The following is a 56,426-nucleotide window of genomic DNA, read 5'->3' on the forward strand; positions in this document are numbered from 1 at the left end:
ATAAAGAGGACTGAAAAACCGAACTCATCTCTAAGCTGATAAATTTGCTGTAAAATTTCTCGCTGTACCACTACATCTAATGCTGTTGTGGGTTCATCCATAATGATCAGTTTTGGATTTAGAGACAAAGCAATGGCTATCACCAACCGCTGACGCATTCCTCCTGAAAATTGGTGAGGATATTCTGCTAAGCGTTCTCGAGGAATATTGACCAAGTCCAACAACTTTTCTGCTCTATCTTTTGCTTGAGCGTTAGTGAGGCCTTGATGGTGTCGTAACACATCTGCAAATTGCTCTTGTATCGTTAAGACAGGGTTGAGTGAGTTCATCGCGCTCTGGAACACCATGGCGATTTCACTCCACCTTAGAGCGGTCAGTTCAGAGTCTGAGATACTAAGGATATCTTTGCCATCAAACCATATTTTACCGCCAGAAATGAACGCTGGCGGCTTATGAAGACGATTTATTGAGAATGCAATTGTGCTTTTACCACATCCAGATTCACCGGCAAGACCAAATACTTCGCCTTTGCCGATATCAAAGCTGACGGACTTTACCGCATTAAAATCACCATTATCAGTGATGTAATCGACGCACAAATCTCGGATCTGGATGACCGGGTCATTGTGGTATGCATGACTTAAGTTAATACCATCCATATAAACACCTTACCAATCTAAAAGATAATTATTATCATTATCAGGTGTGGCGGTTTTTAGAAAGTATCAAACTATGAATCAGTGAAGTGACTCGAAAGTTAGGTGAAACAGGAAGTGGTGTAATGCGTCGTTGATAAAACTAAAGAAGAGCAGAATTGAGAGCTAGATCAGCACACTTTTCGTAGGGGGAATTACTCAAATTTAATCGTAAATTTGTCCCTTGGCAAAACTTAAATGATGAATCTATTAAGGAGTTAACGAAAGGGCGGGAGGGGTCACATTTCCCTACAGTTTTTCTTACCACCTTGTTCCGGTTTTGCTATAGATTACGCATCGAAAACATGGTGTGTTCGGAGGAAATATGTCCATTAATTCTATCGACCATGACGAGATGACCAACATCGCTCACAAATGGGAATTACCTGATGAGGAAACCGTTGTGAAGCCAGAGAAAACAGTGAAATCAGCAGAAGCCAGAAGACGCATTGAAGCGTTACGTGAGATCCGTGAAAGTGGGTTGACCATTGAAGAAGCAAGGGAGCTTGGCTTGATACACTGATCGCCTCAGGTTGGTTTAGCAACCCATAGGGTAGTCGACGGACTGCCCTTTTTATTTTTTCACTCTATTACTCTCTTATTCAAACTCTCCATTTATCTGTCTTGCGCCTCAAAAGCACGAGTTTCACACTCACGTCCCGTCCCGAAGAAGTTTGACAATCTGACCTTGTGTTACTAGATATATCAGTAGCGATATGCTTTTTGTTGATTATCGCAACCACAAAGCAAGGAGCGCAAGTATGGTTGATCAAATCCTTTTTTATGAGCCCGATGAGCCCCACGGTTTTCTCTCAAATTTTTGCCATGCCCCAGTCAATATCTCCTCCCAAACTTGGCCCACCAGCGAACATTATTACCAAGCCCAAAAGTTTCTCGATGCTCAGTTGCAAAGTAAAATTCAGCACGCAAGCACCCCTGATGAAGCGTTTGCTTTAAGCCGTAAATACGAACACTTTGTCAGAAGCGATTGGGACGATATAAAGTTGGCTGTTATGGCTTTCATCGTTAGGGAAAAGTTTCTACAAAATCCACCATTAGCGCAGCAATTAATGAGAACGGGTAACGCTTGCCTAACAGAGCATTCTCATAAAGATGCCTTTTGGGGAGACGGGGGAGATGGTAAAGGAGAAAATCATCTAGGAGAGATTCTGATGAATGTTCGAGCAGAGCTGAGACATGTTGAGCCTTACAATCTCGTGAAGTTTATCGATAAAGCCAAATTGCCCACCCAGTGGGGCACATTTATGATGTACGGCTTTATTGAAGCCGCGACAAATAAAGAGCATCTTGCTCTGGTCTATGGCGAGCCAACAAAAAGTGCAGCACCACTTATTCGGTTGCATTCGGAGTGTCTTACCGGAGATGCTCTATTTAGCACGCGTTGTGACTGTGGTTTTCAGCTTAATAGAGCGCTACAAAACATCGTCAAAGAGGGATGTGGCGTGCTGCTTTATTTACGTCAAGAAGGGCGTGGAATCGGCTTGATTAATAAAATTCGTGCCTATCACTTACAAGATGATGGCGCAGATACCGTGGAAGCAAATGAGCGTTTAGGTTTTGCCGCTGATATGCGTGATTACGCGTTCTGTAAAGGAATGCTAGAGCATTTGGGGATTGACGCTGTGCGTCTAATGACGAATAACCCACGCAAGCTCGCCGCCTTAAAAGCGGTTGATATTAACGTCATTGAACGAGTGCCATTACAAGAAGGGAATAACCCAAGTAATCAACATTACCTGCAAACCAAGGCGAGTAAATTGGGGCACATGTTTGATCCTAAGTTTGTTAACCACACTAAGTAAGTGCTACAGATTTCCCAGAAACAAAAACGCCAACGTATCATCGTTGGCGTTTTTGTTAATGAGGTGATTCATTGATACTTTTGAATGATTTCATCAATTTCTCCTGAGGCTTTTAATTCAACGAGTCGTGTATTGATGTAATTTTGAGTTTCTGGTTGCATTTGAGGAGAAAAAGCCAGGTAGATTGAGTAGTCAGGAATAACCGAGCTGAAAGGCTGTATCTGAAAATTCTCTAACGGCAAATTGAGTCGCTTTAAGTTGTATAGGACTCGGGATTCCATCTCGACAAAAGCCGTGTCTCCAGGGGTTCGGCTTATCACTCGGTATGCGGCGTTGTAGTCTTTTACTCGCATTTCATTGACACTGCCATTTTCAAAGAACGGTGTTAAATTTGGATAATCAAACCCCAGCAGTAACACAATAGAACGACCATGCATGGTATCCATATTTTTGAATTCTAAAGGCTTCTCGCTACTCGACACCAGTACATGTTTTACAGTGTAAATGGGCTCCTTAGATAAATTTTCCGATTGCACCTTGCCCCAGTTCGGGCTGCCATAAGTTAACCAGTTTGGCTCAGCGCCTTCTTCCAATATGGAAATCATACGTTTAAATGGATAAGTATGATAATTCACTTGGTAATCCGACTCCGCGAAGATAGCGCTGACGATATCGGTCACAATTCCGGAGTGCATTTGTCCCTGTTGTTCAATTTGAAATGGTCGAGCTTGTTCAGCAATGACGTAATAGTTCACTTGATTTGCGGTCACATGAGAACTTACAACAATTAAGCTAAAAGCCAATCTAAGTAGAAGTCTTTTCATCGTATCCTCGATTATTATTTGTGCGTAGCTATATTTAGAGTAGCGCAAGTTTATCGGAGCGGTTTCATATGGATGAAAAAGAGCGATCTCAACGTCGTTTTAGTATCGGCAACCAACTTATGTTGGCGGTATTAACGTTGAGTTTAATCTTTACGGTCATCATTTCTACAGTGAGCTTATATCGAGTTTTTCACGAAGATTTAGCCCATTTAGATGTTGAATTAAAGCAGGTTGAGTCTAGCTATTTATCGAGCTTTTCTGCGAGTTTATGGGTAGAGGATAGGGAGCTGTTGCTGACACAAGCTCAAGGTGCAATGCGTATGCCCTCGGTGGACTACTTACGTATTGCTAGTGAAGACGAAGTTATCATTGAATTAGGTTCGGCGCTTTCTGAGGATGTTGTCGAGAGAAGCTGGCCGATGCAGTATCGGGTCGGCGATAAAACGTATGATCTCGCGATATTAACGGTTCAATCGGATCTTAGCGCGATATATGAAGATCTTTGGCAGCAGTTCTTTTTTCTACTTACGACAGAAGCGATCAAAATTCTTGTCCTCATCATTGGTGTTCTTTGGGTGGCGTTTCGCTTGTTGGTCAATCCGTTACAATTGCTGTCTGGTGCGGTGAGCGATTTTCGTGGCGGTACAGTGCCGAGTAAAGTGACTCTCCCTAAACGATGGTGCTTTGATGAAGTGAGTGTTTTGGCAGAGAAATACAACCGAAGTGTTGAGAAAGTGAAAGAGCACCAGACTGAGTTAGAGGCTGAACGCGATAGGGCAGAAGTCGCTAATCGTAAGAAAAGTGAGTTTCTTGCCACTATGAGTCATGAGATCCGCACACCGATGAATGGCATTATTGGTGTGTCGTCGTTGCTCAATGACACCGACCTCGATCCCCAGCAAAAAGAGTTTGTAGAGATCATTGACAGTTCTTCTCACTCACTAATGACGATCATCGACGACATTTTGGACTTCTCTAAAGTTGAAGCTGGCAAAGTAGAGCTAGAATACACGAGCTATGATCTTCGCGAGCTACTTGACGATGTCATCAGTTTACATAGTGTCAAAGCCAAGCAGAAAAACTTACAGCTGCTCAGCGATATTGATCCTCACTTGCCAACGGAAGTGCAAGGTGATGCCACACGATTGAAACAAGTTCTGAACAATTTGTTGAGCAACGCGATTAAATTTACCGAGCGCGGCCATGTGAAGCTTCTTGTAGCGTTATCTCGACTTGATGGAGAGACAGCTCATATCCGGTTTCGAGTTGTGGATTCTGGTATTGGTATTGCGAAAGAGCACCAACAAGCAATCTTCGAACGCTTCCAACAAGCTGATGGTAGTACCACCAGAAAGTATGGTGGGACAGGGCTTGGTTTGGCGATAGCTGCACAGTTGGTTAACTTGATGGGAGGGGAAATACAACTAACAAGTGAGCTTGGGCTGGGAAGCTGTTTTGAATTTTCGATTCCTGTTGCTGTAATAAATGCACAATCGACCTATACCGACCAACTTAATGTATTAGATTTCCGGAAAGCGGAAGACAACGAAATCAGCCCTCAAGATAATGATAAACCTTGGGTATTGGTTGTTGAAGATACCATCGTCAATCAGAAGGTAGTTCGCATCATGTTAGAAAAACTGGGTGTGCGAGTGAGTGTCGCCAACCATGGCGAAGAAGCATTGCAGCTGTGTGATCAGCAGCCTTTCGATTTGATTTTTATGGACTGCCAAATGCCTGTGATGGATGGGTTTATTGCTACGGAGCGAATTCGAAAAATGGGAGAGTGGGGGAAACACGTTCCAATTATTGCGCTAAGTGCCAATGTCATTAAAGAGGATCAGCAACATTGCTTCGATGTCGGGATGAACGAGTTCGTGGCTAAACCCGTTACCAAGACTCGATTACAACAAATATTCGAACAGCATTTACCAAAAGCACTGAAAATCAGCGCTGTGCCTAAATAGTTAACTTGAAATCGATCAAGTTAAGTGCGTTTCTATTCTGTAATTGTAACTCTGTGTGATATAGTGCCCGGCTAGTATTTAAAGTACCTTGAGGCTGTGAATGTCGTTTAATCTATCCCTATTGCCGCCTGACGAAAAAAACAAAATCGAACTGGATAAGCAGGCGTCGTTTTTGGTTTGGAAGCTCAGAGAGGCCAAATCTGGTCCTGAAGCAATAGAAGAACAGTTGTCCAAGATTAACGATGCTGATGAAAAGGCGTTTTTCCAGCAATCGGTCGAAAAGTACAAACGAGTAATGGGTGTCGCTTAACGCGAACCGTGGCAATGGTTCAATCCAATGCGACGAATGAGGTAACCTCCCTATTCCTTTGCTAAGCGAAATTGAAAAGGTTTCGCTTTTTGCTAAAATCCTTCGCATTAAATTTGAATTTAGAGAGACATCCCGATGGGAAGAAGTTTTGAAGTGCGCAAAGCCTCTATGGCGAAAACTGCAGGCGCGAAAATTAAAGTTTATTCCAAATACGGTAAAGAAATTTACATGTGCGCGAAAAACGGTGGTGGTGATCCAGACATGAACTTGTCTTTGAAACACCTGATCGCAAAAGCGAAAAAAGACCAAGTTCCTGCGCACGTTATCGATAAAGCGATCGACAAAGCGAACGGTGGCGGTGGTGAAGACTACACTCCAGCACGTTACGAAGGCTTCGGCCCTGGCGGTACTAGCGTTATCGTTGACTGTCTAACAGACAACGGCAACCGTACTTTCCAAGATGTACGCCAATGCTTTGTGAAAGTCGGTGCGAAAATTGGTGTTGAGGGCTCGGTTTCTCACATGTTCGATCACCAAGCGGTATTCCAGTTCAAAGGCGACGATGATGAAATCATCCTAGAAACGCTAATGATGGAAGACGTAGACGTTACTGACGTTGAGCTAGAAGACGGTGTTATCACTGTATTCGCACCTCACACAGAATTCTTCAAAACAAAAACTGCGCTTAACGGTGCATTCCCAGATCTAACGATCGATGTTGAAGAAATCACATTCGTTCCGCAAACTCATACGCCTGTATCGGGTGAAGATGCTGAGAAGTTCCAGAAATTCCTAGATCTTCTAGATGACTGTGATGATGTTCAGCAGGTTTACCACAACGCAGAGCTGTAATTAATTCGCTCATATCGTTGTAAAAAGGCTTCTTTAGGGAAGCCTTTTTTGATCGCTTTTTCTCAAGCAACGCTATGCGTTACGATATTTGGAATAACACAGCGACATGATTACACCAAAACAGATACCTTGAGTTAGCATCGCCGTGCCGCCATAGCTAAAGAAGGGAAGTGGGCTACCCATTACTGGCAACAAGCCACTCACCATGCCCGTATTGATAAAAGCATACAGAAAAAAGCTCATCGCTAATGCGCCACTTACCAGCCGACTAAAAAAGTGGTCAGACTGACATGCAAGCAACATAACGCGTGCAGTAATAAACAAGTACAATGCGAGTAAGACTAAACTGCCAACAAAGCCCCATTCTTCTGCATATGTCGAAAAAATAAAGTCCGTATGACTTTCTGGAATAAAGCCAAGTGTTCCCTGCGTTGCATTCATCCAGCCTTTGCCTTTCATACCGCCTGAGCCAATCGCAATCAAAGATTGGATGATTTGGTAGCCCGAACCCAGTGGATCGGACTCAGGGTGCAAGAACTGTGTTACACGGCTCTTTTGATAGGTTTCCATAACGAAGAACCATAAAATAGGTGCTAACGTTAAAATGCTCGCAATAAACCCGCAGATTATTTTCCAGCTCATGCCAGCCAAAAACAAAACGAACAATGCATAAATGATGGTAAAAACTGCACCGTCTAAATCCGGTTGTAGCGCGATTAACCCGGCAGGAATCATTGTAATAAGTAAGCAAAACGCAATTTTCCGACTGTCTGGTCGACCTCCTTCAATATGAAGCATCCAGGCGATCATGATTGGAATGGAAAGCTTGATTAGCTCAGACGGTTGAAAGCGGAAGAAGCCGATATCGAGCCAACGTTGAGAGCCATTGGTGCTATCACCAAATAAAGCGACAGCAAGTAGCAGAGCAACCGCAATAATGTAGAGATATGGAGCTGAGCGCTGATAGCTGGACGCTGGAATCGAGGACATGACCAAGATGCAAACTAATGTCAGTCCGCAGCGCGCCAAATGTTTGAAGAGCATCGCCTCATTAAAGCTACTGGCACTCCAGAGAGTGAGCGAACTTAACAGCATGATCGGAATGATCGCCATGAGTAGTGGCAAATCAACTCTTGGGAAATAACGCTTATTCATTTTCAACGACCTAATAACGCACCTATTTTGAGTGCGAAAACAACTAAAACTCGAAGAGTTCAAACTATTCCGATGCTAAGAATCTCGATTTCGAAACAACAGACACCATGCAAAGGTGTGTAAGAAAGGAGAGTGCGCACTGTCTGTTATGGGTAGCTGTGGGATGGATAAATACACTAGCCTCAGATTTTAAGCCAGTGTTTTTATTGTGACTGCCGTAAAAATGTAGCGTTACGAATGAACGGAATTGTATTTTCTGTTTAAGTGAATGTCATTCATCCTCTCTCAATACCATTCACTCCGCATAACTGCCATTGGTCGCATGCAAAAGCAGCGTGCGATCTTCTCCCTTAATCTGAAACCATCAAATCACGTTCAACTAAGGACAGTACATGATGGTTTCTCAATTTCGCTCAATCAAAGCTCTTAAACTGGCAAGTACCTTTATCGCCGCATTTGCACTCAGCAGCAATCTGACTCTGGCTAACCCAAGCGAGCGCACACTCAGTCAATTCAACCAAGCGGCGCAGGGTGACTCTGGTTTAGTTGATACCGTTTACGGCGAATTATCCAAACAACTTGAAGAGCAGGGCGCAACGCCGGTGACCTTGGTTTACTTGGGCAGTGCTGAAACGTTGCAAGGTCGTGAGGCGTTTATGCCTTGGAACAAGATGAAGTTCACCGAGCGCGGTCTTGCCACAATCCAAAAAGGTTTGGACTTAATGGCGAATCAGCCATTACCACTGCAAGAGCAACAACGCTTACAAGGCTTGCCGGAATACCAGCTAGCTACCGCCATGGCAGCTACTACGTTTACCTCTCTGCCAGACATGTTCAATCACTTTGAGCGTGGCTACGAGCTGTACCTTTCATTGCTCGATGAGCCGAGTTTTAGCCAACAACCTTTCGCGGCTACTTCGTGGATTTATCGCTACGCCATTGAAGCTGCATTGCGCGCTGAAGATGTTCAACAAGCCAAAACATGGTTAGCGCAAATGGAGCAATTGGGCGACAGCAATCTAGAAACGCAAACCGCGAAAGCGCTGCTAGCGAAATATTAGGGAGGCGTCATGATCGTTTTTAATCAACTTAGTCGCGATTACGCCCTTGGCAGCCAAACTGTGCGTGCATTGCGAGACGTGTCTGGTGAAGTGTTTTCCGGCGAAATGGTGGCTCTGTGCGGGCCGTCTGGTTCAGGCAAAAGCACCTTACTTAATGTGCTTGGCATGCTGGATACTCAATACCAAGGTCAAGTGACATTTGCAGGCAGCCCATACCCAACCGGACAAATGCAGGCTGCGAAAATGCGTCGTGAAAAGCTTGGCTTTGTGTTCCAAAAATTCAACCTTGTCCCCGTGATGACGGCGCTAGAGAACGTGGCGTATCCGCTGCATCTCAACGGCTTTTCAAAAGCAGAACAAACCGAGCTCGCCACACAAATGTTAGAACACGTTGGCTTGGGCGAGTTTATTCATCACATGCCCGATAACTTGTCGGGCGGTCAGCAACAACGCGTGGCAATTGCTCGTGCGTTAGTACACAAACCAGCATTGGTTATTGCTGATGAGCCAACCGCAAGTCTTGATAGTCAAACTGCTAACAAGGTCATCGACATTATGAAAGGGCTCGGACACGAGCTTGGCACCACTTTTATCGTCGCTACACACGACACTCGAATGGCATCCCGCTGCGATCGAACCATTGAGTTGGTGGATGGCAAAATCACCCAAACGCACGCAAGTGTGGAGGAGGTTTCATGGGCAAGCTAATTCCTGTTTCCGTTCGCCTTGCTTGGTTGAACCTACAACGCAATCGCCGTCGCAGTTTGTTGTCGATGTTGATCATTGCCATTGCCGTGTTTGCGTTAACCAGTGCGGGCGGTTTTGGTCTGTACACCTACGACAGTTTGAAAGAGTCGACAGCGCGTGACACGGGGCATCTGACGTTAACCACGCCGGGTTATTTCGCCAAAGAAGAAGAGATGCCACTGAGTAACGGTTTAACTCATGCAGACGACATTACCAAGCAATTGATTGGGTTGAATGAAGTGCGAGGCGTGCAGCCACGAGTTGAATTCAGTGGTTTGATTTCCAACGGCAACAAGTCATCGATCTTTATCGGCATTGGCGTGAACGAGCGCGAATTCGATATGAAAGGGCCGTTTTTGGATGTGCGTGAAGGGCAGACGCTGTCAAACATTCATGCATCGCGTTATGACCCTGCAGAGCCAGAAGTGATGCTCGGCGTTGATTTGGCGAACAACCTAAGCGTGCACGTTGGCGATTGGATTACCTTGCTGGCGACTACAACCGACGGCGCATTGAACGCGTATGACTTCAAAGTGCGTGGCATCTATTCAACCGGCGTGCCTGAGCTTGATAAACGCCAGTTGTACGTGCACATCAACAGCGCGCAATCGCTGCTCGGTTCAGACAAAGTCAGTGCCTTATCTGTCTTCTTGTTCGACACCAGTTTAACTAACCAAGTCGAGCAACAAGTGGCTTCGGTTCTGAGTAAGCAAAAGCAGAACTTTGGTGATCAAGATATTGAGATTACGCCTTGGCAAGAACGCGCGTTCTTCTATCTCAAAGTGAAAGATTTGTACGACCGTATCTTCGGCATCATGGGCGCAGTTATGGCACTGGTGGTATTTGTCGCGCTGTTTAACACCATGACCATGTCGGTAACGGAACGCACCCGTGAAATTGGCACCTTGTCAGCACTTGGTAGCTACCCTCGCGAAATTATTGCTGGGTTCTTGCGCGAAGCAGGCTTACTTGCGGTGATTGGCAGCTTAATCGGCGCTTTGTTCACTGCACTAGTCACTATTTTACTGATGGTCGTGGATGTGCAAATGCCGCCACCGCCAGGACGCACAGGAGGTTACCCATTGACGATTTACTTCTCTTGGGAGCTGGTGGCTGTCGCAGGATTCGCAGTATTGATGATTTGTTTGATTGCGGCGTTTTTCTCGGCACGCAAAGGGGTGAACAAGCCAATTACGGAGGCACTGATTTATGTTTAATTTCAAATCACTATTACCAATTGCATTGCTGACGGTAACTTGCTTTGCAAGCATCAATGCCAGTGCGAATGAAACAGCGCTAGATGCACAGCGAGTTGCGCAATTGATTGAAAAAGCCGACAGCTACCGCTTGCAAGATGATTCCTCCAAAGTGGTGTCATTGGTGCGCTTATATCAAGACCAAGAATTAGATAAAACCCGCCTTTACCACGTGTACACGCGTCCAAATCGTGAATCGTTGGTGGTGTTCAAATCGGCAGTCGAAGCTGGACAAAAGATGCTGATGATGGGCGATAACTACTGGCTGCAAATGCCAAAGAGCCGCCGTCCGATTCGCATTACGCCAATGCAGAAGCTGCTTGGTGAAGCGTCTATCGGCGACATCTCAACCCTGACGTGGAGCCAAGATTATCAAGGTGAATGGAAAGCGACAGAAACCGTTTCGGTGAACGGAGAGAGTGTTGCGGCTTATCACCTTGCCTTAACCGCGAAAACCAAAGGGGCAAGCTATCAGAAGATCGATTTGTGGTTGTCTGAGCAAGATGCGTTTCCAATTAAAGCTGATCTCTACTTGCGCTCTGGCAAACTTGCCAAGCAAGCGCAATACGGACGTGCAACTGACAACGGTGAAGACTACGTCAGTGAGATGACCTTGCTTGATAGCATTCAGCCGAGCAAAAAGACCGTTATCGAGTACCAAGAAATCGTGCCTTGGCAGCTGGATAACAAGTTCTACAACCCAAGTTATTTGCCAAAAGCCAACACGACTCAGCTTTAGTCTGAGCTTCGTAAATAGAACCATAAAAACGAGCAAGGAAGTCACATGAAATCGCACCAGCCTAACCTTAACAAAAGCACCAGTTTGTTGATTGCTGCGTCGTTGTGTGTGGGCGCAGCAGCCCCAGTTTTTGCCAATGATGAGCTGAGTTTTGAGTGGGATTGGGCTGTCAGTTACGAAACTGCCAAGCAGCGTGACAGCGCATTTATGCAGGCGCAGGGCAGTTCTCGTGATTCACTTAATGCACTGTTGGATGTGCAAGTGAACTATCAAAACTTCAGTGGCTTGTTCGCTCTGTACAGCCAAGGTTTGTACCTCAATCAACAAGGAGAGAGTGATTGGTGGAGTGAAGCTGATAACCAACTGTTGATTAGAGAGCTGGCTTGGCTAGGGGAGTGGCAAGTCGGTGATACCACTCTTGATGTGAGTTTGGGTAAGTTACGCGTGGATTGGGGCGTGGGTTATGGCTACCGACCTTTGGATCTGTTTAAGCCATATCGACAAAATCCTGTTGGCTTAGTAGCAGAAGAGGGGGCGGGTGTGTTTTCACTCTCACACTACGATATGGCCGGCGAGTGGACAGTTATTGCGACGGATTCAAGCTGGGGGCAACAAGATCAAAGTGCACTTGATCAAGCCGCAGAGCAGCAAGGTGTTGGTATTCGTCGTTATGCGCTGGTGGGTGATACCGAGTATCAACTTATTGGTTATTACGATGACGTGCGCCGAGGTTTACTCGGAGCCAGTGCCATTGCTGTGTGGGATGAATCCATCGCCATGCACGGTTCCATGCTGTGGCAAAAGCAAAGTGTCGGCTATCAGTTTCAGGAGAATGATCTTTACCAACCCGTTTCGGTTGAGAAGCAGGGCAGCGCATTCCAAGCCTTAATTGGGTTGAATTGGGCAAACCAAGTCGGGCACAACGTGATTGCTGAATATTGGTACGACAGCCGTGCATGGTCGAAAAGCGAATGGCAACAAGCAATAGAGCGTGGCGAATTACTCTCTCAAACCCTTAATCCCCAAACGTCTCTACTTGCAACAAGCTACGCTCAAGGGTTTCAGCATGCCAATATCGTTCAGCATAACGTAATACTGCACTGGAGTTGGGATGTAGAAGCATGGGCTGCATGGAACGGCAAAGCGGATATGGGCTGGCTAAGTGATGTAACTCCTACGTTGGATGTGATGCTGTCGCCACAAGATGGTGGTGTGATCGTCACGCAGTGGCTTAACTACCAATGGATTGATACCGGCGATCAAAGTGTAGAAGTGGAAGTTGCCGCACGCTTTTTAACCGGAGACGACCAATCTGCTTACGCACAAATCAATGATAAGCATATGATTGTATTTAACATCAAAGGGAAATTCTAAATGTGTTCAGCAAAATCAGTGGTGAAAAGTGGATGGCCTCGTAGCTTATTAGTGACCACGGCATTTTGTCTCTTTATCGCAGCAATGACGCTCTCGGTTTGGGGCGGTCCATTCTATATTCATGTGGCGGTTAGCTTTGGATTTGGCTATTCGGCTATTTTCTTCTCATGGCTTGTCGACCGCCTATTTCCTACCATTCCTCGTTTGGCGGAAGTGGCTATCTCGCTGACGGCATGCCTATTGTTTGGTGTGGTGAACGCCCAGCTTTGGCTTGGGGAATACTTTGGTATCTCAAGTATGCTGTCGGTTGGTCTCATGGGGTTGTTATTCAGTGCCATGTGCTTTTTCTATTTCTACTCACGCGAGCAACATGCAATCGCTCAACGAGAGTTGGAAGCCATCAAACGCGAGAAAGCAGAGCAAGATCGTGCGCTGTTGCTGAGTCAGCTTAAGCAGATGCAAAGCCAGATTGAACCACATTTCCTATTTAATACCTTGGCGAATATCAGCGCGCTCATGTCGCAAGATGTCGATAAAGCTAAGCTGATGCTAGAACAGTTAACCGCACTGCTGCGAGCAACGCTAAAAAGCTCACGCGAAGAACACACCACCATAGACAATGAAACGGCGTTACTTGAGGCTTACTTAGGCATCCAGCAAACCCGTTTAGGTGACCGACTCAGTTACAAGATTGAGGTGGAAGAGGGATTAGGCAGAACCGAGCTACCGCCGATGATGCTTCAACCCTTAATCGAAAACGCCATCATCCATGGTATTGAGCCAAAGCGAGAAGGTGGTGAAGTCAGCTTGCTCATTAAGCGCGAACAGCAGAACTTGAAGATTGAAGTCAGAGACACAGGTGTTGGCTTGAATCACGTTAGTGGGCACATGGGCTCTGGCGTGGGTCTAAGTAATCTCAAGCAGCGAGTTGAAGCTTTGTTCGCAGGGCAAGGAGAGGTCTCTATCAGTGAGTCTGCTCAGGGTGGCGTTTGTGTTCGCTTGCGCTGGCCAATGGAATCGTAATCAAGGAAGAAAGGAATGAATACAGGGTTTACTGCCATTATTGCTGATGATGAACCGCTATTGAGGCGTCATCTTGATAAAAGCCTAGCTGAAGTGTGGCCAGAGCTAGAGGTGATAGCCAAAGTCGCCGATGGTGAACAAGCGTTGCAAGCCATTGAGCAAAGCCAACCTGACATCGCGTTTCTTGATATTCGTATGCCAGTTTTGGATGGCATGACATTAGCGCAAAAACTCAATCAATTCGCTAATCCACCTTTGATTGTGTTTGTCACCGCGTACGATGATTACGCCATCAAAGCTTTTGAGCAAAATGCCGCCGATTATTTGCTCAAGCCTATCTCGGATGAGCGCCTCCTGACGACGTGTGAAAGAGTGAAAGCACGCCTTGCTAAGCGAGAGAAAGAAAGCAGTAATGTGCAGATGAGCAGCCTGTTAGAACAGTTACAACAATTATCCGCGCCACAAACGCCGCAATATCTTCAGTGGATCAAAGCGACGCAAGGGAAAGATATTCATCTGATTGCCACGTCTGATGTGTTGTATTTCAAAGCGGAAGAAAAATACGTTTCTGTGTATGCCCAACAAGGACAGGGCAAAGTGCAGGAGTATTTGATTCGCACATCGTTGAAAGAGTTGATAGGGCAGCTTAACCCAGAACAGTTCTGGCAAGTACACCGTTCAAGCGTTGTGCAAGTGTGCAAAATTAGCAAAGTAAACAAAGACTTTGCTGGAAGAATGTTTGTTCACGTTGGAGAAACTAAGCTCGCTGTGAGCCGTGCATCTCAAAGTTTGTTCAAAGGGATGTAATCGCTAGAACTGCTCACTCTTTACACTGTAAACTCGCTACTCTTAACCCAAGTTATCAAGGAAGATAAATGAATTATAGCGTAACCCTGTTAAATGCGACGGGAGAGTTGTCTCCAATCTCTGAGTATTTACATCAAAAACTTGATGATCTGAGCTCACAACTTTCTAGTTACTTTGATTTGAGTAACATTGACCTCACCATTAGCCCGTTTGATCGCAATGACGTACCGCAGACGGGGATCGGTGGCTATTGCTTAAGTGCCTATCGTGTAGAGATTCTGCTTGATACTCAACGTACTGATATTAAAAACGTTATTGAGAAAGAACTAGCTGCGGTGTTAGCGCATGAGTTGCATCACCTGTTCCGTATGCGAGCGGGAGAAAGTGGCGTTGCACTTGGTGATGTACTGATTATGGAAGGGTTAGCTTGTCACTTCGAACGTAAGGTGAATGGCGGCGTCACTCCGAGCTTGTTTGAGAACATCAAGGATCAAGATTGGCGCCCTTTCTATGCTGAGGTGAAAGATAAGTTGACCAGCCTAGATTACAACTTCGACGCTTACTTTCTTGGCAGCGATGAAAGCCGCTGGCCGAAATACATGGGGTATTGGGTTGGGTACAACCTTGTTGCTGAATATCTGGCTGATTTTCAAGGCTCTGAGCTTGATTTAGTCGGAGCCAAAGCTGAGCTTTTCTATCAATAACTTCGTTATAAGCCCAACTAATCGGCTGAGTCATAAAAACAAAAAGCGCCTAAGTCATCAGACGTTAGGCGCTTTCTTCGTTTTATAGCGACGATTTCTCTGCAGAGGCGAATGGGTTTATTCGCTGATCGTCACTTTCTCGATAATGATTGGATCGCATGGCACATCATCGTGACCAAGCTTAGAGGTCGTTTTTACTTTCGCGATGCGGTTTACGACATCCATACCCGCAGTCACTTTACCAAACACGGCGTAGCCCCAGCCTAGGTTGGTAGTTGCGGTGTGGTCTAGGAAATCATTGTCTTCCAAGTTAATGAAGAACTGTGCCGTTGCAGAGTGCGGAGCATCGGTACGCGCCATTGCGATAGTGCCAACAAGATTCTTTAGACCACGGTTTGCTTCGTTCGCGATAGGGGCGCGTGTTGGCTTTTCTGCCATGTCTTCTGTATGACCGCCACCTTGGATCATAAAGCCGTCGATAACGCGGTGGAAAATGGTGCCGTTGTAGAAGCCATCTTCACAGTATTTTTTGAAGTTCTTTGAGCTAACTGGCGCTCGTTCTAGGTTCAGTTCAATCTCGATATCACCGAAATTGGTGGTCATAATAATCATCTGGTTTGCCCTTATGGGTGCTAAGTTGGCGGCATTATAGCTAAGTCGTATGAGGATAGCAGAAATAAAAACAGCGACGTTTTGGCGTCGCTGTATGCATGATGTAAGAGTGAGGAAAGCGTTAAACCGTAAAGCGACCGACCAAGTCGTACAGCTCGTTAGCTTTGTGGTTAAGGTTGCCACTGCCTGCACGGTTTTGGTTGGCAAGGTGTGCCGATTGGCTGCTTTGTTGAGAGATCACTTCAATACGTTGTGAAATCTCTTGGCCAACTTGGCTTTGCTCTTCGGTTGCCGTTGCGATCAGCGTGTTCATCTCCATGATGTTAGCAATTGCGGCTTGGATTTCTTGCAGTGCGGCAGAGGCTGCTCGTGCTTCTTCAACCGTTGCTTCACCGCGCGCTTGGCTTGAACCCATGGCTTTCACTGCTGCATCCGAGCCAGACTTCAACTGCTCAATCATTTGGTGAATTTCACCTGTGCTGTCTTGAGTGCGACTCGCCAGTTTACGAACCTCATCGGCAACGACTGCGAAGCCGCGGCCTTGTTCGCCTGCACGGGCTGCTTCAATGGCTGCGTTCAGTGCCAATAGGTTGGTTTGCTCAGCGATGTCTTGAATCACTTCTAGCGAAGAAGAAATGTTTTGTACATCGCTCTCTAGACGAGAAATCACCGTGCTGGCTTCTGACACTTCTAAAGCGAGCGCTTCGACAGAGCTCGCTGCGGAATCAACAATGTGTTTTGCTTGCTGTGAGTTATCATCAGCGTCTTTGGCGGATTGCGCCGCTTGGTTAGCGTTGTTGGAAATCTCGTGCGCCGTTGCTGTCATCTCGGTCATTGCCGCAGCGACTTGTTCGGTTTCTTCACGTTGACCTGAAGCCAATTCGTCCACTTGCGATGCTCGCTGTGACATGTCGTTGGTCTCTGAAACCACTTCTTGCCCTACGTGGCTAACGCTCTTGATTATGCCTTGCAGGCTTTCAACGAAGATATTGAAGTTTCGGCTCAGCTGGGTGAACTCCGGCACGCTCGATTCTTCCATGCGTGCGGTTAAGTCTGCATCGCCTTGCGCGAAAGAGTGAATTGAAGCATCAAACTGCTCAATAGGCTTCATGATGCTGCGGTTAACAAACACCGCGAAGACCGCGACGATGGCTGCAATCGAGACACAGAACAGAGCAATTGCCGTCAGTGTGGTGTTGAGGGCCTGATGCGCGGCTTCTTCCATGTTTGCCACAATGGCGTCGATATCGTCAGTGTAGAAGCCCGTACCCAACATCAAATCCCATTCAGGAATAAAGACCGAGTAGCTCAATTTCGGTAGTGCTTCGTTCTGACCGAGTTTCGGGAAGTAATAAGTCGTGAACTCACCTGTTTTGGAATTTTTGATCAAATCCTGAATCAGGTAATTGCCTTTCTTGTCCTGCAAGTTATAGAAGTTTTCCCCGATGCCTTTGGTGTTTTTACCCACCACGACGCGAACGCCTTTTGAATCATAACCAAAGATGTAGCCGGATTGACCAAACTCTAATTGTTTCAAGATAGGCAGAGCCTCTTCCAGTGGGGCATTTTGTGCGAGTAGTGGCTCGACAGCGGAACGCGCCATTTGCACGTAACTTTTGAGTTCGGCTTTTTTCATCTCCATCATTCGACTTCGAGTTTGCTCAATCTCGTGCTCGTTGTAGGCAGTGGTTTGTAGGTAGGTGAACCACATCATGCCTATTGCCATAGTTAGAATTGGAATTATTGAAAGGATATATAGTCGTTTTCTGATCGTCAGATTCATAGAGACGTCCTTCTCTCGGCGCAGCGTTACAAGTGACAAGCTGAATAAGCTTACCTGATAAAAGTGTTAATACTTATTGTTGTAATGCTTAGAGATTAACCGAGTTACTCAATCAGAAGTACTGGAAATTTGTAAATCTAGACGAAGGTCGTAGCATTTTTAAGCGGGATCACAATTAACGTGAACAAGACCCACTATTGCAACGAGAAGTCCCTGTTAACCAATATGAGACGCGATACCTATTCTTTGCGAATTTGAGGCAAAGCCAGTCAGCAACAGGTTTAACGAGGCGCCAACGCAGTGGAGCGTAGAGCCAACCGCGACCAACTAATTGCCACGCACGATGAGTCACGTCCAACCCAAGCAGAAGCTCCCCCTTTTCGTTGAGGGCGTGCAAAATGGTGTTGGCTTGTTCAGGATCGATCTGCGGATAATCTGCGAATGTATCACTATAGATATCGACGGTTTTGATGTGCTGCTTGGAATCGCGTTGTTTTAGCGCCTTCATCTCTTTGACACAAAGCGGGCAGGTTCCGTCATAAAATATGGTGAGTTTTGTCATTGCGGTCTTCTTATTTGAGATTTTCTAATCGCTTTTACGTGGCGAATTTTCTTTTGGTTCATTGTTTTGCAAGTAATGCAGCCAATTGTCGCGAATGTTGCCGTAATTGAATTGGCAGAACTCTTTGCGATCACGCAGGTAGTCTTTTTCTACTTCATCGAGTAAGGCTTTGTATTGCTCAGGATCACTACCGTACACCAAACATAACGTTGAAAAGTAACGCTGCAAATCAAAGCTGTGTTCGTCAATGTACTCGCCAAAATCGTAGTAGTCCGGTCTGTCGTCGGATTCGAATGCGAACATGTCGGCGGCGCTAATGGCCATATCTGCGCCATCTTCTAGGAAGTCAATCATTAAAATAGTGGCAAAATTATCGACCGCATCTTCTTCTTTTCCGAGAACAGGGATGCTTTGATCTTCGATGTAAGCATGTCCAGCTTCATGAAGTAAAGTGTGCAATAACGTATCTAGCGCCCCTGTTTTTGGGGATTTTCCGAAGCGTTCTTCATACTTATTATTGGAGAAGTAATTGAGCGACTCCAAATAAAAAGTGTAAGGAACGTATATTGTGTGTGTATCAGGATCATACATTGGACCATCTTCTCCGCCGTAAACCAGCGTGAGAGCTTGATCAAATGGAAAGTAGGCCTGAGACAGCTCAACAAAGATGGTGTTTACATCGCTGCTTTGAATAGATTGTTGGGCGATTTTTTCATGAGTTGTCTCTATGGGAGAATATTGAATACGAATGTTTTCAGCTGCTGTAGCTGATGAGACGATGCTGAGTAATAGCGCAGCGCAAAGCGAATGAATGTTCATGTGGGACTCTTGTTATTGAATAACTTGTATAAAAAATTATACATGTTTTTGTCTGATGCATAGTTGGGGGCGTACTCATTAGCCAAAGTCGGGACGTCGGTCTCGAAAAGCAATCATGATAACATCGCATATTTCGGCTGCTTGGTTCTCTAGGGCGTTTATCAAGACCTCTTGGATAAGAACGGCGGTGAAGTTATTAGCTATGCATCGTATTCTAAGAAGCTTACTGAGTAACTGTGCTTCGATTTTTATCTGTGAAAATGATAATAGGCAGTTAATCATTGCAAGGTTTAACTATGGGGTTGGTGAATGTCACTGAATTGAAGAAAATTATCAGCGATATGTTATAATCCTGCTCCGTTGTGACGAAAACGTTTGTTGCAGCCTGAGAGTTTCCTTGGATTCGGCTCGTTTATACACCATGAGCCAGAGTTGAAAAGCTACGACAGGAACAGGCAAACCCAATTGTTTTGAACGCGCTCTCGGCGTTTAGCGGTTACAACGGGAAGGAACTTTGTTTGATAGTAATTGACACATTCTGTTTAAGTAAGGGAGCCCGAAGTGGTTCAGAAAGTGTCACCCAGAATTTACTCACAACACAACACCCCAAGCGATAACGCACAGGTATTGCGAGGGGCCATTTGAAGGAGCTGTATCAGCTCCTTTCACATTTAAGGGCTTGCTAACAGCGTAAAAACTGACACATCGCTTAAGGAGCGCCCCTTAAACTAGCCTAAGGCGCATCTACACCAACTTTTTGAGTATTTTCGAAACAATAAAGCGAGAAAATTTGCTATTGAACGAAGGTTAAACTAACACTCATTCATTACGGAGAATGAAGAGAACAATAATAAGAGGCGATATGAATCATTTAATATCTGTAGGTGCACTGGAGTCCTTCTTGGTCGCAATTAGTGTGCTTTTCCTGGGGCATTTTATTAATGCTAAGCTACCGATTTTAAAGAAATTCAACATACCTGAGCCGATTGTAGGTGGCCTTATTGTGGCCTGCATGATTACTGCTCTTCATTTCAACGGCATCGATTTAGAGTTCGACTTGCCATTACAAAATACGTTTATGTTAATGTTTTTTGCGACAGTTGGTTTGGCCGCAAATTACACTCAGTTGATGAAAGGAGGTGCGAAGGTTTTTATCTTCTTAGCTGTCGCATCGTTTTACATCATCATACAAAACGGCGTTGGCGTTTCACTTGCGGCGGCGCTCGGTTTAGATCCTTTGATGGGGTTAATTGCTGGCTCGATTACTCTGTCTGGTGGTCATGGTACAGGTGCTGCGTGGTCACAAACCTTTCAAGACGTGTATGGATTGGATAACGTCTTAGAAATTGCAATGGCATCAGCGACTTTTGGTTTGATCATCGGCGGTATCATTGGTAGCCCTGTAGCGCAGCGTCTGGTGGAAAAGAACAGCATAGAGTCTGAGTATGGTCGTGGTGGTCGAGATGCCAAAACTCACGAGAAATTCCCGGAGTTGGTGACTTACAATGAATACGAAGAAGATAAAGTAACGGCGAAAAAAGTGGTGGAGAAACTCTTCTTCCTACTGATCTGTGTTACTGGGGCCAAGTATGTCGAGCAATGGGTAAGCACGTATGAAATCTCATGGCTGATGATTCCAGACTTCGTATATGCGCTATTCATTGGTGTGATCATTACGAATTTCTTGGAAGTGACCAAGATTCGTAAGTTAGATGCCGAAACGGTCGATATGTTAGGTACGGTATCGCTATCTCTGTTCTTAGCGATGGCTCTGATGAGCTTGAAGTTATGGAATATCTTCGATCTAGCGATTCCATTCTTGGTTATTTTAGCTGTGCAGTCTGTCGTCTTAGCTATCTTTACGTACTATGTTACGTTCAAAGTGATGGGAAGCAACTACGATGCTGCGGTTATTGCAGGGGGGCACTGCGGTTTTGGCTTGGGTGCAACCCCAACAGCCGTAATGAACATGGGTTCGATCGTTAACCGATTTGGCCCGTCGCCGCAGGCATTTATGGTGGTGCCAATTGTGGGGGCTTTCTTTATCGACATCGTTAACTTAATCATTTTACAAGGTTACATTTCATTCCTTGGTTAAATTTAAGTTCATGATCTCCTAAGGTCGAAATAAAAACGGTCACAACACAGGTTGTGACCGTTTTTTTATGGCTCGATTTTGGCCGTTTATCGGACGACGGATTATTGAATGGTTCGGCTGAACTTGAGGCTAGCTGTCCAACCAAGAATACCAATGAAGGCGTAAATGCCAACGTTTAACCAACCCGCTTGAGGAATGGTATTGAATGGGTTTGGTGTAATAATGGCGTGCAGCGGAAGGTAAAGCACTTCGGAGAAAAAGTGATCTAGCCCGTAGTAACCAAAAAGTGCGATAGGCATCCAACGTAGCGCATAAATGGCGATAAACAAAATGACCAGTGGTGAGTTCACTTTTTGTGAAATAGCCATCGCAGTTAATGCCAGCGGTAACAGCAGAATACTGGCGAACAACATTCTGATTAAAAACTCTCCCCAATGCAGCAGCACGTAACCTAACGAGGCTTGGCGGTACAATAAAGCCAATTGGTGATCAGTAGAGATGTTCAGCAACCACAACATTAAATTTGCAGCGAGTACGAGCACCGAGCAGACGAGCGGAATCACCAATAAGCCAAACCCTAGCTTCACTAAATGGGTTTTTACGTCACTGACAGGCATACTGCGCCAAAACATAATGCTGCCTTCCGCCCGTTCTTTGCGTAGCGTTCTTGGGAAGTACTGAACGGCTAACAAGATAGACAGCAGCCCTGCTCCTCCGGTAATCAACATATTGACGTCATCACCAAGCTCTCTGTGAATGTCACTGACATCGCCACCAAAGCTCATTTGGAAAAACATATTGTGTTGTAGAGTATCGTTACTCATTAAACTCACAAAGAGAATAACTCCACACGCCAACACAAACAGTGGAATACGTAAAACAAGAGGGTTTTCTAACCACTCTTTTTGCAACATCGCGACAACTGAACGCATTACGCTGCCTCCTTCTGCAATGCTAAAAATAGATCCGCTAACTTCACCCCATGGATGGAACCCATTGTTTCTGCTTGTTGGGCATACTGGGCTTTGAGTAACCATTTCGTTGAACCGAGGCCTTTTTGTGACGAGAGTGGGTTCATCGCTTCAATTTGTGTGCGGTGCTCGTCGTTGGCTTCAAGAATGAAGTAGTCTTCACTGATACTGTCCATCGAGGTTTGCAGAACGGGGCGACCATGCTTAAGAATCAGAACATCTGTCAGCAAGTGCTCAATCTCTGATACTTCATGACTGGCGATGATCAACACGCGCTCGCCGTCGTGAAACCATTCCAATAAGTGACGATAAAACGTCTCGCGATACACGAGATCTAACCCGAGTGTCGGTTCATCCAATATGAGGATTTGGGTGTTGGTCGCGATCACAATCGCGAGGTGTAATTGCACCTTCATCCCTTTGGATAAAGATTTGATGCGCGCACGAGGTTTGATGTCCGTTTGACGAAGTAGCGTATCTGCTTGGGCGCGATTGAACCCTGGATGCACGCCCTCGGTATAGTTAAGCAGTTGAGCAACGGTCATCCAATCTGGCAGAACGTTGACATCCGAGATGTAGGATAAGCTCTGCATTATCTTGTCGCGTTGCATAATAGGTTCAAATCCGTTGATACGAATAGTGCCCTGATATTCATGTGCACCGAGTAGGGCATTAATAAGCGTTGATTTACCTGCGCCATTATGGCCGAGTAAGCCAAGTACTTGTCCTGCATGTAGGTCGAAACTCACTTCATGCAGTGCTTCTCCTTGTTGCTGATATTGCTTGGAGACGTTGTTTACACTGACTAATGCGCTCATTGGTCACCTTTCAAGTGTGGTTTTAGTTGTTGAATGAATTCGTCGAGTGACATATCCAGACGCTGTATTGTGTCGGCTATCTGCGGAATTTGTTGCTGAAGAAAACGTGCCTTCTCGTCTGCGAGTAATTTGAGCTTTGCTCCTGAAGCGACAAACATACCTTGACCGCGTTTTTTCTCCACTAGCCCGTCATCAACAAGCAATTGATAGCCTTTCATAACGGTGAGGTGGTTAATTTTCATATCTGCAGAGATGCTACGGACGGAGGGCAGAGCATCGCCTTCTTGCCAGACACCTTGCAGTATTTGCTGCGTGATCTGGTCTGCCAACTGTCGAAATATCGGTTGGCGATCATGCCAATTAGTCATGAGTGAATCTCTTGGTTGAGATGGTGTTATATATATGTATAACACCTAGTGCGTTAGAGAGAAAGTAATAATTTAAAACCTAGTGTATCCGCCTGTCTTATTCGCTCTAAATATCCACCTATGTGGTCGTTGTTTTGAGGTTTTGTTTTATATGGAAATTAATTGCTTCTCATAAGTTGAGAAGTGTTGTTTTTCTCTTCCCATCAATACACTTATCGCCTGTTCTAAATGAATATTCTCACTGAATGATAATTAGCATAATTTTAGGTCTGCCTATTTCTTACTTGATGAGAATCAATGGTCAAAGAGGCCTAGAAAACAAAAGTTTCGAGAGGCAATCTGACTGGCTTAGGCACCTATCTCACGTTGAGCGCGTGCTCAATGAATGAGAAAGAGTAGAGTAAAGAGGTCTCATGAATCAGGTAATATCTATCGGCCCACAGGAGTCGTTCCTCGTCGCAATTTGCGTGTTGTTTTTAGGGCAGTTCATCAATACCAAGTTACCAACCTTAAAAAAATTTAATATTCCAGAGCCAATTGTTGGTGGTCTAGTGGTCGCTTGCGTCATCACGACGATGCACTTAAACGGTGTGGATGTTTCCTTTGATTTACCACTGCAAAACGTCTTTATGCTGATGTTTTTTGCAACCGTTGGCTTAGCGGCAAATTACACCCAACTGATTAAAGGCGGTGCGAAGGTTTTCATCTTCCTAGTTGTGGCATCGGTCTACATTCTTATCCAAAATGCGGTCGGCGTGTCCTTAGCAACAGCGTTGGGGTTAGATCCACTCATGGGGTTGATCGCCGGATCCATTACGCTTTCTGGCGGACATGGAACTGGAGCTGCGTGGTCGCAAACTTTTCAAGAAATGTATGGTTTGCATAATGTTCTAGAGGTGGCAATGGCTTCTGCTACATTTGGCTTGGTGATGGGCGGGATTATTGGCAGCCCTGTTGCACAAAAGCTACTAAACAAACACAACTTGGAATCGGAATACGGACGCACCAATCAAAGTCATCAGAGTTTCCCTGAACTGGTGACGTACAACGAACATGAGGAAGATCGTGTCACAGCGAAAAGAGTCGTTGAAAGCTTGTCCATCATTCTACTTTGCGTGACAGGCGCGAAGTATCTGGAGAGTTGGGTAAGCAGTTTTGACATCAAGTGGCTAATGATTCCCGATTTTGTGTATGCGCTGTTTATTGGTGTTGTTATCACTAACATCATGGAAGTGACGAAGGCGCGCAAGGTTGATTTAGAAACCGTTGATATTCTTGGCACGGTTGCACTATCTCTATTTCTTGCCATGGCCTTGATGAGTTTGAAATTGTGGAATATTTTCGATCTTGCGATCCCATTCCTTATTATTCTTGCTATTCAGTCGGCAGTGTTGGCGATGTTCACTTACTACGTAACATTCCGCATGATGGGAGGCAACTACGATGCGGCGGTGATCGCTAGCGGACACTGCGGTTTTGGGTTAGGTGCTACACCGACTGCGGTCATGAATATGGGCTCCATCGTGAGTCGATATGGCCCATCACCACAAGCATTTATGGTGGTTCCAATTGTCGGTGCATTCTTCATCGACATTGTGAATTTAGTGATTTTGCAAGGATGCATCGCTTTTATTAAATAACATTCGCTTTTTTACCGAAATAACAAAGCCAGCACCTATACGCTGGCTTTGCTATTTGTAACACGAAATCTTGTTTGCCTGACTTCAAGCCGTGAAATCAATGCGTTACTATGACGATATAGTGTTCAATTTTGCAGCAGCATGAGGTACCCACATGTCTGAAAAAATATCGACGTCGGCATTAGCGAAAATGCGCAAGGTAGAAGCTAAGCTGCTGTTTGCCGATCTCAAACGTGCAGGCTACATCGTTCGCCAAGATGAAAAGTGGATTTTGACCGAAGAAGGGGCAAAGTTTGGCGGTGAGTATGTGGATCACCCTAAATTTGGCCAGTTCATCGTCTGGCCGACCAACTTACATATTGAGCTGACTCCCAGCTCAGGGAAAACATTGAGCGCTACACAACTGGGTGAAAAGCTGAAATTGAATGCGAAGCGCATGAACCAGCTTTTGAGTGAACTGGGTTGGTTGACCAAATCCGAAGAGGGATGGAGTGTCACAGAAGCTGGTGTGCGCGCTGGTGGGCAGCAAAGAGCCGATAAAGAAACACAAAATACCTTTGTCGTATGGCACGATGTGGTGCTGCGTAACAAGCGTCTTAAGCAGTCTGTCATTGAGTTTTTAGGGCAAGACGCGGAGTCACATTCTACGGATAAATCGTACTCAAGCTTTCGCCAAAAATTTGAAGCCAAGCACCGAACATTAGATGGGCATTACGTACGCTCTAAGGGTGAGTTGCTCATTGACAACTGGCTGTACTTGGCTGGTGTAGTGCACGCTTATGAGCGTCAGCTGCCGATTGACCAAGATGTCACTAGCGATTTTTACTTACCAGGCGGTAAAGTCTATTTGCAATTTTGGGGAAGTGACGATGGGGAGATGGCTCAGGCCGACCGTGAGACCATTCGTACTGTTTATGAGCAGCATCATTTCAATCTTATCGAAGTCGAACCGAGTGAACTAGACAAGTTGGATGAAGTGCTTCCTAAGCGTCTTCGTCAGTTTGGTATTAAAGCTTATTGACGACTTAAGCCCGCTGTTCAGATAAGAAAAAACCCGTGTTCAACACGGGTTTTGTATTTTTAGTGTATTTCTAGGCTGCAATCCTATGGGTTAAAAGCCTTTGATGTTTTCTGCTTCTAGCTCAGAGAAGTACTTCACTGTCTTCACTTTCAGTTCTTGTTGAGCTGGTTCGTCGCATACGATCACCGCTTTAGGGTGAAGCTGAAGAGCAGAAACTGTCCATAGATGGTTTACACAACCTTCCACGGCTGCTTCAAGTGCCTGAGCTTTGTTATGACCAGTGACCAAGATCATCACTTCTTCTGAGTCTAGAAGCGTACCAACACCGATAGTCAGCGCGTATTTAGGCACTTGGTTGATATCGCCGTCAAAGAAGCGAGAGTTCGCAATGCGAGTGTCTTCAGTGAGGGTCTTGATGCGAGTACGAGAAGAAAGAGATGACGCTGGCTCGTTGAACGCGATGTGACCGTCGTTACCCACGCCGCCCATGAACAGGTTGATCTTGCCGTAAGACTTAATTTTGTCTTCGTAACGCTTACATTCTGCGTCGTGATCGTCTGTGTTACCGTTCAGTAGGTTGATATTTTCTTCTTGAATATCAATGTGATTAAAGAAGTTGTTGTACATGAACGAGCGGTAAGATTCTGGGTGATCCGCAGGGATGCCAATGTACTCATCCATGTTAAAAGTCACGACGTTTTTGAAGCTGACTTCGCCGGCTTGGTAAAGCTCGATTAGGGCTTTGTAGGTTGCTAGAGGAGTGCCACCAGTTGGTAGACCCAGAACGAATGGACGCTCAGCAGTAGGTTTAAAGTCGTTGATACGCTTAGCGATATGCGCAGCTGCCCACTTACCTACTTGTGCTGCTCGAGTTAACGGGATAAGTCTCATTTTGTGCCCCTAGTTATTGGAATTGACGATGTACTGAAACATTAATTCGCATTATAAAATAAGTAATGGCGAACTGCTATTGTTTTAGGTCAAAATTTTGCTTTTTCTTTAACCAATGTTGGTTTTGTCGACGATTTTTATATCTAAATGCTTTTATAAGACGATTTTTTACAAAGAAATTGCATTATGAAACTGACGAATCAATAGATAAAATTTATGATCTAAATTAAGTTCTGCCTTCGCACTTAACCTTGTTTTTTAACAACCTACAGAGTGCGAAATCGCACACGAACTTCAAATATTATGGGTTAGATATGGCATGGCGCTCATTCTTTAACCATAATTGAAATGTGTAAACCAGTGAGGAATTCGGTATGAAAAATGAGTTAGATCCGAGCAAAGTACTACAGGCTTACGAATGTGTGATGAACAACGGTACACCAACCGAATTTGGTAAAATGTATGAAGGTGTAGAAGCGTTTTCTGACTACGATGGGTACAACGTTTTCTTGAGAGGGAATGGTGTTGAGCTAAAAATTGGCTTCCACAACACCTATCACTTGGAATATGACCAAGAGCATTTGAAAGAGAGCTTTCTGAAAAAGATTGCGACGCTCGCCAAGTAAACGGTCATCACCCAAATATTAAAAAAGCCCTTGGGAGAATGCCCCCTTGGGCTTTAGGAGAAGAAATGAGCTTGTCTTGCTCGCTCAGTAAAGTCAAACGAGCTTTCGCCTACTGCTAGAAAAAGGCGAGAACTAGGTTATTGGTTATTAATCGTCTTCAACCAAACTCTCTTCAATGTATTCTTCTGTGGCGTCAGGCTTGTTACGACCATTTAGCGTATGGAAGCGCTTGCGACCACGAGCAAGTTGGGTGTACTTTAGCCACGTACGCTCAAGTTTTGTTTTTGCTTTGCCCGGGTTTTCTAACACCTTGATGAAGTGTTTCTCTTCGCTGTTTTCAGGTGTTAATTCGCCTGACTCTAAGCCAAGCATTGTATCCCCATAAATTGTTAGGATTTCCTCTTCTGAAAGAGTAAAATCGCCAGACTTTGCAAAGCCGCGTGGGAATTTTACGTTATCGTAAAAACGTTTTTTGCCATGACGGAATTCAGTGTCAGACATGTCAACAGCCTCTGTAACCGTTATTGATGAATGTAGTGAACTTACGGCGAAAATTAGGCTTAAATCTAACAAAAGAAAAACAAAACTTTTTTGTCGTCATGATTTTAATTAGTTGTTAATCTGGTTTTATATTAACCAGGAGATGGTTTATGGATGTAAAAGTCTTTCGAACATTTTTAGAGCTGGCAAGAGTTCGTCACTTCGGACGTGCTGCTGAGAACCTTTATATTACCCAAGCCGCTGTGAGCGCACGTATCAAACAATTGGAAAGTTACTTCGATACGCAATTGTTTATTCGTGATCGAAATAACATAAAGTTGACCTCTGCAGGTGAGCGCTTAATCAGCTATGCCGAGGTAATGGTCACTACATTGCAACAAGCGAAGCTAGAATTATCGCTTGAAGATGGCAAAGCGCTGCAACTAACGTTAGGTGGCACGCCAAACATTTGGGACGCTTATTTACAGAATTGTTTAAGTGTCGTCACAGATTCGTTTGGTGGTTATGGCTTCATGGCAGAAGTGATGGGACGTGAGATGCTCAGTCGTAGCTTGCTAGAGCGCACGTTAGATATGGCATTTGCGTTCGATCAGATCAAAGCTGATGAGCTTAACTGTAAAAAAGTGGCGGATGTTGTTCTCGTTCTGGTATCAACTGAGAAAGATTCTTTAGACACCGTTTTCGAAAACAAATATGTGTACGTTGACTGGGGGACGCGTTTCTCCTCGGAGCATTCTGAACGTCACCCTAAGATTCCGGCTCCATATTTACGCACTTCAACAGCGCGTATCGCATTGGACTTTATTTTAGAGAAGGGTGGAGCCGCGTACTTACCAATCTCTCTCGTGGAGCCATTTATCGCTAATGGGCAGCTTCACAAGGTGTCTGGAGTAGAAGATTGGTGTCGCCCTATCTATTTGAGCTATCGTAAAGCTAGCTCGTCTGTAGACGCGATTAAGCAAGTGGAAGAAATTGTCAAAGAGATCGATCCACTGACCGCTTACAGTTTTCAGCAAATTGGTTCTGGCACTTCCGACGAATAGCGTTGAATGAAAAGTCAGAAAAACGAAAAAGCCGCCTTGAGAAATCAAGGCGGCTTTGTTTTTATCTCGATGAATCGATAGTTATGGTAAGTCAAACAACAGGGCTGTTGTGCTTTCGTTTGATGTATTGCGCAAAACAACCTTACTTTGGTGTTCAATCTTCGCGCCGTCGCCAGCCGTCAAAGTGGTATTGTCGACACTAAGGCTGCCTGTCACTTGATGGATGAATAGATTTCGGCCCGACTCAATCTCAAAGTTTAGTTCGCTACTTGGCTCAAGAATTAACTGATGCAAAGTCGCATCTTGCTTAATAAGTAGCGTGCCGTTTTCTCCAGTTGGAGTTGCGATAGTCGTTAACCCAGGATTGCGCCCAAAATCTTTTTGCTGATAACCTGGTTTGGTTCCAAATGCGTTTGGTTGAATCCAAATCTGTAGAAACCGCAGCGTATCTTGGTTCGACGCATTGTACTCACTGTGGTAAATCCCTTTCCCTGCCGACATGAGTTGGAATTCACCTGCAGGTAGTGTTTTGACGTTACCTTCACTGTCTTTGTGTGCGATAACACCTTCCAACACATAGCTGATGATCTCCATATCACGGTGGCCATGTGTATCAAAACCCGCGCCAGGCTTGACTACATCGTCATTAATGACTCTCAGCTCAGAAAAGCCCATATGTTGAGGATCGTAGTAGCTACCAAAAGAAAACGTATGTTTGCTATCAAGCCAGCCAAAGTTTGCTCGACCTCGGTCTGCTGCATGTCTTACCGTAATCATAAGGCCTCCTTAAGAGAGCTTTTTGTTTAAAAAGTTATCTAACGCTGCTTTACCTGCGCCAGAGAACGCCAGAGAAACGCTCGCTGCCAGTAATGCCAAGCCAAACTCGTAACCGTTGTTTGCCATGAACAGGCCATTTTCAAAGTGGACAGAGAATATCGCTACCACCATCGTGAACGCCAAAGCAACCGCTGCTGGTCGAGTTAGCAGACCAAGTAAAATGAACAAGCCGCCAAAGAACTCTGCGCTGCCCGCAAGTAACGCCATGAGCAAGCCAGGACCTAAACCGATAGATGCCATCCACTGACCTGTGCCTTCTAGCCCGTAGCCACCAAACCAGCCAAATAGTTTTTGTGCGCCGTGCGCCATAAAGATAATGCCGATTGGAACGCGAAGTGATAGTGCGCTGTAACCTGCGTTTGATGTGGTAATTTTCTGTAATAGTGCTTTCATGATTCTGTCCTCTGACTCTTTTCAATGAGTGGGAAGCGTGTGCTCCCGTGCTGTTGAGAACAGTTTAGGTAGAGGCGAACATAAAAATAACGGGAGGATTTTGATAAGCTCATTCTAAAAAATTGAATAAGTGGTTTTTATTATTTTAAATCAATATCTTGTAAAGTTTTTTTGGGTTTATATTTGCCTATTATGTTCTGTTTAAAATCAAGGTCTGTCATTATTTTCGATAAACATTTTTGCTGTTAAACAAAAAAAGAGCACATGTACTGTGCTCTATTGCTTTCGCTTTTAACAAGGGAGAAAGGTGTGTTAAAGAAAACCGTCAGAGGTTCATTAAGCTCTCTAATGACTCCTCTACATTGTTGTAGTGATAAGTCCGAATATTACGTCCATCCGTCGCATTAATCTGAATTTCTGAGATCTCGTTATCTGAGTCTCGTTCGATAATTCCAATAGAATGATCTACGGATTTACTGGTAATAACCTTTTGGTTTCTTAATACAATTACGCAAGTATGTAAGTCCATGCCAATTCCCTTTAGCCGACGTTGTTGTGATGTTCTGGATCTAACTTTAGTGTACAAAAGCGCTAATGCCAATAAATCTCAATATTGAGTTCCGAAAATGGCTAATTGTGGGCACTTAAGCAAGCTACAATAACACTATATTGAACGATGCCTATGAACAATAAATGACAAAAGGCATGAGCAAGGAAAGCACTATGTTTATTCACCCTCATACCTCACTGACCTTCGAGCAGTGTCACAAGGCGCGAGTCGCGCGAGACAGCCGTTTTGATGGGCGATTTTATGTGGCGGTAAAAACAACGGGAATCTTTTGTCGTCCGATTTGCCCGGCAAATTTGCCTAAAGAAGAAAATGTTGAGTATTTCGCTGATAAGACGCAAGCCCTTCAAGCAGGGTACCGTCCGTGTTTACGTTGTCGACCTGACAGCGCGCCTGGATCTTGGGCATGGAAAGGTGTCGAGACGACCTTTCAACGAGCGATTTCGTTAATTGATAGAGGGGAGTTGCATCACCATTCGGTGTCTGAGTTGGCTGAGCGTGTTGGGATTTCTGACCGTTACTTACGTATGTTGTTTGAGCAGTATCTAGGTATGTCACCCAAGCAGTATGCGCAATATCAGCAACTAATGTTCGCCAAACAGTTGCTTCACTCCTGCTCTATGTCGGTCACCGACGTGGGGTTTGCATCAGGTTTTAACAGTACGCGCCGCTTTAACGATGCTTTTCAAAAGTTTCTCAAACTAACGCCTTCTCAAGTACGCCGTAAAGAGTTTGATGGTGCGGGTTGCAATCGAATTGCCTTACCTTATCGAGGTGAGTTGAATTGGTCGCACATGTTGGGCTTCTATCGTTTGCGAGCGGTTGAGGGGGTTGAGCTAGTGAGTGATGAGAGTTATCAGCGCAACGTTTTTTTGGATGACAGCAAAGCCTGGTTTAAAGCGACAAAAGGTGAAGGATACTTAGAACTGGCGTTTGAAATTGAAGACGTAACGAAGCTGCAAAACTTGGTGTCTGACATTCGTCGTATGTTCGATCTTGACGCTGATATTTGTACTGTTGAGCAGCATTTGGAGTATGTCGCGCCTGGACTCGTGTCGAGTAAAGGTATTCGTATTCCTGGTGTATGGAATGCATGGGAAGCAGGGGTTAGAGCGATTTTAGGCCAGCAAGTGTCGGTTAAAGCGGCGATTGGTCAACTTAACTTATTGGTGGCCACACTTAGTGGAGAGTCAGAAAAACGTTTTTTCCCGACTCCCAGTGATATTGCGAACGCCGACGTGAGCTTTTTGCGCATGCCGCAAAGCCGTAAAGAGACGCTAGTGCGCTTCGCCCAGTTTATGCAGGACAACTCAGAAGCTGACCCCCAGCAGTGGCTAGCTTTGAAAGGCATTGGACCTTGGACCGTCAGTTATGCTCAACTGCGAGGGCAATCTCAACCCGATTGCTTTCTAGATAAAGACTTAGTGGTGAAAAAGGCGATGCAGCGTTACCCATCACTGAATACGCACACTGCGGCCCCTTGGGGAAGCTACGCGACGTTTCACTTATGGAATCAATCATGAAAACATTTTATACCGAAATGCCGAGTCCACTAGGAACGGTGACTATCCAATCGAACGCTGAGGGCTTACTTGGCATTTGGTTTGAAACATGCACCACTAAGCCGAGTGAGCTGGGGGTGCGAGACGAGCAGCATCCGGTCTTGCGCCAAGCTGTCACCCAACTGGATGAATACTTTGCTGGTCTGCGCAACGAATTCGACTTGCCCCTTGCTGCGACAGGCACTGATTTTCAAAATCAAGTTTGGCAGGCACTAACGACCATTCCATATGGGGAAACGTGGAGCTATCAAGATCTCGCGAATGCGATAGGTAACCCTAAAGCTGTGCGTGCTGTTGGGTTAGCAAACGGGAAGAATCCGATTTCTATCGTGGTACCTTGTCATCGCGTTATTGGCAAAAGCGGAAAACTGACTGGGTATGCAGGTGGAGTGGAGCGCAAGCAACGTTTGCTCGCGCTGGAGCAAGGTACACCGCTTTAAGTGAGGCGATTCTCGTATTGGGATTAAGCGTGCTACACAGGGGTAACGATAGTGTAGAGTTTCATAATCGTTATACGAATAGAAGAAGGACAATAAGGACATGCCTTTCAAAACGGATTTTGATGCCTTCATGAGAGAGTGTTGGCAGCATCACGAGGAAAATCCCGAACAAGTTTATGCTAAGCTAGAAACGGCTCTGAGCGAGGTGGAAGACGTTACCCAAATCGAGCGAATATTCGCATTGATGCTGCATACCGCTATTGGGCATCTCCAGTGCCCAGAACAGTTTCTTACTTGTTTAGAGCACTTTGATGAACGCAAGGTTGCCGAGAGTTTGGCATTTCAACGCAGTATTGCCGTTGCGCGCTATTTCGTAGATGGCACTGACAATATGGAATTATTGGAAGAGCAAGAACAACGCCGAGTTTACGCTTTGATTTCGAATGAACTTTCTGCACTTGTTCAGCTTGAACTGGCGAGTCAATGGTTGGTGAAGGCAGCGTTAGGAATGACGCCGAACGATGCAGAAGGGCCATTAGCGCGCGCTATCGCGATCACTGCGAACAACTTAGCATGTCAGTACGAAGCGCTGGCTGAGCGCACGTGCATGGAAACATCGAAGATGTTAGAAGCAGCAACACTCGCGCTAGACTATTGGAAAGTGGCAGGGGGTTGGATGCAAGAAGAGCGCGCAGAGTATCGCTTAGCTATGAGCTTGCTTAAAGCGGATAAACCGCAAGAAGCCAAAGTGCATGCTGAGCGCTGTGAAGATATTTGTCAGCAACATGGTAGCGACGCGCTTGAGCTGTTCCACGCACATGACTTGCTGATGCAAGTACACTTCCATCTTAGCCAGAAATATAAAGCTAAATTGGATGAGGAGATGCAGCAGCACTGCAAAACGAGCTCGTTGACGTGATCTTAGCGTAGAATGAAAAAAGCCCCGAGCGACTGGCTGGGGGCTTTAGGGTTGTTGACTATGCAGCGATGATTATGCTGCTTGCGCCTTTGCTTGGTATCGTCCTGGTTTATGGTTCATCGCCAAAATCAAGTTTGTTGCGATGGCACCTAGAACAGATAGAGCGATAAGGTGCACATCTACAATGAACAGTGACATCACCACGATGGCACAATCTAACGCCATTTGAACTTTACCCGCTCGAACTCCAAAACGTTCCTGAAGGTACAACGCTAGAATGTTAAAGCCACCCAAACTCATTTTGTGACGGAAAATTACCAACATACCGATTCCAATCAGCCCACCACCCAAAAGTGCCGCATAGAAAGGTTCGATTCGTGAAATCTCAATCACATGATGCAGATGATCGACCGCAAAAGAGACAATCGAAACCGCAATAAAGGTATTGATAGTGAAGCGCCAACCCATGCGCATCACAGATAAAATATAAAAAGGGAGGTTAAGAGCGAAAAATATCTGACCAAAACTGAAGTCACTCACTTTGGTTAGGAAGATCGCCAAACCAGCCGTACCGCCAGTGAGCAATCCTACTTTGCTAAAAAATATCACCCCAAGTGACACCAACGCACTGCCGAGCGTCAGAGCCAAGAGGTTCTCTCTTAGGCTATGATCTTTGTCCATAAATTAATTTCCTTGGTTTAAAAACCGCGCCGGAGATAACACGTCTCACGGACGCGATAGACAGTCGCCAAAATAGCAACTAACAAATCGGCCAATAAAATGTCGCGAAAAGTGATGGATGTCGAGTTTTTGGACGAGATTATGATGATATTAACCTGTTTAACATAATGTACACAGATAGAAAAACAACAAGGAAAAGTTATGATTAAGAAAGTTGGCAACACCCAAATCAACACATTACATCGACTGAGTTGTCACTGTGGAAAAGTTGAGTTGGAACTGGCGTTACCCAATGGTATTGAGAAACCGAGACGGTGTGACTGTTCTATGTGTCGACGTCGTGGCGCGATTGTCGCGTCTGTACCTTTGAACGGTATTCGTATTGTGCAAGGCGAAGACGTCTTGAAGCAGTATCAATTTAATACACACACTGCGAAGCACTTTTTCTGTGGCGAGTGCGGAATTTATACGCACCATCAGCGTCGTTCTGACCCGAGTGAGTATGGCTATAATGTCGGCTGCTTAGAGGGCGTCAACCCATATGAGTTGGGAGCGATTGAAGTGATGGATGGCGTTAACCATCCATCCGACCGCTAGGTTGTGTTGCAAGTTAAGCACCTGATTGTCGGTGCTTTTAAGTAAATAAACCGCTATTCATCCACAAGTGTACCGCAATACTGGCGGCATAACCCAAGGCGATGACGGGAGCCCACTTTAGGTGGCCAAAGAAGGTGTATTGTCCACGCGCGGCTCCCATTAAAGCGACGCCTGCCGCGGAGCCAATGGAAAGCAAACTGCCCCCGACACCTGCGGTTAATGTGACCAGTAGCCAGTTGCCCATCGACATGCTTGGTTCCATGGTCAGTACAGCAAACATAACCGGAATGTTATCGACGATTGCAGATAGGACACCAACCATTACGTTTGCCCAGACAGGGTTCCATTGCGTGTACATGACGTTTGAAACCAGTTCGAGGTAGCCAAGTAAACTTAAACCGCCAACACACATTACAACACCGTAGAAGAACAACAAGGTGTCCCATTCGGCTCGAGACACACGATGAAACACATCAAACGGAACCACTGAGCCTAAGCGCTTCAATGCCTGATCATCGCCATTGGCAATTGCCATAGCTGCTTTTTTTGCGAGTGAGTGTTTAAGAGTTTGACGCAAAAAATATCCGAAAAACTGTAAGTACGCCAAGCCCATCATCATGCCCATAACGGGTGGGAAGTGCAGCAAGGCGTGGAAAGAGACCGCAGTGGCAATAGTCAGAATGAATAATGCGACAATACGCCTTGCCCCGCGTTTTAGATCAACGTGTTGGTGAATCGTATTCGGTTTTGTGTTTGGAACAAACAGTGACATCAAAAACGCGGGAACCAAGTAGTTCACCAATGACGGTACAAACAACGGAATGAACTCAGCAAAGCTGACATGACCGGCTTGCCACACCATCAGGGTTGTAATATCCCCAAATGGGCTGAATGCACCGCCAGCGTTGGCTGCGATAACAATGTTGATACAAGCAAGATTGACGAACTTAGGATTATCACCAGAGACTTTCATCACTACAGCGCACATCAAAAGGGCCGTAGTTAAGTTATCGGCAATCGGTGAAATGACAAAAGCGAGAAACCCCGTCAGCCAGAACAACTTTTTGAATCCAAAACCTTTACCAACCATCCACGCCTGTAAGGCATCGAAGAGTTTGCGTTCTTCCATTGCGTTGATGTAAGTCATCGCCACGAGCAAAAACAGCAGCAACTCGGCATATTCCAACAAGTTGTGTTCTAGTGCGGATTTGGCGATTTCAGGCTGGTTGTGTTGAGCAAAGGTGTAGCCAATCAGAATCCAAATTAATCCTGCAGCGAGCAGCACTGGCTTGGATTTTCTCATTTTCAGATACTCTTCCAACATAACCAGTATGTAAGCGATCGAAAAGATAATCAGAGCCGCGTAACCGACACCAGAATTAACAAGGTTCAGTTCATTGGTTGATGCAGCAAAGGTGGCGCTAGAGAACAACAAACAGCAGAAAGCCACAATTGGATAGATTGGCATAGACATTTCTCCTTTGTCTGGTTGGAGAAATATTAGCCACAAATGAATGAGTTAGTTGTGAGAGAGCTCGAATTAACAGTAGGAGTTAGGAAATGATAGTGTGCGCCACTATTTTCTGAGTGACGCAATGCTTGCTGCGCCGAATAAAACCGCAGCGGCATATAAACCGTAAGTTAACCAGTGACTAATCTCTAAAAAAGGAACGAGTCCTTGACCTGCCCACATACAGCCTCCGTTTAATGAGCAATGTTGTAATAGTCGAGCCAATTTAAAGGAAATGAACAATGTTTTTTGTGAGTGAAAGCAAATTCTGAAGGATTAGAAAGTCAAAAATTGGTCAGTGAGAGAGAAATCTCATTTTTAACTGGCTAGCTCTAATCCTTTTGAGTTAAAGCTAGCTATATCTAGAGCTGAATGCATTTAGCGTAGGAGCCATTTTTTCAACGGTGAAGCGTCGATTGCTTTCACAAGCAGTATGGTTGCAACAATTGTTGCAGGATAAATAAACACATCTTTCGCGAGGTGTTGCAGCCCGATAAATCCAGCGACATTCATCATGACAATTATGATAAGCAGATGGCTAACATATATCCCTAACACGCTAGGAGATAGTTTGAAGATCCAAGGCATGTCGCCAAAATGAGGGTGAGCCAAAAGCCACATAAAGACACCTACAGCCCAGATAACGGTACCGAATAGGAAGTCGTGCGAGTTGAAAGCGATGTCATGTTGCATCAGCCAGTAAGCTTCACCAAAATGCAGTGCCATGCCAAGAATAATGCATCGAACCGTATTGTTTCTCGACCACCGCCACTGCGCTTCTCGTGCGAAATAACCTAGAGCAACTAGCAACGTGCTGAAAAAAGGCCCGTTACGAGTAAAGAAAGGCGCTGGCAGGTCGGTAATGGTCGCGTAACTGCCAGCAAAGGCCCCGTATATGTATAGCAATACTGCGGTTGGCAGTATCAGTTGCGCCATATTGATATGCACGAGAAAGGCAATTAACGCTACGGCAATGACCAGAGCCGGAATAAACCACAGATGAACGAGTCCGCCTTCGATGAGTGAATTGATCGGGGTTGACATTAAGTACCCCCAATAACCTTGCCTTTCGGCGAGATACCCTGCCTCAGCGACCGTCTGCCATTGGAATGGCATCAGTAAACTGATCATGCTCCAAATGAGCCAAACCTTCATTAACGGTTTGGCGTAGTTCTTAAGAGTATCGATAGGTGAGTGACTCAACTTCGGCTGGATTAGATAACCCGAGATGAGAAAGAACAGCGGAACAGCAAAACGAGCCAGTTGGTTGAGCATATAGCCAACCCATGGTATCCCATTCCACTGCCAGTACGTCAGTGCCATCTGGCAATGCAAACCCACAATCGCAAGCATCGCAATGATACGTGCAAACTCTAAGCTGGCTATTTTTTGTTTCTTTGCCATTACATTGTTTACCTAAATAAAAAACTTAGGTGAAAATAGCAGGTTGTTACTGAAGTAATACGTGAAAAAGTCAACAGACTTGCGCTTACATTGAAGCTGTTTTGAAAATTAAGACTTACTTCAAACTTCTTAATTATTAACCTATTAACGCAATCAATACCTGATTCGTGAGTCGAAAATAGCACTGAATAATGGTTAGACCAGTTAACTCGAGATTGCAAAAAAGAACGATCGTGCTAAAAATAAGACTATGCAAAAAGGAAAAATGACAAAAGAGTTTATTCTGCAGCGGGCTTTTGAGATCGCCAGCGAAGACGGATTAGAAAGTCTTACGATTGGAGAGTTAGCCAAGCAATGCGGTATGTCGAAAAGTGGTCTGTTTGCCCACTTTAATTCGAAGTTGAATTTACAGCTATCGGTGCTTGATCACGCCAATAAAGTGTTCGCTGATCGGGTTATTGAGCCTGCTCGAGAACTCGGGGATGGCAATATCGAGCGTAAAATTCGAGGGTTGCTCGACTCTTGGATGACTTGGAATCACGCATTCCAAGGAAGTTGTATGTTTCTTGACGCTTGGAATGATACGGCAGATAAAGATTGCCCGCTTCAGGCCGGACTGCGTAAATCCATAGACACTTGGCTGAGTTATTTGGAGATCCAAATAGCGAAAGGCAAAGAGAAGCAAGAATTTGCAGCAGACTTAGATACACGCCAAGCAACGTTTGATTTGTACGGTCTCTATTTGAGTGCGCATGTTTTTTACTCAATTAAAGGTGAGCACGAAAGCTTGCGTCTGTTTTGGCAAGGGATCGACAACTTATTTTCTCGCTGGAAAGGCTAATATCGGTTATTCGCTTCCCAGATTCGTAGACATAAAATCACAAAGAGCGGCTGAGTTCGCTCTTTCTTATCAGCATAAAAAGCACGACCGTTCGATTTTGTGCAAAGCTGATAGTTAAGGACATGATTATGAGTGAAAAAATTTACTTTAATACATCGCAACGTTTCAGTATTAAGCGCAGTTTGGTGAACATTAGTACTCGGTTACACCATACACTGGCCCCGTCGCATGCAAAGAAGACCGCACGTAAGCTTCTTCTGACACCTGCTCGTACGCAACCTAAAAATATTGAACCTCAAGGGCTTATCAAAGGTGAAATTAAAGGGCATGCAGGCATCATCAAAACCTATACTTTGGGCTCTGGACCTATTTGGGTGCTAACTCATGGTTGGTCTGGAACGGCAAGTCAGTTTTATCCACTGATGGAACATATTGCGTCGAAAGGGTTTACTGCTTTGGCGTACGATCATCCGGCACATGGTGAGAGTGAGGGGCAGTATGGGCACATTCCGGGGTTTGTCAGAGGATTAGAAGATGTGTTGGATACGGTCGAGGATATTGTTGGTCTAGTTGGGCACAGCATGGGCACCGCTTCTGCTCTTGAGTGTAGGCACAGTAAGTTAGAAAACAAGCCTTTGCTGCTTATTGCTCCGGTATTAAATTACGTAGAGAACTTATTCGGTAGCATTGCACGTTCCGGTTACTCGATGAAGCTTTTTAATGCTGTGGTTTCAGAAGTTGAAGACCAATTTGGTTATCCGTTACAGTCCATTGATCCGATGAAGCGTTTGTCTGAGCGTCCGTCTCACACCATTATTATTCATGATGAGCAAGACAAGTTCACCAAATACAGTGTCTCGGCAAAAGCGGCTGAAGAGATTAAAAACGTTGAGTTAGTGACAACACAAGGTCAGGGGCATGGTCGAGTGATGAAGTGTGAGCAAGTCTTCAGTAGTTTTGACCGTTTGCTCGATAGTGCTTGGTAACCCTTACTTTTACTGATTGACTCGCTCCGTTTTGCGCTAATTCGATTTGAAAGTAACACCTCAGATTTTTTCGTCTCTGGTGTTGCTCTCCTCGTTAAGAGGTTAAATCCAAAAAGGACAGCCGAAGCTGTCCTTTGTTTATTTAGCAGAACGTCTGCAAGGCTGAAATTAGTTACAGTTAGCTACGCCAACTTCTTTCCAAACGCCCCATTCGCCAGATTGGCTAGGATCGTCACCCTGAGTCCACCATTTCGCTTCCCACGTTTTACCTGCGTGAGTCACTTGGTTACCACCTGTGTACACTGCGCTCGCATCCCATGCGTTGTCACAATTACCAGGGTTCGGATCGGTTGTGTGCTGTGCAACAACCACTGTCGCGCTTGCCGATGAAGACGCTTTACCGTCGCTCACACTTACAGTGAAGCTTAAGCTTGTGTCTTGCGGGTATTCCGCAGCAGTGAACGTGACTTTAGAGCCTTCAACCGTTGCATTCAGACCTTGAGGTAGAGTCCAGTTGAATGTCAGGGTATCGTTGTCTGCATCGCTAGACGCAGATGCATCTACAACCACAACGTCACCAGCGTTTGCTGTTGCTGGAGCAACAACTTGCGCTACTGGTGCGTTGTTCACTGGGTCAACAACACCTGCTGGTTTCACTGTTACTACAACGAGGTCAGATGCCGTTGCACCTTCGTTATCAGACACCGTCAGCTTGAAAGTTAATTGCTCTTCAACAGTAACTTCTGCTGCATCAAAGCTTGCTTTCGCTGAGTTTGCACCTGTTAGTACCACTGCTGTGCCAGATACTTGTTCCCAAGCGTAGCTTGCGATGGTGCCGTCAGAGTCGTTTGACAGGCTGCCATCTAGAACCACATTTGCAGGACCTGTTACCGATTGATCTGCGCCAGCGGCTGCGGTTGGCTTACGGTTTGGTTGAGGAACCACACCACCAGCCATACCTTCGTGCATCGCGTTTAGAATGTCACCGTTATCCGCGTCAATTTCCCAAGAGAATAGACCAGCAAGACCAAGAGACTTCGCGTAGCTACCTTTTGCTAGCACTGAACGGTGGTCATCAAATGTGATCAACTCGCCCGTAGTACGGTTCCATACCCATGGTGCTTCTGCTTGTGCATCGTAGCCGTACTCGAAGCCGTTAATACCAGTGTTGTTTGCACCTAGCATGAATGACTTAATGCCTTTGTAGTCAATTACGCCATCTTCCCAAACACCTTGCGCTGTGCTGCCCTTCAGTTTACCTGTAGCAGTACCTGTCATTGGGTCGTTTGGATCGGTTAGCGTATCTGGAGTTACGCCTTCCCAGCCACGACCGTACATTGCTGTACCAAGTACTAGCTTGTTCGCAGGAACGCCTTGAGCAAGAAGAAGTTGGATGCCGTTATCTGTTGTGTAAGCAGGACCTTTGTATGGTTCGCCGTTCTCATCAACGCCACTACCGTCACACTGACCAGGACGCATGAATGAACCACAGTAAAGCGCAGTCTGGTGACCAGGAACGTTGTTCCAACCGCCGTAGAAGTCGTAAGTCATTGCGAAGATGTAATCCATGTACTGCACCGCATCTGCGTAGTCTACGTCTTCAATCTTGTCGTAACCGACACCGATAGCGGACGTTAGCTCGTAAGTACGGCCTGTCTCAGCTTCTAATTCATCAAGCATTACGCGCAGTTCACGCATCAGTGCGATGTATGCTGGGCCATCGTTTACAGGGTCGCCCTTATCGGCTGCTGCACCGCCGCCGCCAGGGAATTCCCAGTCGATGTCAACACCGTCGTAGAATTTCCAAGTTTTCAGGAACTTCTTAACTGATGCGACGAATGTGTCACGGTTTTTCTTGTCCACGAAATCGAAGAATGGGTCAGACAGTGTCCAACCACCGATCGATGGGATGATTTTTAGATCAGGGTTACGTTGTTTCAATGCCATTAGCATTGCGTAGTTACCCTTGATAGGCGTGCTGTATTCATGACCAGCTTGTGGGAAGCTCTTCTGATAAGCAGCCCAAGGGTCATGGATAACGACTTCATAATCAGGCACACCTGTACAAGCAGTTTGTAGCGCGTTGAAACTGTTGCCGCCAACAGACTTCACAGACTCATTTGGGCCACAAATTGGGATAAAACCGTAAAGGATGTGAGTCAAGTTGTCGACCGGCATATTATCGACTGTGTAGTCACGGCCATAGATGCCCCATTCAACAAAATACGTACCCATCACGACGCTTGGATCGGTATTGTAGGTTTTGTTGTTTGGATCAACATTCATCGTTAGTGGCTTCAGGTGAGAACCATCGGTATCTGCAATTGTGATTTCAGCTGGTGCGCTTTTCGCACAACCTGTCGCATCACATGCTTCGATTTCCATTTGGTATAAGCCACCTTGGCCGTATTCAAACGAAGCTGTCGTTTGGCTACCAGTGATAGGGCCGCTTGCTACTTTTACACCATCAAAATAGACGTTGTAAGTGTCACCAGGTGTGCCACTCCACTGGTTAAATTTAACAGTAATCTTCGCTTGCTCATGGTATTTCACCATGTCGTAGTAGCCTGACGTGGTTTCCATCGCGAGTTCAATTTTAGAAAACTGAAGGTTGTTGGAACCGTACATATCGATACTTGGTGCGGTTGGAGCCGCAACTGCAGCACCTGATAGCGCTAAAGCAACTCCAGCTGCACATAGGTTAAATCGAATCATAACTTCTCTCTCAATCCTTGGATTCATGTTCTACCTAGAACATAGGCTGCTCTTGCACCAGATAAGATGATTGGATTTACTCCACGTGCAAAAGCATCACACTCAGCATTTCAGAGAGTTTTTTTTCGTCAAAAAAAATTAAGACGGTTTTCGAGGCACTTGAGAGAACTTAACTAAAACTCGCACTCTGTTACACAGAAAGTGTCAGACTGAGTCAATAATTTATAAAATCTCAGCAGAAACTAAAATTATTGTTTACTCAGTAACGAGTTAGTTAAATGCGATGAAGGCCTTATTTTGTTGTTTATTAAGGTTTTGTTTCATTGATATAGAAAGAGAATTGAAAGGAAAAATAGCCGTGAAGACATATTAGTCACGGCTGAAGTGTTCACTCAACGCCGCGCGACGTTTAGAGGCTGCGCCGGTTTCTGAGCCCTGAACGGTATGCTCAAATCCTTTACGAATGAATCGCTGATCTGGAATAAGAGGCTCAATACGGCGTATTTGAGGTGAAAGATGAGAGCCCGAGATCTGATACGCGGTCTTTCCTAATCCGGTATTCAACGTGATGACCTTGCCATCGAATTCAAATTCCGTAGTAATAAGTCGATGGTTTCGGTATACCCCATCTTCAGTGAAAACGAGACGTTCTGTTTGGTAGGGTGGCGCGCCAATCTCAATCCATTCGCCGTACACCTTTTCCGGATCAATGTGGTCTTGATAGGAGAGGTGGATTTGATAGCCAAAAAGCGTCAACAGACCCATCCCGAAGCAGACAAATGTACTCTTGAGGATTTTGGATTGGTGGCGAGCCAAAAATGAAAGTTTTGGTTCTTGTCGTGCTTTTCGCCTTCGGCGGGTTGAGTACGTCATAGATCTAATTTTCTCCACTTTTTTAACATGGTGGAAACCTTCCTTTTTAAAAACAAACAATCCCGCCATTGAGACGACGAAACTATGATCTAATGTCCACTTTTACATTCAGATACACATCTTATTGATGGTTTTGTTGTTTGCTCACATTCATTACTTCGCAGTTTTTCTTGCTCGGTTTAGGTCGCCTGATTAATCCTCGTGAAAAGAGGTTCTCGCTCAGTAGCAAAGGATGTGCGTTATTACGTTGAGTTTAATGGCTTTCAAAGCTTGAGTAACGGAAAGAAACAAGGTAAAAAAGAGCGGACTTTTGATAAGGAAACCAATAATGAATATTAAGGAAAATAGCTATTTTGCTGGTAGTGTAAAATCACTAGGCTTTAACCAGAAAGATCAGGATGTTAGCGTTGGTGTGATGCTTCCTGGTGAGTACACGTTTGGTACTCAAGCACCAGAGCGTATGACGGTTGTAAAAGGTGCGCTTGTGGTCAAGCGTGTTGGCGAGAGCGATTGGACGACTTATCAAAGTGGTGAGTTTTTTGAAGTGGAAGGTAATTCTTCATTTGAGCTTCAAGTGAAAGAAGCGACTGCGTATTTATGTGAGTACTTCTAGCGTTCATTTGTTGCTCGTCATAAAACCACCTTCGGGTGGTTTTTTCGTCTATGTGCTTCACTTATAACGCATCTTTTTGGTTATTTGGGTATATACTTAATAAAAATGTACCCATCGACCAGGGAGGAAGTGATGGCAGTACAACGCAAGCATTCTGATCTCCCTCCTCGTTACGAGGATAAAGATCTCACCAATGAGCAAAGACAGCGCTTTACCGAAGTTGCCAATGCCGCTCATAAGAGACGTGAATTTTATCGACGTGCTCTAGGAAAGAGCTTAATGGGCAAAATGAAGGGCCGTGCGTTTAAAGATCACCCCACTCGTCAGCAAGACAAGCCGAACAGAACGTTGCAAGTAGTGTGGTTAATCGTATTCCTCGTTATGGGGCTTTGGGTGATGCATGTGTTCGCTTAGTCATTAGCAAGCTTCTGGTACCGCTGGTGCATCAGATGTTGACTGTTCTTCAGTATTGCAGTGCTCATAAAAGGCGTACTGGTTTTTACCAGTATGTTTAGCTGCGTACATTGCTTTATCTGCACATCGAGTCAATTCAGACAAATCCTTTGCATCTTGCTTATAGATAGCAGCACCTACACTCATCGTTAACTCGTTAATCATATCGTAGCTTCGGTAACCTGTCGGAAACAGATTCACGATCCGTTTTAGGATGCTGTCGAGGTCATCTTTACTTTTTACATCGTAAAGCATGATTACAAACTCATCGCCAGCAAATCGAGCGATGGAGTAGTCGTGTTTATCGGTTTTTCTGTCTTTGTTGCGAATGTTATTTTTTAATCGAGTTGCAAAGGCTTGAAGTACTTGGTCACCAATATCGTGCCCGTAGGTGTCGTTGATGTGCTTGAAGTTATCGATATCGAGAAAGACCAATGCGGTGATGCTGTCATCAGATGAGTGCTTGATTTCATCGAGCTTTGCGCGCGCCCAAGTCTCAAAGCTCCAGCGATTGGCAAGCCCAGTGAGCTGGTCAAAATATGCTAACTCCTCAATCCCCTCACGATACAGTGTTTGAATGTAATTGAGGACTTTCGTGTAGTAATACGAGAACGTGTGACACACAAACGCGGTCGCTATCAGGGTCAGCATCAATCTCCGCTCTATGATTTCTGTGGCTGCTGGCAGTCGATCTAAAAAAGCGACCCCAAAAAAGATCAGTAAAATGTAGGTGCCACTGAACAACAGACCGACCTTAAACTCATTAATTAATACCAGAGTGGCGACAATAGGATATAGCCATAACATTTTGCCTGACGGAGCGTCGTTATACAGAAGTAACAATAACCCTTCGAACATTAAGACAGCACTTAGCCATAAGTCGGCGTATTGATGGTGCCGCTGGACTTTTATTACATAACTGATTGCTAAGCATGCCAAGGCACACAAAGCATGGAAAAAGCTTAAACCCCAGTTATTCTCAAGTGATTGAGCAATGGAACCATAAGTTAAACAGGCAGCGGCGATACTGGAGCATAAAAAGACAATTTTCTTTTTTCTTGTTGAGCGGATGTCCGCCATTTCTTCTAAGCGCGCCCCAGCCAATGTCGACATTACGTATCCTTGCTTAATTAACGTGTACGCTTATTCTAGGCGGTATTTTCGCGATAAATAGAACAACAAAGTTTCCAAATGTGATATCAGTCATTTTTAGTGCAAAGCCATCAGTGTGATTTGGTGCGAGTGTTCAAAGAGGAATGGTGGCGCATGCAGGTTTTCATGACGGTTCTTCATGGCTCTATATGGTTGGACTGATAACTCAAAGTAATGTATCTAGTTGGAGATATTTCTATTGATTATCCTGATTCTGTTCGGTGCTCGTTGATTGAGAGTATTGTTCACCAATCTCTGCTCTACGTATCGTCAAGGCATATGTCGTTTCGAAAATGCATTAGAAATATTTTTCCGAAACAGGGCGAAATATTGTTGTCGTTATGACCAATATGCGACTAGAATCCGCGCTAAATCACAACCTCATATCGAGCTTCGTTCGAGTCACTATTTTTAAACTGCTTCACAAATATTGTGAGGCAGTTTTTAGTTGTAGGAAAGGTTACAAGCATGCCTAAAAGCCAAAACATCAACCAACGAATGTCCATCGTGGCATTAGCTTGGCCAATTCTTGTCGAAATTTTGCTACGGACGGCTTTAGGAACCAGTGACGTGTTCATGCTGAGTGGCTACTCAGACAAAGCCGTATCCGCTGTTGGTGTGATCACGCAGATTACCTTCTTTTTAATCATCGTTTCGACCTTTGTCAGTAGCGGTACGGGGATTTTGATTGCCCAATACAATGGCGCTGGACGCGAGCAAGAGTCAGTGAGCGTTGGTGTTGCGAGTATTGCGTTGTCTGTGCTCGTCGGTGTGCTATTGAGTGTGATTGCCGTGCTTGGTGCGATATATCTACTCCCGTATTACGGCTTGGAAGCGCAAGTCGAGCAGTACGCTCATGAATATCTGCTGATAAGCGGTGCGATGACGTTTAACGTTACGATTGGCGTTGTTTTTACAACTATTCTGCGTAGTCATGGTTATTCACGTTCCCCAATGGTGGTGAATTTGATCTCGGGTGTGTTCAACATCATTGGTAACTATATTGCGCTTTACCAGCCATTCGGTTTACCTGTGTATGGTGTGCAAGGTGTAGCAATAGCAACCGTCGTCAGCCAAGTCATCGGTACGTTAATGTTATGGTTTATTCTCGCTCGCAGTAGCATTGAACTACCAATGTCGACTATGAAACAAGTACCGGCAGAGATTTACAAAAAGATCTTAAAAATCGGCGGCATGAACGCGGGTGAGGTGCTGTCTTACAACGTGGCGCAAATCTGCATTGTGTACTTTGTGGTGCAAATGGGGACGGCATCGTTGGCGGCTTTCACTTATGCGCAAAACATTGCCCGTTTCTCGTTTGCTTTCGCGTTGGCAATTGGTCAGGCAGCGCAAATTCAGACTGGTTACTACATCGGTAAAGGTTGGGTGAGCAGCATTTTAAAACGCGTACAAATCTACTTCTTAGTGGGATTTGTGGCATCAACGGCGGCAACCACACTGATTTACCTGTTTAGAGAAGAGATTCTGCGCGTATTTACCGATCAACCAGAGATACTCGCATTGGCAGGTTCGTTAGTCATGGGCTCAATTTTGCTCGAGGCCGGACGTGTGTTTAACCTGATTTTTATCGCGGGGCTCAAAGGCGCGGGTGACATCAAGTTCCCAGTGCAAATGGGGATTTTGAGTATGTGGGGACTAGGCGTGCTTTTCTCTTACATCTTTGGTATCCACTTGGGTTATGGCGTTTTAGGGGCTTGGATGGCAATCGCACTCGATGAATGGGTACGTGGTATCATCATGGCAAGACGTTGGCGCTCTCAGGTGTGGACCAAGTTTAAGGTGAGCTAACGGTTTTCGGTATTGCGCATCACGCCTATTCTGTTGTTAGAAACCAAAAAAGGCACTGTTAGTCAGTGCCTTTTTGTTATTTAAAATCGGGAAGACGTTAGAATTCGCACTCAGCTTTGAACACCATGCGCTCTTTGCTGTATGGATGATCCAGCTCTAGCATCTCAGCATGCAGGTGTAAGCGGTTGGCTTTTTCGCCGTATAAACCATCACCAACCATCGGCATGTTTAACCCCATGTGATGAGCACTGTGTACACGTAGTTGGTGAGTACGCCCGGTTTTCGGATACATGTATACCTTGCTGCGCCCATCTTTGACGTCAATCAGTTGCCAGTAGGTTTCTGCATGTTTCCCGTGTTCAAAACACACCAGTTGACGTGGGCGGTCGTCAGGGTCACCACGCATTGGCAGTGAGATTTCCCCTTCAGGCTCGTTTAATACGCCTTCGAGCATTGCCATATAACGTTTTTTTACGCCGCGAGCCATAAACTGTTTTTGCAGACTTTTGTTCGCGCGCTTGGTTAAGGCAAACACCAAAATGCCAGAGGTCGCCATGTCGAGGCGATGAATCACAAACGGCCCTTCCACATCAGGGTACATCGCTTGTAGGCGCGTATAAGCAGAGTCCTTGATAGTTTTACCAGGCACTGAAAGTAAGCCCGAGGGCTTGTTGACGACGACCATAGCGTCGTCTTGGTAGATTATCTCCAGCTCTTTGTCTTCTGCCCAATTCTCCGCTAATGGGTTGGGTTCGACGTCCAGCCCTTGCATCATATGGCCTAAAATCGGCTGACATTTGCTATTACACGATGGGTAGAACTTTTTGTGTTGGCGAACTTCAGACTTTGGCGACACACCCCACCAAAATTCTGCCAACGCCAGCGGTTTGAATCCGTGTTTAAACGCGTATTGAAGCAGTTTTGGCGCAGCACATTCCCCTGCACCTGCTGGTGGTACTGGGTTTGTGGTGTCCGCAAAAATGTCCACCAAGTCGCGTGTTTCGCCATGGCTGTTTAGAAAGCGGTACTGTTTATGCAGTTTGTGCTGTAAAGCGTTGGAGAGTGTTTTGCGCTGCTCTTTCAGATGAGCAAGTTGCTGCTCTAACTCGGCCAAGCGCGCTTCTTTGATTGCAAGCTTTTCATCCCACGCTTGCTTTAAGTATTTGAGAACGTTTTTCTCGGTGACACTTTGCTTACCCAACTCATCCAACAAGATTTTGAGATCATCGGCATTGAGCGTTTGCTCGCCCTGTTGACGCTGTCGTTTGCGAGCGGCGCGGCCGTCAATCATCACTTGGCGCTGTGTTTGCTCTTCTTGTTGATAAGCGGCTCGGTCGGCTTGTATTTGCGCTTTAAGATCCGCCAATTCCGGATTCGCGGCACAGGTTTTGTACTCCGCATTGGCGGCGTTGATGGCATCCGTTTCTGCGCGGAAGAAGCCTTCATCGGCCAGCATGTCGTACACAGGAGGGACAAATCCTGGAATCAAGTTTTGGTCAGCAATTTTGCCAGAAAACGCACTTAAAAAGCCGAGCTCGCCTTGAGGGCTTTCTACCAGCAATACGCCAAACATTTTGCCTCGCCCCGTTTCTTCATTAACCAAACCAAAATCGTGTTCGAAGTCGGTTTGCGCTAATAAGTGCTGCTGCAATTGCTTTGCGGCCATAACGCAAAGAGGATGCGGCGTGTAGTAGAACGGAAACGTAAACTGCGTTGGTAATTCATAGTCAGAAGTATCAGCAGTAAAACGAGTAAAACAATGTTCAGGCGAGTGCATGGTGGGTATCCGCGCGAGTAAAAATTCGAGCGAGGATTGTACCTGTTTGAGTCAGGATTGCCATGTCGGTGTTGGCACTCGCTCTTGGATTAAGAACAAGAGCGAGTGGGGAAGCGCTTATTGCAGTTTTTGTAATGCAAGCTTCCACTGTGCCGGTTTGTCGTAGTAGGTCGAGTGCGGCAAGGTCAAGTACTCGCCATTTACTTCTGTAATCAGGGTTGGATAACCACCAACGTGTAACTGGCGCATCAACTGTCGGCTAGAGCGAATTCTCTCGTTTAGTTCGGCTTCGCTTAACGCCATGTTTTGCTCCCACGCATCGTTTGCTAAACCTAGCGATTCTGCAATGGCTTTGAGCGTCGATGCTTCATTCACTTTTAACCCGAGCTGATAATGCGCGGATTGGATGGCCTTTAGCATGTGCCATGGATTCAGCCCCATTTTCTCCGCACTCAAGATCGCTTGTGTTGGTAGGTAAGAATCAAGAACAAACGCATCTTCGCTTTTCACTCGTTGCAAATATGCCTCACCAAACGTTGCTCCGGTTTCGGTTGCGATACGAGCGTCACTGTTGATGATGTGCTGACGAAATTCAGATTCAATCGCGCGTTTCTCAATCATACCGCCGGGATGAAGCTCTACCTTAAATTGAGAGGCGTCCATCAAGGCTTCGATGAGTGGTGATGCCCCGTAGCACCAACCACACATGGGATCGAAGAAGTAATGCACGGTTACCATGACATTTCACCAGTATGCACTTTTGCACCGATTTCTAGCGCGATTGGCAATTGAGCTTCTGGGTATTTCGCTGACATGGTGTCAATGAGTTGAACGCTGTTATTGCTGTGTTTTTTCGCTTGCTGAAAATCCTGCAAGTATTGTTGCGAGTAGCGAATGGTGTCTGCGTTCAGCTTTGTACCTGCTTTCATGTGACCAGGAATGACCACTTGAGGTTTAAGCGCAAGCATCTCGCTAAGCTGCTGCTCCCAAGCATTGATAGCGGTTTGGTCAGCGGCATCGGCCATCCACAAATGTACGTTTGAGTACACGGCTACGTTACCTAGAATAGCTTTGTTATCTGGAATCCATAGGTAAGGGCGGTGTGCTGATGTGCCATGGTTGCCACGGATTTCAATCTTATGACCTTCTAGCTCTAATGATGCTTTATCGTACGCGACAGGGATCACTGGTTTTACCGGTGCGTTTGCGCCAAGCTTTGGTCCCCAGTACGCCAGCTTTCCAGCCAATTTCTCTTTAATAATTTTTTGAACCGCAGGCGTTGTGATGATCTGCGCATCAGGGAACTGTTGGTGTAAGGCCTCTGCGCCAAAGTAGTAATCTGGGTCCGCTTGACTGATAAAAATGGTTTTAAGTGTTTTGCCTGAGTCCAGAACTTTAGCGGCAATGCGCATCGCGTCAGCTTTGGTGAATCCAGTGTCGATAACCATGGCGTCAGTCTCACCGTATACCAAGGTTGAGTTTACGTGGAAGCTGTTACCGTCGGCGTTGTAAACCTCAAGAGTAAGGGGAGAGTGGTTTGCCGCTAGAACAGGGCTTGCCATTAAAATGGATGCAGCAATCAAAGTGAATTTTTTCATAATAAGCTCCTAAAGAATTTGGGGCCAAGCGACCATGGCTTGGGAACGGGAGCTATATTAGGAAATTGATACGCTCGGAAAAATACACAATAATGTGCATCACTATTTCTTATTTCGATCAAATGTATGGACAGAGTAACGGCAGCAAGAGTATTTGTAGATGTGGTGTATTCTGGCAGTTTTACCGCGACCGCCGAGCGGTTAGACATGTCTCGGCCAATGGTAACTCGTTATGTAGAGGCGATGGAGAACTGGCTGCAAACTCGTTTGTTGCACCGCACTACGCGCAAGGTGTCGCTCACCACCGCAGGGGAGCGCAGCTTGCCTCAGATTGAGCGCTGGTTAAAACAGGCCGATACATTAACGTCGAACATTGCCGCTGATGGTGAGCTGTCCGGAAAAATCCGTCTTGCGTCTAGTACTTCATTTGGATTCTCACAGTTGATCCCCGTAGTAAACAGTTTTATGCAAAAGCACCCCAAAGTGCATATCGACATAGATCTGCAAGATTCAGTGAGTGATCTAACCGAACAACGTATCGATCTGGCGATCCGAATTGCGTCAGATCCCGATCCTTCTTTGATTGGTAAGCCGATTGCGGTGTGCGAATCGGTGTTGGTAGCATCACCGCAATATTTGCAAACTCACCACGCGATCGCGCATCCGCGAGATTTATCTTCACACGACTGTTTGGGATACAAAAACTTTGAGCGTCACGTGTGGCATTTGTCTCAGGGCGACCAGTTCGAATCGGTGGGAATTGAGTGTCGCCTAACCAGCAATGAGGCCACGGCGTTATTGCATGGCGCTTTACAAGGCATGGGTATTTCGATGTTGCCAACTTACTTGAGCAATATCTATCTCAAATCGGGTCAGCTTGAGTCGGTGTTGCCGGATTGGAAGCCAAATGATCTCAACATTTACGCGCTGTATTCATCACGTAAACACTTGTCTCCTGCGGTGAGAGCTTTCATCGATCACAGTGAAGATTACTTTAAACAGCATCCTTGGTAATAGCGAAAGGCGTCGTCATCCCGACTTGAGATTCATACAAGATCCTGTACCTTACATGGATATATTTTCGCAGCGTCATTTAGAGTTTTAGTTAATGTCACAAGTTCGCATCAAATTTATTGCTTCCGATATGGATGGCACATTGCTTGACCAATACGGTCGTTTGGATCCGGAGTTTTTCGATCTGTTTTTGCAACTGGAAGAGCAAGGTATTTTGTTCTCCGCTGCGTCTGGTCGTCAGTATTACAGTCTGCGAGACACGTTCGCGCCAATCAAAGACAGACTGTTGTATGTGGCTGAAAACGGCACCTTGGTGATGTACCAAGACAAAGAGCTCTACAGTTGCACCATTCCTAAAGCGGAAGTGGCGGAGATTGTGAAAGCGGCTCGTGAAATTGACGGAGCGAACATCGTATTGTGTGGCAAGCGCTCGGCGTACATCGAAACGCATGATCAGCAATCGCTGGAAGAATTTCAAAAGTACTACCACCGCTGTGAATATGTGCCGGATTTGCTTGAGGTCGAAGACGAGTTTATTAAGGTAGCAATTTGTCACTTTGACGGTTCGGAAGAGCTCCTGTTCCCGACCATGAACGCAAAGTTTGGCGCAACGCATAAAGTCGTAGTGAGTGCAAAAATCTGGCTGGATGTGATGAATGCCGAGGCCTCTAAAGGCGCGGCCATTAAGCATCTTCAAGAGACGATGAATTTTACTCCGGCAGAAACCATGACGTTTGGTGATTACCTCAACGACCTTGAAATGCTGCAAGTCAGTGAGCATTCGTACGCGGTTGCCAATGCGCATGAAGAGATTAAGAAAATCGCTCGTTATTCTGCGCCAAGCAACCAAGAGGCTGGGGTACTCAAAGTGATTAAAGAGAAAGTGTTAGCGAAGTAACGCCCTCCTTTCGATGTTACTTTCTTCTTAACGTAAAAAGCCCCGCAGTACATGCGGGGCTTTGTTTTTTTGTGTGTGATGGGAGGGGGGAGTAATGTTCCCGTTTTTTAGCGCACGTAGTTGGCAGTTGCGCTGACTAAAAAGTGCTGCAACTTTCCATCCGATTTTGGTACCCACAAGTCGTTGTGGTATTGGTAGATACGGCCATTGACGGTCACAGACAAGGTGTTATCACCCGTTTGTTCCATGCGAATAAACTGATCCGAAGTGACCAAAAACGGCTCTTGCTCTTCAATGCTCTGGCCCGTTGCCAATACGAAGTAGCCGAATCGGTTGCCAGCATCCGGATCGGTTGAGTAGATTCGATGTCCAACGAGGCTGTAGTCGTCGTTGAGTGCCTGCTCAAGCGTTTTTTGCCCGATGGTTTCGTGCGATGGAATAAATACCCAAGCCAACACACCTGCCGCAATGACTGCCAGTAGAAGCAGTACTTGCATGAACTTTCTCATCATATATACCGTTTAACGTTGAAATTTCATTTTGTACATGCGCTTATCCGCTATGCTGATAAGAAAGTCAACATTGTCACTGTCTTTAGGGTATTGCGCTAAGCCCATGCTTGTTGAAAGTGTTGAGACTTTATCGGAGTTTAATATTTGTGCATCAAAGACGGTATTTATCTGCTCACGTACGTTCTCTTCATTGAGATGTTCACCTTCAAGGATAACCGCGAACTCATCTCCTCCCATGCGATAAACAGTAAAATCATTGAGTGCCATAGAATTAAGCCGCCTAGCGATTTCCCGCAGTACAGTGTCGCCAACTTGGTGTCCGTGTGTGTCGTTGACTTCTTTAAAACCATTTAAATCTAGAATCCAGAGAGAAAAGGGCCTTTTTTCTTGAGTAAATTTGTTTAGGGTTATGAATAGTGCATTGCGGTTCCCTAGGTTCGTCAAAGGGTCACTTAGCGCCAATTTTCTATGAAAATGGGATTCACGATAAAAGAAATAAGTTAGAGAGATAATCGACAAAACGAACGTCGCAAACAACATATATTGTGCTTGCATTAAGCGCTGGGTTTGACCTTTTTGTGCTTCATAAGCTTTACTGCTTAGGCGGAAGTTTTGATTAACGAAGTCTATTAAGCCTAAATATAGTGTTTGAGTTGAACGATAAAATGCAGCAGCAGCTTGGCTGTCACCTGTTCTAGCTTCTACTAGTTGTTTTTCTAGCTCTTTGAACTCTTCAAAAAGATTAATGAAGTAAAGGTGCATGTTGTTCCGAGAAAAGAACTTATTGGCTTTCGTGCTACTGGTCAATAAGTCAAAGCGACTCCACGCTAACTCGTATTGAAGCTCTGCACCATCAATATTCAATACGTTTTCATCTAACCGTCTGGCCTCGCCGACAAGTTCTGATAGTTCTTTGGAGAGTTGGAATAAAAACCAAGTCGCTTGTTTTTGTTCGTTATTAAAATTTTGTGAGAGTGAACGTGTTTGCTGTAAAAGCACGACATTCGCGAGAAGCAAAGAAACGGCAAACACCACCAGCAGCATTTTGCTGGTGGTAGAATATTGCAATATTCTTTGTTTCTTAGAATAGGGTTCTGATAACTTCATTCTTATTATTTTTCTTTTATTTCATTTACTTGCCATACCATTTGCGCATGATATTTATTGTAGTTTAGCTCTGGATAGAGATTGAGTGGATATATCACCCAGAAAGGGCCTTTATTCCTGACTTTTATGTAATTCTGATCTTGTTGATAAGCCAGTATTGGTTGATATCGAAGAATATCTTGTCGGGACAATGTCGAGTGATAGTCGTTTAAGCTGCTGATATCAACCTGCTCTGGTACCTTTCCGTAGACGTGTGTAAGAAGCGTGCTGAGTTTAACGCCTAAAAACTCTGACGAGGCAGGAAGCCAAGGCAATGTCATCGTGTAGCTAGTGGTAGGTAAAGCTTGGATCTCTTCCAGTTCCAGTATGACACTAGGCTGCTGGCTACTACTAAATACGATCGTATTTGCAGACAAGAATGGCGCAACAAAAAACAGACCTAGCGCGACTATCTTTTTCATCATATGCCCTTTTGAGTTTTATTCTTTTTTCTTAGCTAGGACAAAGGTGCTAGCGGTAATTTATTTATAATTATAGAGCCAACCGGATGAGATTTTATAATACGTTATGTTTCAAAAATAACTGTCGGTTTACGTCACGTCAAGGTTATTAAGTTGCTTCTTAATTAAAAGCTCAGAGTGTTGGGATGATGGTAGAGTTTCGTAATGATTTCGCGGTATTTAATTGCTTTTTAGTGCAACTTTGTATCATTTTTAATAAAGATACTGTGTCGGAAATGAGAATTTAATAAGGCGAGAAATGGGACGTCGAATTTGTTCTTAAGTTACATTATTTTACATATTTAAATCATCGATATTCAGATATGTATTTGTTAGTACGTAAAGAAAATAAAGTCACCTAGTTTTGGTGACTTTATTTTTTATTTCATGAGCTTACTTAATTTAACTATGCAAACAAATATTTTGCATGGAAGTTGAGGTGCTCTTCAATAAAGCTTGAGATGAAGTAATAGCTATGGTCATAGCCTGGTTGCATTCTCAAGGTTAGGTTTGAATCGTGTATTTTTGCCGCAGCAATCAGCGCTTCCGGTCTAAGCTGCTCATTTAAGAAGCCATCAGCATCACCTTGATCAATCAAAATTGGTAATGGTGATTGTTGTTGTTTTAGAAGTTCACTTGCATCGTATTGCTTCCAGCTTTCAAGCTCCTTGCCTAAGTAAGCAGTAAAGGCTTTTTGTCCCCAAGGGCATTGCATTGGGTTACTGATTGGACTGAACGCTGAAATAGAACGGTACTGTTCTGAATTTTTCAGACCAATGGTGAGCGCTCCGTGGCCGCCCATACTGTGACCGGAAATTGACTTCACGTCAGAGACTGGGAAGTTACTTTCGATGATCGCAGGTAACTCCTCAGTCACATAGTCGTACATGCAGTAATGCAGTGACCAAGGTGCTTGCGTCGCATTAAGGTAAAAGCCAGCTCCTTTTCCTAGGTCATAGCTTTCGTCGTCAGCGATACCTTCGCCTCTCGGACTTGTGTCTGGTGCAATGATCGCAATGCCAAGCTCGGCCGCCATACGAAATGCGCCCGCTTTCTGCATAAAGTTCTCATCGGTACACGTTAAACCAGAGAGCCAGTATAGCGCGGGTACGGGATTTGATTTCGTTGCGTTAGGTGGCAAGAATATCGCGAAGCGCATGGTGCAGTTTAGGGCATTGGATTCGTGTGTATATTGCTTGTGCCAACCGCCAAACACTTTGGCTTGGCTTACATTTTCAATGGTCATGAATAAACTCTCTAATTAGCAGAAGGAATTCAGGCTCCCCAAAAGGAGAGCCTGAGGCAGCATTATTGATCCATATGGATAACCGTTCGGATGCTCTTACCTTCATGCATCAGATCAAACGCTTTGTTGACGTCTGCTAATCCCATTGTGTGGGTAATGAACTCCTGTAAGCCGAATTCACCAGCCATGTAACGGTTTACGATTTCTGGAAGCTCAGAGCGACCTTTAACGCCACCGAAAGCGCTGCCACGCCATACACGACCAGTTACCAGTTGGAATGGACGAGTTGAGATCTCTTGACCTGCACCAGCAACACCAATGATGACTGACT

At 45.3% G+C, this 56,426-nt stretch carries 58 protein-coding genes (2 of these 58 cut by a window edge); 29 read left to right on the top strand and 29 right to left on the bottom strand.

Annotated features, from left to right (window positions below; translation table 11 throughout):
* Positions 1-659 carry the 5' portion of an ABC transporter ATP-binding protein gene (locus R7Q09_RS15100; protein ID WP_005374497.1) on the bottom strand. Its footprint begins 190 nt before the window's first position, so the window shows 659 of its 849 coding nt (coding positions 1-659); the start codon lies at positions 657-659; the stop codon falls past the left edge of the window.
* A gap of 361 nt (positions 660-1,020) precedes the next feature.
* Between R7Q09_RS15100 and R7Q09_RS15105 the strand changes: the two genes are divergently transcribed.
* Together R7Q09_RS15105 and ribA are read left to right on the top strand one after the other, a co-directional pair.
* The gene (locus R7Q09_RS15105; protein ID WP_005374493.1) at positions 1,021-1,218 is read left to right on the top strand and encodes a PA3496 family putative envelope integrity protein; all 198 of its coding nucleotides are present in this window, start codon (positions 1,021-1,023) and stop codon (positions 1,216-1,218) included.
* Between the two features lie 238 nt (positions 1,219-1,456).
* A complete protein-coding gene (ribA, locus tag R7Q09_RS15110) occupies positions 1,457-2,518 on the top strand; it encodes a GTP cyclohydrolase II (RefSeq protein WP_017635221.1) in 1,062 nt (353 codons plus the stop codon).
* 68 nt (positions 2,519-2,586) lie between these two features.
* Here ribA and R7Q09_RS15115 read toward each other — a convergent pair whose 3' ends face one another.
* A complete protein-coding gene (locus tag R7Q09_RS15115; RefSeq protein WP_213903355.1) occupies positions 2,587-3,342 on the bottom strand; it encodes a substrate-binding periplasmic protein in 756 nt (251 codons plus the stop codon).
* A 68-nt stretch (positions 3,343-3,410) separates the two neighbouring features.
* Here R7Q09_RS15115 and R7Q09_RS15120 point away from each other — a divergent pair, with 68 nt between their 5' ends.
* The 3 genes from R7Q09_RS15120 (at position 3,411) to R7Q09_RS15130 (ending at position 6,471) form a co-directional block, all read left to right on the top strand.
* Positions 3,411-5,309 carry an ATP-binding protein gene (locus R7Q09_RS15120; protein WP_042522309.1) on the top strand — a complete coding sequence of 633 codons (1,899 nt, stop codon included), beginning with the start codon at positions 3,411-3,413 and terminating at the stop codon, positions 5,307-5,309.
* A gap of 100 nt (positions 5,310-5,409) precedes the next feature.
* Positions 5,410-5,619: a DUF3283 family protein gene (locus tag R7Q09_RS15125; protein WP_005374484.1), complete on the top strand. Its 210-nt coding sequence runs from the start codon at positions 5,410-5,412 to the stop codon at positions 5,617-5,619.
* 135 nt (positions 5,620-5,754) lie between these two features.
* Positions 5,755-6,471, top strand: a complete 717-nt coding sequence (locus tag R7Q09_RS15130) for a YebC/PmpR family DNA-binding transcriptional regulator (protein ID WP_005374482.1) — start codon at positions 5,755-5,757, stop codon at positions 6,469-6,471.
* 72 nt (positions 6,472-6,543) lie between these two features.
* Here the strand turns inward: R7Q09_RS15130 and rodA are convergent, their stop codons facing one another.
* Positions 6,544-7,626 (bottom strand): rod shape-determining protein RodA, encoded by a 1,083-nt coding sequence (gene rodA / locus R7Q09_RS15135; protein ID WP_065275570.1) that lies wholly within the window; start codon positions 7,624-7,626, stop codon positions 6,544-6,546.
* 392 nt (positions 7,627-8,018) lie between these two features.
* Between rodA and R7Q09_RS15140 the strand changes: the two genes are divergently transcribed.
* The 8 genes from R7Q09_RS15140 (at position 8,019) to R7Q09_RS15175 (ending at position 15,337) form a co-directional block, all read left to right on the top strand.
* A complete protein-coding gene (locus R7Q09_RS15140; protein WP_213871335.1) occupies positions 8,019-8,687 on the top strand; it encodes a hypothetical protein in 669 nt (222 codons plus the stop codon).
* A 9-nt stretch (positions 8,688-8,696) separates the two neighbouring features.
* Positions 8,697-9,395: an ABC transporter ATP-binding protein gene (locus R7Q09_RS15145; protein ID WP_318070952.1), complete on the top strand. Its 699-nt coding sequence runs from the start codon at positions 8,697-8,699 to the stop codon at positions 9,393-9,395.
* A complete protein-coding gene (locus tag R7Q09_RS15150; protein WP_213964009.1) occupies positions 9,383-10,651 on the top strand; it encodes an ABC transporter permease in 1,269 nt (422 codons plus the stop codon). Before R7Q09_RS15145 ends, R7Q09_RS15150 begins: the two co-directional genes overlap by 13 nt.
* Entirely contained in the window at positions 10,644-11,429 is a 786-nt protein-coding gene (locus tag R7Q09_RS15155; protein WP_318070953.1) for an outer membrane lipoprotein-sorting protein, read from the top strand. The genes R7Q09_RS15150 and R7Q09_RS15155 overlap by 8 nt, the downstream gene beginning before the upstream one ends.
* A 45-nt stretch (positions 11,430-11,474) precedes the next feature.
* Positions 11,475-12,803, top strand: coding sequence for a hypothetical protein (locus R7Q09_RS15160; protein ID WP_318070954.1), 1,329 nt, complete (start codon positions 11,475-11,477; stop codon positions 12,801-12,803).
* The gene (locus R7Q09_RS15165) at positions 12,804-13,826 is read left to right on the top strand and encodes a sensor histidine kinase (protein ID WP_045406506.1); all 1,023 of its coding nucleotides are present in this window, start codon (positions 12,804-12,806) and stop codon (positions 13,824-13,826) included. It abuts the gene before it with no gap.
* 15 nt (positions 13,827-13,841) lie between these two features.
* Positions 13,842-14,633, top strand: a complete 792-nt coding sequence (locus R7Q09_RS15170; protein WP_064376348.1) for a LytR/AlgR family response regulator transcription factor — start codon at positions 13,842-13,844, stop codon at positions 14,631-14,633.
* Between the two features lie 68 nt (positions 14,634-14,701).
* Positions 14,702-15,337, top strand: coding sequence for a DUF2268 domain-containing putative Zn-dependent protease (locus R7Q09_RS15175; protein WP_213885270.1), 636 nt, complete (start codon positions 14,702-14,704; stop codon positions 15,335-15,337).
* Between the two features lie 117 nt (positions 15,338-15,454).
* Here R7Q09_RS15175 and R7Q09_RS15180 read toward each other — a convergent pair whose 3' ends face one another.
* The 4 genes from R7Q09_RS15180 to R7Q09_RS15195 all read right to left on the bottom strand — a co-directional run bounded on the left by R7Q09_RS15180 (position 15,455) and on the right by R7Q09_RS15195 (position 19,113).
* The gene (locus R7Q09_RS15180) at positions 15,455-15,949 is read right to left on the bottom strand and encodes a peptidylprolyl isomerase (RefSeq protein WP_020195057.1); all 495 of its coding nucleotides are present in this window, start codon (positions 15,947-15,949) and stop codon (positions 15,455-15,457) included.
* Positions 15,950-16,070: 121 nt separating this feature from the next.
* Positions 16,071-17,732 carry a methyl-accepting chemotaxis protein gene (locus tag R7Q09_RS15185; RefSeq protein ID WP_318070955.1) on the bottom strand — a complete coding sequence of 554 codons (1,662 nt, stop codon included), beginning with the start codon at positions 17,730-17,732 and terminating at the stop codon, positions 16,071-16,073.
* 175 nt (positions 17,733-17,907) lie between these two features.
* Complete coding sequence (locus R7Q09_RS15190) at positions 17,908-18,294, bottom strand: DUF393 domain-containing protein (protein WP_318070956.1); 387 nt, start codon at positions 18,292-18,294, stop codon at positions 17,908-17,910.
* A 24-nt stretch (positions 18,295-18,318) separates the two neighbouring features.
* Positions 18,319-19,113, bottom strand: coding sequence for a DUF4344 domain-containing metallopeptidase (locus tag R7Q09_RS15195; RefSeq protein WP_318070957.1), 795 nt, complete (start codon positions 19,111-19,113; stop codon positions 18,319-18,321).
* Between the two features lie 862 nt (positions 19,114-19,975).
* Here R7Q09_RS15195 and gltS (R7Q09_RS15200) point away from each other — a divergent pair.
* Complete coding sequence (gene gltS, locus R7Q09_RS15200) at positions 19,976-21,211, top strand: sodium/glutamate symporter (RefSeq protein WP_005374448.1); 1,236 nt, start codon at positions 19,976-19,978, stop codon at positions 21,209-21,211.
* A 101-nt stretch (positions 21,212-21,312) separates the two neighbouring features.
* Here gltS (R7Q09_RS15200) and R7Q09_RS15205 read toward each other — a convergent pair whose 3' ends face one another.
* The 3 genes from R7Q09_RS15205 to R7Q09_RS15215 are packed head-to-tail and all read right to left on the bottom strand — an operon-like array spanning position 21,313 to position 23,368.
* Positions 21,313-22,143 carry a hypothetical protein gene (locus R7Q09_RS15205; RefSeq protein ID WP_318070958.1) on the bottom strand — a complete coding sequence of 277 codons (831 nt, stop codon included), beginning with the start codon at positions 22,141-22,143 and terminating at the stop codon, positions 21,313-21,315.
* Entirely contained in the window at positions 22,143-23,000 is an 858-nt protein-coding gene (locus R7Q09_RS15210; RefSeq protein ID WP_005383221.1) for an ABC transporter ATP-binding protein, read from the bottom strand. The genes R7Q09_RS15205 and R7Q09_RS15210 overlap by 1 nt, the downstream gene beginning before the upstream one ends.
* On the bottom strand, positions 22,997-23,368 hold the full coding sequence (locus R7Q09_RS15215; protein ID WP_005374444.1) for a GntR family transcriptional regulator: 372 nt from the start codon (positions 23,366-23,368) through the stop codon (positions 22,997-22,999). Before R7Q09_RS15215 ends, R7Q09_RS15210 begins: the two co-directional genes overlap by 4 nt.
* Positions 23,369-23,781: 413 nt before the next feature.
* On the opposite strand from R7Q09_RS15215, the gene gltS (R7Q09_RS15220) reads away from it, so the two are divergent.
* Together gltS (R7Q09_RS15220) and R7Q09_RS15225 are read left to right on the top strand one after the other, a co-directional pair.
* The gene (gltS, locus tag R7Q09_RS15220) at positions 23,782-25,008 is read left to right on the top strand and encodes a sodium/glutamate symporter (protein ID WP_025768732.1); all 1,227 of its coding nucleotides are present in this window, start codon (positions 23,782-23,784) and stop codon (positions 25,006-25,008) included.
* Positions 25,009-25,162: 154 nt separating this feature from the next.
* A complete protein-coding gene (locus R7Q09_RS15225) occupies positions 25,163-26,029 on the top strand; it encodes a glycerol kinase (protein WP_154204109.1) in 867 nt (288 codons plus the stop codon).
* 90 nt (positions 26,030-26,119) lie between these two features.
* Here the strand turns inward: R7Q09_RS15225 and nagB are convergent, their stop codons facing one another.
* The gene (gene nagB / locus R7Q09_RS15230; RefSeq protein ID WP_005374441.1) at positions 26,120-26,920 is read right to left on the bottom strand and encodes a glucosamine-6-phosphate deaminase; all 801 of its coding nucleotides are present in this window, start codon (positions 26,918-26,920) and stop codon (positions 26,120-26,122) included.
* Between the two features lie 374 nt (positions 26,921-27,294).
* Here nagB and R7Q09_RS15235 point away from each other — a divergent pair, with 374 nt between their 5' ends.
* Positions 27,295-27,546 carry a DUF3081 domain-containing protein gene (locus R7Q09_RS15235; protein ID WP_005374440.1) on the top strand — a complete coding sequence of 84 codons (252 nt, stop codon included), beginning with the start codon at positions 27,295-27,297 and terminating at the stop codon, positions 27,544-27,546.
* Between the two features lie 147 nt (positions 27,547-27,693).
* Here the strand turns inward: R7Q09_RS15235 and R7Q09_RS15240 are convergent, their stop codons facing one another.
* Complete coding sequence (locus R7Q09_RS15240; RefSeq protein WP_005374439.1) at positions 27,694-28,047, bottom strand: DUF413 domain-containing protein; 354 nt, start codon at positions 28,045-28,047, stop codon at positions 27,694-27,696.
* Positions 28,048-28,196: 149 nt separating this feature from the next.
* On the opposite strand from R7Q09_RS15240, the gene R7Q09_RS15245 reads away from it, so the two are divergent.
* Positions 28,197-29,090: a LysR family transcriptional regulator gene (locus tag R7Q09_RS15245; RefSeq protein ID WP_005374436.1), complete on the top strand. Its 894-nt coding sequence runs from the start codon at positions 28,197-28,199 to the stop codon at positions 29,088-29,090.
* A gap of 81 nt (positions 29,091-29,171) precedes the next feature.
* Here the strand turns inward: R7Q09_RS15245 and R7Q09_RS15250 are convergent, their stop codons facing one another.
* The 3 genes from R7Q09_RS15250 to R7Q09_RS15260 form a co-directional block, all read right to left on the bottom strand.
* A complete protein-coding gene (locus tag R7Q09_RS15250; RefSeq protein WP_047102489.1) occupies positions 29,172-29,867 on the bottom strand; it encodes a pirin family protein in 696 nt (231 codons plus the stop codon).
* Positions 29,868-29,876: 9 nt separating this feature from the next.
* On the bottom strand, positions 29,877-30,320 hold the full coding sequence (locus R7Q09_RS15255; protein ID WP_064369535.1) for a DoxX family protein: 444 nt from the start codon (positions 30,318-30,320) through the stop codon (positions 29,877-29,879).
* Between the two features lie 325 nt (positions 30,321-30,645).
* Complete coding sequence (locus R7Q09_RS15260; protein ID WP_017633816.1) at positions 30,646-30,849, bottom strand: hypothetical protein; 204 nt, start codon at positions 30,847-30,849, stop codon at positions 30,646-30,648.
* Between the two features lie 194 nt (positions 30,850-31,043).
* On the opposite strand from R7Q09_RS15260, the gene R7Q09_RS15265 reads away from it, so the two are divergent.
* The 3 genes from R7Q09_RS15265 (at position 31,044) to R7Q09_RS15275 (ending at position 33,809) form a co-directional block, all read left to right on the top strand.
* Positions 31,044-32,411 carry an AlkA N-terminal domain-containing protein gene (locus tag R7Q09_RS15265; RefSeq protein ID WP_239932108.1) on the top strand — a complete coding sequence of 456 codons (1,368 nt, stop codon included), beginning with the start codon at positions 31,044-31,046 and terminating at the stop codon, positions 32,409-32,411.
* Positions 32,408-32,890 (top strand): methylated-DNA--[protein]-cysteine S-methyltransferase, encoded by a 483-nt coding sequence (locus tag R7Q09_RS15270; RefSeq protein WP_005374431.1) that lies wholly within the window; start codon positions 32,408-32,410, stop codon positions 32,888-32,890. Before R7Q09_RS15265 ends, R7Q09_RS15270 begins: the two co-directional genes overlap by 4 nt.
* Positions 32,891-32,990: 100 nt before the next feature.
* The gene (locus R7Q09_RS15275; RefSeq protein ID WP_238844228.1) at positions 32,991-33,809 is read left to right on the top strand and encodes a hypothetical protein; all 819 of its coding nucleotides are present in this window, start codon (positions 32,991-32,993) and stop codon (positions 33,807-33,809) included.
* A gap of 72 nt (positions 33,810-33,881) precedes the next feature.
* On the opposite strand, the gene R7Q09_RS15280 is transcribed toward R7Q09_RS15275, so the two are convergent.
* Positions 33,882-34,490 (bottom strand): YitT family protein, encoded by a 609-nt coding sequence (locus R7Q09_RS15280; protein WP_005374427.1) that lies wholly within the window; start codon positions 34,488-34,490, stop codon positions 33,882-33,884.
* Between the two features lie 201 nt (positions 34,491-34,691).
* On the opposite strand from R7Q09_RS15280, the gene R7Q09_RS15285 reads away from it, so the two are divergent.
* Positions 34,692-35,087: a GFA family protein gene (locus R7Q09_RS15285; RefSeq protein WP_017821038.1), complete on the top strand. Its 396-nt coding sequence runs from the start codon at positions 34,692-34,694 to the stop codon at positions 35,085-35,087.
* A gap of 37 nt (positions 35,088-35,124) precedes the next feature.
* Here R7Q09_RS15285 and nhaD read toward each other — a convergent pair whose 3' ends face one another.
* Together nhaD and R7Q09_RS15295 are read right to left on the bottom strand one after the other, a co-directional pair.
* On the bottom strand, positions 35,125-36,555 hold the full coding sequence (gene nhaD, locus R7Q09_RS15290) for a sodium:proton antiporter NhaD (RefSeq protein ID WP_161441030.1): 1,431 nt from the start codon (positions 36,553-36,555) through the stop codon (positions 35,125-35,127).
* 420 nt (positions 36,556-36,975) lie between these two features.
* Positions 36,976-38,001, bottom strand: coding sequence for an acyltransferase (locus R7Q09_RS15295; RefSeq protein ID WP_318070959.1), 1,026 nt, complete (start codon positions 37,999-38,001; stop codon positions 36,976-36,978).
* Positions 38,002-38,251: 250 nt separating this feature from the next.
* Here R7Q09_RS15295 and R7Q09_RS15300 point away from each other — a divergent pair, with 250 nt between their 5' ends.
* Complete coding sequence (locus tag R7Q09_RS15300; RefSeq protein ID WP_318070960.1) at positions 38,252-38,842, top strand: TetR/AcrR family transcriptional regulator; 591 nt, start codon at positions 38,252-38,254, stop codon at positions 38,840-38,842.
* A gap of 128 nt (positions 38,843-38,970) precedes the next feature.
* Positions 38,971-39,828 (top strand): alpha/beta hydrolase, encoded by an 858-nt coding sequence (locus R7Q09_RS15305; RefSeq protein ID WP_017633823.1) that lies wholly within the window; start codon positions 38,971-38,973, stop codon positions 39,826-39,828.
* Between the two features lie 168 nt (positions 39,829-39,996).
* Here the strand turns inward: R7Q09_RS15305 and R7Q09_RS15310 are convergent, their stop codons facing one another.
* Together R7Q09_RS15310 and R7Q09_RS15315 are read right to left on the bottom strand one after the other, a co-directional pair.
* The gene (locus R7Q09_RS15310) at positions 39,997-42,543 is read right to left on the bottom strand and encodes a glycosyl hydrolase family 18 protein (protein WP_203345512.1); all 2,547 of its coding nucleotides are present in this window, start codon (positions 42,541-42,543) and stop codon (positions 39,997-39,999) included.
* A 369-nt stretch (positions 42,544-42,912) separates the two neighbouring features.
* A complete protein-coding gene (locus tag R7Q09_RS15315; protein WP_262653099.1) occupies positions 42,913-43,416 on the bottom strand; it encodes a DUF2850 domain-containing protein in 504 nt (167 codons plus the stop codon).
* A 328-nt stretch (positions 43,417-43,744) separates the two neighbouring features.
* Here R7Q09_RS15315 and R7Q09_RS15320 point away from each other — a divergent pair, with 328 nt between their 5' ends.
* Positions 43,745-44,029 carry a pyrimidine/purine nucleoside phosphorylase gene (locus tag R7Q09_RS15320; RefSeq protein WP_005383244.1) on the top strand — a complete coding sequence of 95 codons (285 nt, stop codon included), beginning with the start codon at positions 43,745-43,747 and terminating at the stop codon, positions 44,027-44,029.
* 132 nt (positions 44,030-44,161) lie between these two features.
* Entirely contained in the window at positions 44,162-44,443 is a 282-nt protein-coding gene (locus tag R7Q09_RS15325) for a hypothetical protein (RefSeq protein ID WP_213873643.1), read from the top strand.
* A 3-nt stretch (positions 44,444-44,446) separates the two neighbouring features.
* On the opposite strand, the gene R7Q09_RS15330 is transcribed toward R7Q09_RS15325, so the two are convergent.
* Positions 44,447-45,595 carry a GGDEF domain-containing protein gene (locus tag R7Q09_RS15330; RefSeq protein ID WP_053308037.1) on the bottom strand — a complete coding sequence of 383 codons (1,149 nt, stop codon included), beginning with the start codon at positions 45,593-45,595 and terminating at the stop codon, positions 44,447-44,449.
* A 507-nt stretch (positions 45,596-46,102) separates the two neighbouring features.
* Between R7Q09_RS15330 and R7Q09_RS15335 the strand changes: the two genes are divergently transcribed.
* On the top strand, positions 46,103-47,443 hold the full coding sequence (locus R7Q09_RS15335; RefSeq protein WP_025768746.1) for an MATE family efflux transporter: 1,341 nt from the start codon (positions 46,103-46,105) through the stop codon (positions 47,441-47,443).
* A gap of 97 nt (positions 47,444-47,540) precedes the next feature.
* Here the strand turns inward: R7Q09_RS15335 and R7Q09_RS15340 are convergent, their stop codons facing one another.
* The 3 genes from R7Q09_RS15340 to R7Q09_RS15350 form a co-directional block, all read right to left on the bottom strand.
* Positions 47,541-49,220: an RluA family pseudouridine synthase gene (locus R7Q09_RS15340; protein ID WP_318070961.1), complete on the bottom strand. Its 1,680-nt coding sequence runs from the start codon at positions 49,218-49,220 to the stop codon at positions 47,541-47,543.
* A 117-nt stretch (positions 49,221-49,337) separates the two neighbouring features.
* Positions 49,338-49,958 carry a DsbA family protein gene (locus R7Q09_RS15345; RefSeq protein WP_318070962.1) on the bottom strand — a complete coding sequence of 207 codons (621 nt, stop codon included), beginning with the start codon at positions 49,956-49,958 and terminating at the stop codon, positions 49,338-49,340.
* Entirely contained in the window at positions 49,952-50,818 is an 867-nt protein-coding gene (locus R7Q09_RS15350; protein ID WP_017633829.1) for an MBL fold metallo-hydrolase, read from the bottom strand. The genes R7Q09_RS15345 and R7Q09_RS15350 overlap by 7 nt, the downstream gene beginning before the upstream one ends.
* A gap of 126 nt (positions 50,819-50,944) precedes the next feature.
* Here R7Q09_RS15350 and R7Q09_RS15355 point away from each other — a divergent pair, with 126 nt between their 5' ends.
* Both R7Q09_RS15355 and R7Q09_RS15360 read left to right on the top strand, forming a co-directional pair.
* Complete coding sequence (locus R7Q09_RS15355; protein ID WP_064354454.1) at positions 50,945-51,832, top strand: LysR family transcriptional regulator; 888 nt, start codon at positions 50,945-50,947, stop codon at positions 51,830-51,832.
* Between the two features lie 94 nt (positions 51,833-51,926).
* Positions 51,927-52,730, top strand: coding sequence for an HAD family hydrolase (locus R7Q09_RS15360; RefSeq protein WP_318070964.1), 804 nt, complete (start codon positions 51,927-51,929; stop codon positions 52,728-52,730).
* A 107-nt stretch (positions 52,731-52,837) separates the two neighbouring features.
* Here R7Q09_RS15360 and R7Q09_RS15365 read toward each other — a convergent pair whose 3' ends face one another.
* From R7Q09_RS15365 to R7Q09_RS15385, 5 genes are all read right to left on the bottom strand, one after another.
* On the bottom strand, positions 52,838-53,227 hold the full coding sequence (locus tag R7Q09_RS15365; protein ID WP_005464976.1) for a hypothetical protein: 390 nt from the start codon (positions 53,225-53,227) through the stop codon (positions 52,838-52,840).
* A 24-nt stretch (positions 53,228-53,251) separates the two neighbouring features.
* On the bottom strand, positions 53,252-54,349 hold the full coding sequence (locus tag R7Q09_RS15370) for a GGDEF domain-containing protein (RefSeq protein ID WP_005383270.1): 1,098 nt from the start codon (positions 54,347-54,349) through the stop codon (positions 53,252-53,254).
* A 5-nt stretch (positions 54,350-54,354) separates the two neighbouring features.
* On the bottom strand, positions 54,355-54,810 hold the full coding sequence (locus tag R7Q09_RS15375; protein ID WP_005374384.1) for a hypothetical protein: 456 nt from the start codon (positions 54,808-54,810) through the stop codon (positions 54,355-54,357).
* A gap of 445 nt (positions 54,811-55,255) precedes the next feature.
* Positions 55,256-56,095 (bottom strand): S-formylglutathione hydrolase, encoded by an 840-nt coding sequence (fghA, locus tag R7Q09_RS15380; RefSeq protein WP_064354455.1) that lies wholly within the window; start codon positions 56,093-56,095, stop codon positions 55,256-55,258.
* Between the two features lie 62 nt (positions 56,096-56,157).
* Positions 56,158-56,426 carry the 3' portion of an S-(hydroxymethyl)glutathione dehydrogenase/class III alcohol dehydrogenase gene (locus tag R7Q09_RS15385; RefSeq protein ID WP_017821027.1) on the bottom strand. It continues 880 nt past the right edge of the window, so only the last 269 of its 1,149 coding nucleotides appear in the window; its start codon lies beyond the right edge, outside the window; the stop codon is at positions 56,158-56,160.

The sequence above is a fragment of the Vibrio sp. 2130-1 genome (assembly GCF_033339515.1).

Coding starts and splice junctions, on each gene's coding strand:
- R7Q09_RS15175 (WP_213885270.1), top strand. CDS start 14,702: ATGAATTATAGCGTAACCCTGTTAAATGCGACGGGAGAGTTGTCTCCA.
- R7Q09_RS15145 (WP_318070952.1), top strand. CDS start 8,697: ATGATCGTTTTTAATCAACTTAGTCGCGATTACGCCCTTGGCAGCCAA.
- R7Q09_RS15265 (WP_239932108.1), top strand. CDS start 31,044: ATGTTTATTCACCCTCATACCTCACTGACCTTCGAGCAGTGTCACAAG.
- R7Q09_RS15150 (WP_213964009.1), top strand. CDS start 9,383: ATGGGCAAGCTAATTCCTGTTTCCGTTCGCCTTGCTTGGTTGAACCTA.
- R7Q09_RS15310 (WP_203345512.1), bottom strand. CDS start 42,543: ATGATTCGATTTAACCTATGTGCAGCTGGAGTTGCTTTAGCGCTATCA.
- R7Q09_RS15375 (WP_005374384.1), bottom strand. CDS start 54,810: ATGAAAAAGATAGTCGCGCTAGGTCTGTTTTTTGTTGCGCCATTCTTG.
- R7Q09_RS15165 (WP_045406506.1), top strand. CDS start 12,804: ATGTGTTCAGCAAAATCAGTGGTGAAAAGTGGATGGCCTCGTAGCTTA.
- R7Q09_RS15350 (WP_017633829.1), bottom strand. CDS start 50,818: ATGAAAAAATTCACTTTGATTGCTGCATCCATTTTAATGGCAAGCCCT.
- R7Q09_RS15130 (WP_005374482.1), top strand. CDS start 5,755: ATGGGAAGAAGTTTTGAAGTGCGCAAAGCCTCTATGGCGAAAACTGCA.
- R7Q09_RS15315 (WP_262653099.1), bottom strand. CDS start 43,416: ATGACGTACTCAACCCGCCGAAGGCGAAAAGCACGACAAGAACCAAAA.
- R7Q09_RS15190 (WP_318070956.1), bottom strand. CDS start 18,294: ATGACAAAACTCACCATATTTTATGACGGAACCTGCCCGCTTTGTGTC.
- ribA (WP_017635221.1), top strand. CDS start 1,457: ATGGTTGATCAAATCCTTTTTTATGAGCCCGATGAGCCCCACGGTTTT.
- R7Q09_RS15240 (WP_005374439.1), bottom strand. CDS start 28,047: ATGTCTGACACTGAATTCCGTCATGGCAAAAAACGTTTTTACGATAAC.
- rodA (WP_065275570.1), bottom strand. CDS start 7,626: ATGAATAAGCGTTATTTCCCAAGAGTTGATTTGCCACTACTCATGGCG.
- R7Q09_RS15360 (WP_318070964.1), top strand. CDS start 51,927: ATGTCACAAGTTCGCATCAAATTTATTGCTTCCGATATGGATGGCACA.
- R7Q09_RS15125 (WP_005374484.1), top strand. CDS start 5,410: ATGTCGTTTAATCTATCCCTATTGCCGCCTGACGAAAAAAACAAAATC.
- R7Q09_RS15275 (WP_238844228.1), top strand. CDS start 32,991: ATGCCTTTCAAAACGGATTTTGATGCCTTCATGAGAGAGTGTTGGCAG.
- R7Q09_RS15115 (WP_213903355.1), bottom strand. CDS start 3,342: ATGAAAAGACTTCTACTTAGATTGGCTTTTAGCTTAATTGTTGTAAGT.
- R7Q09_RS15355 (WP_064354454.1), top strand. CDS start 50,945: ATGGACAGAGTAACGGCAGCAAGAGTATTTGTAGATGTGGTGTATTCT.
- R7Q09_RS15205 (WP_318070958.1), bottom strand. CDS start 22,143: ATGCGTTCAGTTGTCGCGATGTTGCAAAAAGAGTGGTTAGAAAACCCT.
- R7Q09_RS15235 (WP_005374440.1), top strand. CDS start 27,295: ATGAAAAATGAGTTAGATCCGAGCAAAGTACTACAGGCTTACGAATGT.
- R7Q09_RS15215 (WP_005374444.1), bottom strand. CDS start 23,368: ATGACTAATTGGCATGATCGCCAACCGATATTTCGACAGTTGGCAGAC.
- R7Q09_RS15285 (WP_017821038.1), top strand. CDS start 34,692: ATGATTAAGAAAGTTGGCAACACCCAAATCAACACATTACATCGACTG.
- R7Q09_RS15300 (WP_318070960.1), top strand. CDS start 38,252: ATGCAAAAAGGAAAAATGACAAAAGAGTTTATTCTGCAGCGGGCTTTT.
- R7Q09_RS15250 (WP_047102489.1), bottom strand. CDS start 29,867: ATGATTACGGTAAGACATGCAGCAGACCGAGGTCGAGCAAACTTTGGC.
- R7Q09_RS15340 (WP_318070961.1), bottom strand. CDS start 49,220: ATGCACTCGCCTGAACATTGTTTTACTCGTTTTACTGCTGATACTTCT.
- R7Q09_RS15105 (WP_005374493.1), top strand. CDS start 1,021: ATGTCCATTAATTCTATCGACCATGACGAGATGACCAACATCGCTCAC.
- fghA (WP_064354455.1), bottom strand. CDS start 56,095: ATGACCATTGAAAATGTAAGCCAAGCCAAAGTGTTTGGCGGTTGGCAC.
- R7Q09_RS15305 (WP_017633823.1), top strand. CDS start 38,971: ATGAGTGAAAAAATTTACTTTAATACATCGCAACGTTTCAGTATTAAG.
- R7Q09_RS15160 (WP_318070954.1), top strand. CDS start 11,475: ATGAAATCGCACCAGCCTAACCTTAACAAAAGCACCAGTTTGTTGATT.
- R7Q09_RS15330 (WP_053308037.1), bottom strand. CDS start 45,595: ATGTCGACATTGGCTGGGGCGCGCTTAGAAGAAATGGCGGACATCCGC.
- R7Q09_RS15245 (WP_005374436.1), top strand. CDS start 28,197: ATGGATGTAAAAGTCTTTCGAACATTTTTAGAGCTGGCAAGAGTTCGT.
- R7Q09_RS15195 (WP_318070957.1), bottom strand. CDS start 19,113: ATGAACATTCATTCGCTTTGCGCTGCGCTATTACTCAGCATCGTCTCA.
- R7Q09_RS15255 (WP_064369535.1), bottom strand. CDS start 30,320: ATGAAAGCACTATTACAGAAAATTACCACATCAAACGCAGGTTACAGC.
- R7Q09_RS15140 (WP_213871335.1), top strand. CDS start 8,019: ATGATGGTTTCTCAATTTCGCTCAATCAAAGCTCTTAAACTGGCAAGT.
- R7Q09_RS15260 (WP_017633816.1), bottom strand. CDS start 30,849: ATGGACTTACATACTTGCGTAATTGTATTAAGAAACCAAAAGGTTATT.
- R7Q09_RS15185 (WP_318070955.1), bottom strand. CDS start 17,732: ATGAATCTGACGATCAGAAAACGACTATATATCCTTTCAATAATTCCA.
- gltS (WP_025768732.1), top strand. CDS start 23,782: ATGAATCAGGTAATATCTATCGGCCCACAGGAGTCGTTCCTCGTCGCA.
- nagB (WP_005374441.1), bottom strand. CDS start 26,920: ATGAGACTTATCCCGTTAACTCGAGCAGCACAAGTAGGTAAGTGGGCA.
- R7Q09_RS15370 (WP_005383270.1), bottom strand. CDS start 54,349: ATGAAGTTATCAGAACCCTATTCTAAGAAACAAAGAATATTGCAATAT.
- R7Q09_RS15155 (WP_318070953.1), top strand. CDS start 10,644: ATGTTTAATTTCAAATCACTATTACCAATTGCATTGCTGACGGTAACT.
- R7Q09_RS15295 (WP_318070959.1), bottom strand. CDS start 38,001: ATGGCAAAGAAACAAAAAATAGCCAGCTTAGAGTTTGCACGTATCATT.
- R7Q09_RS15120 (WP_042522309.1), top strand. CDS start 3,411: ATGGATGAAAAAGAGCGATCTCAACGTCGTTTTAGTATCGGCAACCAA.
- nhaD (WP_161441030.1), bottom strand. CDS start 36,555: ATGCCAATCTATCCAATTGTGGCTTTCTGCTGTTTGTTGTTCTCTAGC.
- R7Q09_RS15180 (WP_020195057.1), bottom strand. CDS start 15,949: ATGATTATTATGACCACCAATTTCGGTGATATCGAGATTGAACTGAAC.
- R7Q09_RS15270 (WP_005374431.1), top strand. CDS start 32,408: ATGAAAACATTTTATACCGAAATGCCGAGTCCACTAGGAACGGTGACT.
- R7Q09_RS15345 (WP_318070962.1), bottom strand. CDS start 49,958: ATGGTAACCGTGCATTACTTCTTCGATCCCATGTGTGGTTGGTGCTAC.
- R7Q09_RS15320 (WP_005383244.1), top strand. CDS start 43,745: ATGAATATTAAGGAAAATAGCTATTTTGCTGGTAGTGTAAAATCACTA.
- R7Q09_RS15225 (WP_154204109.1), top strand. CDS start 25,163: ATGTCTGAAAAAATATCGACGTCGGCATTAGCGAAAATGCGCAAGGTA.
- R7Q09_RS15210 (WP_005383221.1), bottom strand. CDS start 23,000: ATGAGCGCATTAGTCAGTGTAAACAACGTCTCCAAGCAATATCAGCAA.
- R7Q09_RS15170 (WP_064376348.1), top strand. CDS start 13,842: ATGAATACAGGGTTTACTGCCATTATTGCTGATGATGAACCGCTATTG.
- gltS (WP_005374448.1), top strand. CDS start 19,976: ATGAATCATTTAATATCTGTAGGTGCACTGGAGTCCTTCTTGGTCGCA.
- R7Q09_RS15325 (WP_213873643.1), top strand. CDS start 44,162: ATGGCAGTACAACGCAAGCATTCTGATCTCCCTCCTCGTTACGAGGAT.
- R7Q09_RS15365 (WP_005464976.1), bottom strand. CDS start 53,227: ATGCAAGTACTGCTTCTACTGGCAGTCATTGCGGCAGGTGTGTTGGCT.
- R7Q09_RS15335 (WP_025768746.1), top strand. CDS start 46,103: ATGCCTAAAAGCCAAAACATCAACCAACGAATGTCCATCGTGGCATTA.
- R7Q09_RS15280 (WP_005374427.1), bottom strand. CDS start 34,490: ATGGACAAAGATCATAGCCTAAGAGAGAACCTCTTGGCTCTGACGCTC.